The sequence below is a fragment of the Pseudomonas sp. ZY71 genome (genome assembly GCF_036542145.1).
In the GTDB taxonomy this organism is placed as follows: domain Bacteria; phylum Pseudomonadota; class Gammaproteobacteria; order Pseudomonadales; family Pseudomonadaceae; genus Aquipseudomonas; species Aquipseudomonas koreensis_A.
This window is the reverse complement of the sequence record NZ_CP144274.1, coordinates 4,360,352-4,416,207: the sequence shown is the minus strand read 5'-3', so window position 1 is coordinate 4,416,207 and position 55,856 is coordinate 4,360,352. Positions and strand designations below refer to the sequence as shown.

55 protein-coding genes and 4 tRNA genes (2 of these 59 running past the window's edge) are annotated in these 55,856 nt (G+C 58.1%); 34 read left to right on the top strand and 25 right to left on the bottom strand.

Annotated features, from left to right (window positions below; genetic code table 11):
- Positions 1-409, top strand: the 3' portion of a protein-coding gene (locus VY732_RS19585; RefSeq protein ID WP_077573721.1) for a sulfite exporter TauE/SafE family protein. It extends 377 nt beyond the left edge of the window; the window shows 409 of its 786 coding nt (coding positions 378-786); its start codon lies off the left edge, out of view; its stop codon occupies positions 407-409.
- A gap of 7 nt (positions 410-416) precedes the next feature.
- On the top strand, positions 417-743 hold the full coding sequence (locus VY732_RS19580) for a hypothetical protein (RefSeq protein ID WP_331691539.1): 327 nt from the start codon (positions 417-419) through the stop codon (positions 741-743).
- 36 nt (positions 744-779) lie between these two features.
- Here VY732_RS19580 and VY732_RS19575 read toward each other — a convergent pair whose 3' ends face one another.
- Complete coding sequence (locus tag VY732_RS19575; RefSeq protein ID WP_331691538.1) at positions 780-1,244, bottom strand: GNAT family N-acetyltransferase; 465 nt, start codon at positions 1,242-1,244, stop codon at positions 780-782.
- Positions 1,245-1,452: 208 nt separating this feature from the next.
- Here VY732_RS19575 and VY732_RS19570 point away from each other — a divergent pair, with 208 nt between their 5' ends.
- The gene (locus VY732_RS19570) at positions 1,453-2,016 is read left to right on the top strand and encodes a DUF4174 domain-containing protein (RefSeq protein ID WP_123594129.1); all 564 of its coding nucleotides are present in this window, start codon (positions 1,453-1,455) and stop codon (positions 2,014-2,016) included.
- Positions 2,017-2,192: 176 nt separating this feature from the next.
- Here the strand turns inward: VY732_RS19570 and VY732_RS19565 are convergent, their stop codons facing one another.
- Positions 2,193-3,377, bottom strand: a complete 1,185-nt coding sequence (locus VY732_RS19565) for an AAA family ATPase (RefSeq protein WP_331691537.1) — start codon at positions 3,375-3,377, stop codon at positions 2,193-2,195.
- A gap of 422 nt (positions 3,378-3,799) precedes the next feature.
- Here VY732_RS19565 and VY732_RS19560 point away from each other — a divergent pair, with 422 nt between their 5' ends.
- A complete protein-coding gene (locus tag VY732_RS19560; protein ID WP_331691536.1) occupies positions 3,800-4,126 on the top strand; it encodes a DUF6124 family protein in 327 nt (108 codons plus the stop codon).
- A 16-nt stretch (positions 4,127-4,142) separates the two neighbouring features.
- Positions 4,143-4,409 (top strand): hypothetical protein, encoded by a 267-nt coding sequence (locus tag VY732_RS19555; RefSeq protein WP_016984652.1) that lies wholly within the window; start codon positions 4,143-4,145, stop codon positions 4,407-4,409.
- Between the two features lie 92 nt (positions 4,410-4,501).
- Here the strand turns inward: VY732_RS19555 and ampC are convergent, their stop codons facing one another.
- Positions 4,502-5,659: a class C beta-lactamase gene (ampC, locus tag VY732_RS19550; protein WP_442968576.1), complete on the bottom strand. Its 1,158-nt coding sequence runs from the start codon at positions 5,657-5,659 to the stop codon at positions 4,502-4,504.
- Between the two features lie 169 nt (positions 5,660-5,828).
- Between ampC and VY732_RS19545 the strand changes: the two genes are divergently transcribed.
- Positions 5,829-6,701 (top strand): LysR family transcriptional regulator, encoded by an 873-nt coding sequence (locus VY732_RS19545; protein WP_116030209.1) that lies wholly within the window; start codon positions 5,829-5,831, stop codon positions 6,699-6,701.
- Between the two features lie 128 nt (positions 6,702-6,829).
- Here VY732_RS19545 and gudD read toward each other — a convergent pair whose 3' ends face one another.
- Both gudD and VY732_RS19535 read right to left on the bottom strand, forming a co-directional pair.
- On the bottom strand, positions 6,830-8,173 hold the full coding sequence (gene gudD / locus VY732_RS19540; RefSeq protein WP_123594135.1) for a glucarate dehydratase: 1,344 nt from the start codon (positions 8,171-8,173) through the stop codon (positions 6,830-6,832).
- A 40-nt stretch (positions 8,174-8,213) separates the two neighbouring features.
- Entirely contained in the window at positions 8,214-9,560 is a 1,347-nt protein-coding gene (locus tag VY732_RS19535; protein WP_331691534.1) for an MFS transporter, read from the bottom strand.
- 345 nt (positions 9,561-9,905) lie between these two features.
- Here VY732_RS19535 and VY732_RS19530 point away from each other — a divergent pair, with 345 nt between their 5' ends.
- Positions 9,906-10,619: a FadR/GntR family transcriptional regulator gene (locus VY732_RS19530; protein WP_331691533.1), complete on the top strand. Its 714-nt coding sequence runs from the start codon at positions 9,906-9,908 to the stop codon at positions 10,617-10,619.
- A 92-nt stretch (positions 10,620-10,711) separates the two neighbouring features.
- On the top strand, positions 10,712-10,942 hold the full coding sequence (locus VY732_RS19525) for a hypothetical protein (protein ID WP_137219489.1): 231 nt from the start codon (positions 10,712-10,714) through the stop codon (positions 10,940-10,942).
- Between the two features lie 165 nt (positions 10,943-11,107).
- Here VY732_RS19525 and VY732_RS19520 read toward each other — a convergent pair whose 3' ends face one another.
- Positions 11,108-12,004: a DMT family transporter gene (locus VY732_RS19520; protein WP_331691532.1), complete on the bottom strand. Its 897-nt coding sequence runs from the start codon at positions 12,002-12,004 to the stop codon at positions 11,108-11,110.
- A gap of 101 nt (positions 12,005-12,105) precedes the next feature.
- On the opposite strand from VY732_RS19520, the gene VY732_RS19515 reads away from it, so the two are divergent.
- Positions 12,106-12,972 carry a LysR family transcriptional regulator gene (locus VY732_RS19515; protein WP_331691531.1) on the top strand — a complete coding sequence of 289 codons (867 nt, stop codon included), beginning with the start codon at positions 12,106-12,108 and terminating at the stop codon, positions 12,970-12,972.
- A gap of 269 nt (positions 12,973-13,241) precedes the next feature.
- On the opposite strand, the gene trhP is transcribed toward VY732_RS19515, so the two are convergent.
- Positions 13,242-14,573 (bottom strand): prephenate-dependent tRNA uridine(34) hydroxylase TrhP, encoded by a 1,332-nt coding sequence (trhP, locus tag VY732_RS19510; RefSeq protein ID WP_331691530.1) that lies wholly within the window; start codon positions 14,571-14,573, stop codon positions 13,242-13,244.
- Positions 14,574-14,727: 154 nt separating this feature from the next.
- On the opposite strand from trhP, the gene VY732_RS19505 reads away from it, so the two are divergent.
- Positions 14,728-15,789 carry an AI-2E family transporter gene (locus tag VY732_RS19505; protein WP_077573704.1) on the top strand — a complete coding sequence of 354 codons (1,062 nt, stop codon included), beginning with the start codon at positions 14,728-14,730 and terminating at the stop codon, positions 15,787-15,789.
- Between the two features lie 12 nt (positions 15,790-15,801).
- Here VY732_RS19505 and VY732_RS19500 read toward each other — a convergent pair whose 3' ends face one another.
- From VY732_RS19500 to VY732_RS19485, 4 genes are all read right to left on the bottom strand, one after another.
- The gene (locus VY732_RS19500; protein WP_331695843.1) at positions 15,802-17,103 is read right to left on the bottom strand and encodes an IS4 family transposase; all 1,302 of its coding nucleotides are present in this window, start codon (positions 17,101-17,103) and stop codon (positions 15,802-15,804) included.
- A gap of 112 nt (positions 17,104-17,215) precedes the next feature.
- Positions 17,216-17,398 carry a hypothetical protein gene (locus VY732_RS19495; RefSeq protein WP_034154665.1) on the bottom strand — a complete coding sequence of 61 codons (183 nt, stop codon included), beginning with the start codon at positions 17,396-17,398 and terminating at the stop codon, positions 17,216-17,218.
- A 101-nt stretch (positions 17,399-17,499) separates the two neighbouring features.
- On the bottom strand, positions 17,500-17,694 hold the full coding sequence (locus tag VY732_RS19490; RefSeq protein ID WP_016984641.1) for a hypothetical protein: 195 nt from the start codon (positions 17,692-17,694) through the stop codon (positions 17,500-17,502).
- 230 nt (positions 17,695-17,924) lie between these two features.
- Positions 17,925-18,278 carry a hypothetical protein gene (locus tag VY732_RS19485; RefSeq protein ID WP_077573703.1) on the bottom strand — a complete coding sequence of 118 codons (354 nt, stop codon included), beginning with the start codon at positions 18,276-18,278 and terminating at the stop codon, positions 17,925-17,927.
- A gap of 256 nt (positions 18,279-18,534) precedes the next feature.
- Between VY732_RS19485 and VY732_RS19480 the strand changes: the two genes are divergently transcribed.
- Together VY732_RS19480 and VY732_RS19475 are read left to right on the top strand one after the other, a co-directional pair.
- The gene (locus VY732_RS19480) at positions 18,535-19,353 is read left to right on the top strand and encodes a shikimate 5-dehydrogenase (RefSeq protein WP_331691529.1); all 819 of its coding nucleotides are present in this window, start codon (positions 18,535-18,537) and stop codon (positions 19,351-19,353) included.
- A 191-nt stretch (positions 19,354-19,544) separates the two neighbouring features.
- Positions 19,545-20,063: a cupin domain-containing protein gene (locus VY732_RS19475; protein WP_331691528.1), complete on the top strand. Its 519-nt coding sequence runs from the start codon at positions 19,545-19,547 to the stop codon at positions 20,061-20,063.
- Positions 20,064-20,179: 116 nt separating this feature from the next.
- Here VY732_RS19475 and VY732_RS19470 read toward each other — a convergent pair whose 3' ends face one another.
- On the bottom strand, positions 20,180-20,827 hold the full coding sequence (locus tag VY732_RS19470) for a YceH family protein (RefSeq protein ID WP_116030201.1): 648 nt from the start codon (positions 20,825-20,827) through the stop codon (positions 20,180-20,182).
- Positions 20,828-20,952: 125 nt separating this feature from the next.
- On the opposite strand from VY732_RS19470, the gene VY732_RS19465 reads away from it, so the two are divergent.
- Positions 20,953-21,462, top strand: a complete 510-nt coding sequence (locus tag VY732_RS19465; protein WP_034154670.1) for a DUF1993 domain-containing protein — start codon at positions 20,953-20,955, stop codon at positions 21,460-21,462.
- Between the two features lie 336 nt (positions 21,463-21,798).
- Here VY732_RS19465 and sstT read toward each other — a convergent pair whose 3' ends face one another.
- Positions 21,799-23,031 (bottom strand): serine/threonine transporter SstT, encoded by a 1,233-nt coding sequence (sstT, locus tag VY732_RS19460; protein ID WP_077573699.1) that lies wholly within the window; start codon positions 23,029-23,031, stop codon positions 21,799-21,801.
- 336 nt (positions 23,032-23,367) lie between these two features.
- On the opposite strand from sstT, the gene VY732_RS19455 reads away from it, so the two are divergent.
- Positions 23,368-24,531, top strand: a complete 1,164-nt coding sequence (locus VY732_RS19455) for an MFS transporter (RefSeq protein WP_077573698.1) — start codon at positions 23,368-23,370, stop codon at positions 24,529-24,531.
- Here VY732_RS19455 and nhaR read toward each other — a convergent pair.
- Entirely contained in the window at positions 24,526-25,425 is a 900-nt protein-coding gene (gene nhaR, locus VY732_RS19450) for a transcriptional activator NhaR (RefSeq protein ID WP_137219636.1), read from the bottom strand. The genes VY732_RS19455 and nhaR overlap by 6 nt on opposite strands.
- Before the next feature lie 133 nt (positions 25,426-25,558).
- On the opposite strand from nhaR, the gene VY732_RS19445 reads away from it, so the two are divergent.
- On the top strand, positions 25,559-25,801 hold the full coding sequence (locus VY732_RS19445; protein ID WP_034154673.1) for a hypothetical protein: 243 nt from the start codon (positions 25,559-25,561) through the stop codon (positions 25,799-25,801).
- 29 nt (positions 25,802-25,830) lie between these two features.
- Entirely contained in the window at positions 25,831-26,580 is a 750-nt protein-coding gene (locus tag VY732_RS19440; RefSeq protein ID WP_016986876.1) for a TerC family protein, read from the top strand.
- A gap of 277 nt (positions 26,581-26,857) precedes the next feature.
- On the opposite strand, the gene VY732_RS19435 is transcribed toward VY732_RS19440, so the two are convergent.
- Entirely contained in the window at positions 26,858-27,028 is a 171-nt protein-coding gene (locus VY732_RS19435; protein WP_331691527.1) for a hypothetical protein, read from the bottom strand.
- Between the two features lie 234 nt (positions 27,029-27,262).
- Here VY732_RS19435 and VY732_RS19430 point away from each other — a divergent pair, with 234 nt between their 5' ends.
- The 3 genes from VY732_RS19430 (at position 27,263) to VY732_RS19420 (ending at position 28,450) form a co-directional block, all read left to right on the top strand.
- Positions 27,263-27,934, top strand: coding sequence for a peptidase C39 family protein (locus tag VY732_RS19430; protein ID WP_077573694.1), 672 nt, complete (start codon positions 27,263-27,265; stop codon positions 27,932-27,934).
- A gap of 90 nt (positions 27,935-28,024) precedes the next feature.
- On the top strand, positions 28,025-28,231 hold the full coding sequence (locus VY732_RS19425) for a DUF6021 family protein (protein ID WP_077573693.1): 207 nt from the start codon (positions 28,025-28,027) through the stop codon (positions 28,229-28,231).
- A gap of 12 nt (positions 28,232-28,243) precedes the next feature.
- On the top strand, positions 28,244-28,450 hold the full coding sequence (locus VY732_RS19420) for a hypothetical protein (RefSeq protein ID WP_137219634.1): 207 nt from the start codon (positions 28,244-28,246) through the stop codon (positions 28,448-28,450).
- Positions 28,451-28,504: 54 nt separating this feature from the next.
- On the opposite strand, the gene pbpG is transcribed toward VY732_RS19420, so the two are convergent.
- The 4 genes from pbpG to folD all read right to left on the bottom strand — a co-directional run bounded on the left by pbpG (position 28,505) and on the right by folD (position 32,342).
- Entirely contained in the window at positions 28,505-29,443 is a 939-nt protein-coding gene (gene pbpG, locus VY732_RS19415; protein WP_077573691.1) for a D-alanyl-D-alanine endopeptidase, read from the bottom strand.
- A 283-nt stretch (positions 29,444-29,726) separates the two neighbouring features.
- On the bottom strand, positions 29,727-30,629 hold the full coding sequence (locus VY732_RS19410; RefSeq protein ID WP_077573690.1) for a hypothetical protein: 903 nt from the start codon (positions 30,627-30,629) through the stop codon (positions 29,727-29,729).
- A complete protein-coding gene (locus VY732_RS19405; RefSeq protein ID WP_123594374.1) occupies positions 30,616-31,191 on the bottom strand; it encodes a DUF6932 family protein in 576 nt (191 codons plus the stop codon). The genes VY732_RS19410 and VY732_RS19405 overlap by 14 nt, the downstream gene beginning before the upstream one ends.
- Before the next feature lie 296 nt (positions 31,192-31,487).
- Positions 31,488-32,342, bottom strand: coding sequence for a bifunctional methylenetetrahydrofolate dehydrogenase/methenyltetrahydrofolate cyclohydrolase FolD (gene folD / locus VY732_RS19400; RefSeq protein ID WP_016986882.1), 855 nt, complete (start codon positions 32,340-32,342; stop codon positions 31,488-31,490).
- A 275-nt stretch (positions 32,343-32,617) separates the two neighbouring features.
- On the opposite strand from folD, the gene VY732_RS19395 reads away from it, so the two are divergent.
- The 10 genes from VY732_RS19395 (at position 32,618) to VY732_RS19350 (ending at position 42,012) form a co-directional block, all read left to right on the top strand.
- Positions 32,618-32,694 (top strand) — tRNA-Arg (locus VY732_RS19395).
- Between the two features lie 32 nt (positions 32,695-32,726).
- Positions 32,727-32,802: transfer RNA gene (locus VY732_RS19390), tRNA-His, on the top strand.
- Positions 32,803-32,858: 56 nt separating this feature from the next.
- A tRNA-Leu gene (locus VY732_RS19385) sits at positions 32,859-32,943 on the top strand.
- A gap of 77 nt (positions 32,944-33,020) precedes the next feature.
- Positions 33,021-33,096 (top strand) — tRNA-His (locus VY732_RS19380).
- 400 nt (positions 33,097-33,496) lie between these two features.
- The gene (tig, locus tag VY732_RS19375; RefSeq protein WP_007917329.1) at positions 33,497-34,807 is read left to right on the top strand and encodes a trigger factor; all 1,311 of its coding nucleotides are present in this window, start codon (positions 33,497-33,499) and stop codon (positions 34,805-34,807) included.
- A 93-nt stretch (positions 34,808-34,900) separates the two neighbouring features.
- Positions 34,901-35,536 carry an ATP-dependent Clp endopeptidase proteolytic subunit ClpP gene (clpP, locus tag VY732_RS19370; protein ID WP_007951559.1) on the top strand — a complete coding sequence of 212 codons (636 nt, stop codon included), beginning with the start codon at positions 34,901-34,903 and terminating at the stop codon, positions 35,534-35,536.
- Between the two features lie 112 nt (positions 35,537-35,648).
- Entirely contained in the window at positions 35,649-36,932 is a 1,284-nt protein-coding gene (clpX, locus tag VY732_RS19365; RefSeq protein ID WP_003223632.1) for an ATP-dependent Clp protease ATP-binding subunit ClpX, read from the top strand.
- Between the two features lie 162 nt (positions 36,933-37,094).
- Positions 37,095-39,491: an endopeptidase La gene (gene lon, locus VY732_RS19360; protein ID WP_007917325.1), complete on the top strand. Its 2,397-nt coding sequence runs from the start codon at positions 37,095-37,097 to the stop codon at positions 39,489-39,491.
- A 148-nt stretch (positions 39,492-39,639) separates the two neighbouring features.
- Positions 39,640-39,912 (top strand): HU family DNA-binding protein, encoded by a 273-nt coding sequence (locus VY732_RS19355; RefSeq protein WP_003183171.1) that lies wholly within the window; start codon positions 39,640-39,642, stop codon positions 39,910-39,912.
- Between the two features lie 228 nt (positions 39,913-40,140).
- Positions 40,141-42,012 (top strand): SurA N-terminal domain-containing protein, encoded by a 1,872-nt coding sequence (locus VY732_RS19350; protein WP_116030197.1) that lies wholly within the window; start codon positions 40,141-40,143, stop codon positions 42,010-42,012.
- Between the two features lie 1,057 nt (positions 42,013-43,069).
- Here the strand turns inward: VY732_RS19350 and VY732_RS19345 are convergent.
- A complete protein-coding gene (locus VY732_RS19345) occupies positions 43,070-44,275 on the bottom strand; it encodes an MFS transporter (protein WP_331691526.1) in 1,206 nt (401 codons plus the stop codon).
- 118 nt (positions 44,276-44,393) lie between these two features.
- Between VY732_RS19345 and VY732_RS19340 the strand changes: the two genes are divergently transcribed.
- Together VY732_RS19340 and VY732_RS19335 are read left to right on the top strand one after the other, a co-directional pair.
- On the top strand, positions 44,394-45,293 hold the full coding sequence (locus VY732_RS19340) for a LysR family transcriptional regulator (protein ID WP_331691525.1): 900 nt from the start codon (positions 44,394-44,396) through the stop codon (positions 45,291-45,293).
- A gap of 92 nt (positions 45,294-45,385) precedes the next feature.
- Positions 45,386-46,246, top strand: coding sequence for a DUF2242 domain-containing protein (locus VY732_RS19335; protein ID WP_077573686.1), 861 nt, complete (start codon positions 45,386-45,388; stop codon positions 46,244-46,246).
- Positions 46,247-46,664: 418 nt separating this feature from the next.
- Here the strand turns inward: VY732_RS19335 and VY732_RS19330 are convergent, their stop codons facing one another.
- The gene (locus tag VY732_RS19330; protein ID WP_137219360.1) at positions 46,665-47,705 is read right to left on the bottom strand and encodes an AraC family transcriptional regulator; all 1,041 of its coding nucleotides are present in this window, start codon (positions 47,703-47,705) and stop codon (positions 46,665-46,667) included.
- Between the two features lie 3 nt (positions 47,706-47,708).
- Positions 47,709-48,839 (bottom strand): nitrilase-related carbon-nitrogen hydrolase, encoded by a 1,131-nt coding sequence (locus VY732_RS19325; RefSeq protein WP_331691524.1) that lies wholly within the window; start codon positions 48,837-48,839, stop codon positions 47,709-47,711.
- 208 nt (positions 48,840-49,047) lie between these two features.
- Here VY732_RS19325 and VY732_RS19320 point away from each other — a divergent pair, with 208 nt between their 5' ends.
- Together VY732_RS19320 and VY732_RS19315 are read left to right on the top strand one after the other, a co-directional pair.
- Positions 49,048-51,087, top strand: coding sequence for an NADPH-dependent 2,4-dienoyl-CoA reductase (locus VY732_RS19320; RefSeq protein ID WP_077573683.1), 2,040 nt, complete (start codon positions 49,048-49,050; stop codon positions 51,085-51,087).
- Positions 51,088-51,231: 144 nt separating this feature from the next.
- A complete protein-coding gene (locus VY732_RS19315; RefSeq protein WP_331691523.1) occupies positions 51,232-52,158 on the top strand; it encodes a 1-aminocyclopropane-1-carboxylate deaminase/D-cysteine desulfhydrase in 927 nt (308 codons plus the stop codon).
- 3 nt (positions 52,159-52,161) lie between these two features.
- Here the strand turns inward: VY732_RS19315 and VY732_RS19310 are convergent, their stop codons facing one another.
- A complete protein-coding gene (locus VY732_RS19310; RefSeq protein WP_077573681.1) occupies positions 52,162-52,710 on the bottom strand; it encodes a cytochrome b in 549 nt (182 codons plus the stop codon).
- 398 nt (positions 52,711-53,108) lie between these two features.
- On the opposite strand from VY732_RS19310, the gene VY732_RS19305 reads away from it, so the two are divergent.
- Positions 53,109-53,798, top strand: coding sequence for a hypothetical protein (locus tag VY732_RS19305; protein ID WP_331691522.1), 690 nt, complete (start codon positions 53,109-53,111; stop codon positions 53,796-53,798).
- 114 nt (positions 53,799-53,912) lie between these two features.
- Here VY732_RS19305 and phnX read toward each other — a convergent pair whose 3' ends face one another.
- Both phnX and VY732_RS19295 read right to left on the bottom strand, forming a co-directional pair.
- Entirely contained in the window at positions 53,913-54,740 is an 828-nt protein-coding gene (phnX, locus tag VY732_RS19300; protein WP_331691521.1) for a phosphonoacetaldehyde hydrolase, read from the bottom strand.
- Between the two features lie 146 nt (positions 54,741-54,886).
- A protein-coding gene (locus VY732_RS19295; RefSeq protein WP_077573677.1) for a 2-aminoethylphosphonate--pyruvate transaminase crosses the window boundary here: on the bottom strand, positions 54,887-55,856 show its 3' portion. Its footprint extends 140 nt past the window's final position; only the last 970 of its 1,110 coding nucleotides appear in the window; the start codon falls outside the window, past its right edge; the stop codon is at positions 54,887-54,889.

Below are 55,856 nucleotides of genomic sequence, written 5' to 3'. Positions count from 1 at the left end.
CTTGCTCGAGTTCGCCCACAAACGCGCCGGCGGTAACTACAACCCAAGCGGTTCACGGCTGAACGTGATGACCGTGATCACCGGTCTGGTCCTCGGCACCATGGTTGCCCTGACCTCGATCGGTGCCGGCGCCCTCGGCACTGTCGCGCTGTTCATCCTCTATCCGCTGCTGCCGACCCGGCGTCTGGTCGGCACCGAAATCGCCCACGCCGTGCCGCTGACGCTGGTCGCAGGCCTCGGCCACGCGAGCATGGGCAACATGGATTGGGGCGTGCTGGGCTTTTTGCTGGTGGGTTCGCTGCCAGGCATCTGGCTCGGCAGCCACCTGACCGGACGCATTTCCGATGAAGTACTGCGCCCGTGCCTGGCGACGATGCTGGTACTGATCGGCTACAAACTGGCGTTCTGATCCGGCCATGACTGAAACCACTGTCCACTGCGATGGCCGCCTCGCCATCACCGTCGAACCGCGTGAGATGCGCATGAGCCATTGGCTGTACGCGCCGCGGGTAGTCGATCTGCAGCGTCAGAAAGTGCTGCTGGATCTGAGCGAGAGTCTGTGGGATTTGCTCGGTATCGCCGATGAGGCGGCCAATGGCATCGAGCTGGTGTTGCGCAAATACCCGGGCGATCGGGCTTCGGTGAGGTTGAGCGTTGAACTCGACAGCGGTGAACTCAAGCTCGGTGGACAACCTGTCGATCCTTCACAATTGCTCTCGGCGCTCGATTCAGCGCTGGGGTGAGGCGGCACAGCTTGCGGCGCGCCGCCTCACCACGGGTTAACGCAGAATGACGTATTTCATCACCGTCACCGGCAACTCTTCGTACACCAGCTCCTCAACCACTTCCCAACCCAGCCGTGCATACAGCGACTGCGACGTGTCGGTGTACAGATACAACTCGGGCACGCCCAGCGCCGCCGCTTCTGCAACCACTCGATTGACCAGTTGCGAAGCAATCCCGCGTCCACGTTCCTCGGCCTTCACATAAACCCCGGCCAGCCATGGCGTCAGGTTCGGTCGCAGCTTCAGATCATTTTCGATCAGCAGCGCACCGCCCAGCAAACGTGAACCTTCAAGCGCCACCACCACGCTGGGCACGGCACCTTTGCCACAAGATTCACGCATGTGTTCGATGCGGTGTTCGACGGTTTGCCCGGGACGAAACTCGCCCCATTCCTCGAAGTTGAGCGTGGCCAGTTCTTCGATCAATTCCGGGTGATCGCACAGGTAATCGATGTGCATGCGGGTGAACTCCATTCCATGGGCAGAACCGCCACCCTAATGCGGTCATAAAAGGTAATCAAATCCGCGTTGCGATCACCTCGGATATGTTGCGCAATGTCGCGCCTGTCCTAAGCTTCTGACTAGGCGGAAGATATTTGCCGGGATGTCCCGGAACAATCGCCACGATGCGCAATCATTAGAGCGTGGATATCAAAAGGAGATGCGCATGCTCATCAGGTCATTGACCCTGACACTCTTGCTGGCGATTGCCGGCCCCTTGTTCGCCGCTGACAACGATTCGCCCATCGCCGGGGACATGGGCCGCGCCCGACCGCTGATCGTGATCGCACAAAGCACCGTCGACCCCGTGTGGGTAGCGCTGAAAAAATCGCTGGAGGATCCCGCCAACAAAAAGGGCGTCACCGACCGCAACATCAAGGTCTACACCATCCTCAACATGTCCGGCCAGCTAGACGGCAAGGACATGGGCCAGCAAGACACCATGGCGCTGCTGCGCTCGCTGAAGCTGGGCGCCGGGGCGTATCCGAAAGTGTTCCTGGTGGGCAAGGACGGCGAGACCAAACTCTCGGCTTCGGGGGAGGAGGCGAAAGCGGTGGATTTGAAGAAGATCTTCGACACCATCGATGCCATGCCAATGGCTGAGAAGGAAGCGGCCGCTGCGGCTCAAGCGCCGGTTGCTGCTACGCCGGAACCGGCAAAAGGCGCCAAGAACGCCAAACCCGCCAAGCCTGCGAAACCAGCCAAGCCGCCGGAAATGCCGGATGACTGATCGCATACTCTTTGAATAAAACACTCTCCCTGTAGGAGTGAGCCTGCTCGCGATAGCGGTGTATCAGTCACCATCAGCGTTGACTGATACACCGCTATCGCGAGCAGGCTCACTCCTACAATGTTTATTGCGTTGCCAGCAGATTTGCGAACACCGAAGCCCTCACAGCAACCTGTCTACCCACGGCTATCGCCCTCATCAAGCAGGTAAACCAGCACACCTTTGGTATTACCTACGACCAGTGGAGAATGCGTGGTCAACACGAACTGGCAATTGGGAAAGGTCGTACTTAACTGTGCAATCAGACCGAGCTGCCATTGCGGATCCATGCGCAATTCCACCTCGTCGATCAGAACAATGCCGTCGCCGTGCAGCGGGTTGTCCATCGACGGGTTCATCATCGCCAGACGCCTGGCCATGTCACCCACCAACGCAATCAGCGACCTTTCGCCAAGCGAGAGCTGAGTGACATTGAATGTCGCGCCATGTTTGTCGACTGCCATATGCAGATGCGGTTTGCGTTGTACGCGCAGGTTAGTGAAATCCGGCATGAACGCAGTCAGAGCCGAACGAACGGCAGTCAATTGGCGATCGCGAGTGGAGGCTTTCGCATTGGCCAGGGTTTTCCATACGTCGCTGTCAGTACCGAATTTTTCCGCCATTTCGGCCAGTGCGGTATCGGAAATCCCGCCTTCGTTTTCGCTGTCCTCACGTTCACGAAACCATTCGAAAAAACCGCGAAAGTCGGCGCCACCGTTGAAGCTGGTGTCGTAGCCGTCGAGTTGATCAGAGGCTTGTTTGCTGGTGATTTTAAGCGGGATGTCGAGAACGCAACGTTCGGCTGGGTAATAAGCGATCAGCGGGAGTGAAGCGCGATCGTCGGCGGTGAGTTGAGTGCGGTAGTGGTCTGCAAGCAGTCTGACTTCGTTTAAATATCCACGGTCCGAGACCGCACCTTCCTGGCGACTTCGGGCTGCGCCCCATACGAATAATTCGTTTTCGGAACCCGCATCACTGTCAGTTGCGCGCGGGTGTGAAAGGTCGGTGATGCCAATCGAAAGGACGGCGCCTGAGGCGCCGTTGCGAACGTCTTCATCGACAAGGTATTTGCCATTGCCTTTATTGGAGCGAATTTTTGCGATCAGCCAGCTCAGACAAATATTCAGGGACTTCAGAATGGTGGTTTTTCCGCTGCCGTTGTTTCCCACCAGTACCGTGATGTTCGAGCGGTATGTCAGGGTAGGGGCAAACTGAATATCCATGTCTGCAAAGTGTCCGACATCCGTAAGCTTCAAACTTTTGATTTCCATCACTGCGCCCTTCGAATGACTGTTTTTTTGCCCGACGCCATCCTCGTCCAAAGATTGACTCGATGCAGTGTAGATACAACAAATTCATTCGCTAATCCAAAGTCGTTGCAGCATGTGCCTGCCGAAATGTCTGACACAAATCCCCTTCAAGTCTCGTGGATTTTTCCTGCAAGTCGCGGCGGCAGTGGGGAACTGGTGGGTTTTTGAGAGGAGGGATAGTCTTCCTTGGCCGCTGCAAAACACAGTGGTCGGATGTGGAAGTCCGGTGATTCCCGAGAGCGCATTGCGCGTGTAAACACATGTTGGTGGTTTTTATGCCAACATTGTTTGCTTATGGCAGCGATGCGCAGGAGCACTCTCTAGTGCACCGGGTTCCTCGGGTTTCCCCGGACTTCCACCCCTGCGCAAAGCTGCCACCCTCTCGTGGAAGTGAGTTCGGCAGTTTTTTCTCTGAATGTCCCGAGGATTTACTAATGAAAAAACACACTCCAAACCCTCCCGAATCCCCCATGGATTCAGGATCCTTCGACGCCAACAACCCCCGCTTACGCAACCCGCATCACCCCGATCCCATTAGCCACCTCTTCACCATCCTCCCCGATATCGATACGCCCACGCTGCTCTGCCACGCTTGCGAAACCCTCGCTTCACTGAACGTCCTGACCACCGATCTGGCCGCAGAACTGCAGGGTTCACCGCGCAGTCTCGCCTTGTCGATTCAGCAGTTGGCAATCCTCGGCGAGTTGCTGGTCAACCGCGCGCTGGACAATCTCGACCCACCAGCGGCGACGCAACATTAAACAGGGAGGTTCAAACATGGCTCGATACATACCCATAACCGGCATCGACTGCACCATTCCCTGCCTGCTGATCGACCGCGAAGCACCGGTGGATGTGCTGCATGGCACGGCGGCTTACCGTTTGCGCTGTGTGACGCAATTAATGGAGACCTTGGCGTTGGGAGATGGCAAGGGACATGATGCCTTGCTGCTACAGGATTTCGCCCGGGTGATGGCTATTCCGTTGCGTGACAGTTGCGACTTGATGGATGTCATCGGCTGGAAGTTGCAGGCGCAGCTTTGAAGACAAAAGATCGCAGCCTGCGGCAGCTCCTACATTGACCGAATGAAAACCCGATCCTATAGGAGCTGCCGCAGGCTGCGATCTTTTGATTTTCAGTCAGCGACAGCGCTGAGGATTTTGTGGGCGATCTTCACCCGCTCAGGAATCGGGAAGTTCTTGTTGGCCATGATCACGATGCCCACGTCTTTGCTCGGCACAAACGCCACGTAGGTCCCGAAACCACCGGTAGAACCAGTCTTGTTGATGAGCACGTCATGAGGCTGCGATTGCGGCGGATTCAGCCACTGCACCTTGTGCGCCTCTATGGCCATTTCCGTCGAGTTACCCGCCAGCAAATGCTCGAGGCTGATCGGGTAGCGGTACATTTCCCAGCCCAGGCCCTGGGTCATGTCGCCAACCGTGTAGTAACCGGTGTGGGTGTTAGCGATGGTTTTTTGCAGGGACGCTTCAAGCGTTTCAGGCTTCAGGTTGGTTTGAACGTAACGCAGCATGTCCACCGCGCTGGTTTTCACACCGTAAGCCTGCGCGTCCAGTGCGCCGGGCGTAACGCGGACCGGTTTGTCGTATTTGTCGTAACCCTGCGCATACAGGCCCATTTGCGCGGCAGGCACGCTGAGGTAGGTGTGCTGCAAACCGAGTTTCGGCAGCAGGGTTTGCGTCATCGCCTGATCAAACGGCTGGCCGAGACTCTTCGCCGCCAGATAGCCGAACAGTCCCAGACTCGGGTTGGAGTACTGGCGATGGCTGCCTGCCGGATACACCGGTTTCCACTGCTGGAAATAGCCGAGCATCTTGTCAGACGAATCCGCGTTGTCCGGGAATTGCAGCGGCAAACCGCCGGCACTGTAGGTGCCCAGTTGCAACACACTGATGTTGTCGAAGGCGCTGCCTTTCAATTCAGGCCAGAGCTGGCTGGCCTTGGTCGACAGGTCGAGTTTGCCAGTCGCCTGGGCATAACCGGCGAGGGTGGCGGTGAAGGTTTTGCTCACCGAGCCGATTTCGAACAGGGTGTTTTCGCTGACTTTTTGCCCGGTGTCTTTGCTGGCGACGCCGTAGTTAAAGTAATGCGCCTTACCGTTTACGGTCAGCGCTACGGTCAGGCCGGGAATGTTCTGTTGTTGCATCACCGGTGTCACCGCTGCGTTGACCAACGCTTGCAACTGCGCATCGTCGGGCACGGCGGCGAAACAGGAATTTGCGCCGAAGAGCAGACCGAAAGCGGCGCAGGAAATGACTTTGCTCGATTGAATGGATGACATGAATGAACCACTCTCCATGAGTGTTGATGATGTTATCCCGCTACACTGCGGGCGATTTCTTCGTTGGGCGACCTATGAGCGCCGCCAATCTAGCCAGCGCGGCGCCAATCGGCAAACGACGAAAATTCGCACGAGCCATTAGAAAAATTTGGGACTGGGCATGATTCGACCGCAATTGCCGCTCAACGCACTGCGCGCCTTTGAAGCATCGGCGCGTCATTTGAGCTTCACTCGTGCAGCCGTGGAACTATGCGTCACGCAAGCGGCGGTCAGCCATCAGGTCAAAAGCCTCGAAGCGCAGCTCAACGTCACCCTGTTCAAACGCTTGCCCCGTGGGCTGATGCTGACCAGCGAAGGCGAAACCTTGCTGCCGGTGCTGAGCACTTCATTCGATCACATCGCACAGATACTCGAACGCCTCGCCGGTGGACAGTACCGCGAAATGTTGACGGTCGGCGCGGTCGGTACGTTCGCCGTGGGTTGGCTGTTGCCGAGGCTGGCGGACTTCCGGGCGAAACATCCGCTTATAGATTTGCGGCTGTCGACCAACAACAATCGCGTGGATGTCGCGGCGGAAGGGCTGGATTACGCGATTCGCTTCGGTGCTGGTGCGTGGCACGGGATCGAGGCGACGCGGTTGCTCGATGCGCCGCTGTCGGTGTTGTGCGTGCCGGAGATCGCTCGGCAATTGCATTCGCCGGGGGATTTGTTGCAGCAGACGCTGCTGCGTTCCTATCGCACCGATGAATGGCCGGAGTGGTTTCAGGCTGCCGGGTTGGCGACTCAAGCGGCACCGCCGCAGAGCATCGTGTTCGATTCTTCGCTGGCGATGATGGAGGCGGCGTTGCAGGGGAGCGGGGTGGCGTTGGCGCCGCCGCTGATGTTCGCCCGGCAACTGGCGGCAGAGGCGATATGTCAGCCGTTTGCGATTGAGATTACGACGGGGAGTTACTGGTTGACGCGGTTGCAGTCACGCCCGGAAACGGCGGCGATGACAGCGTTCAAAACCTGGCTGCTGCAAATTTCTGGTTAATGCAAAACCCTTGTAGGAGTGAGCCTGCTCGCGATAGCGGTGTCTCAGTCAACATTGATATCAACTGACACACCGCTATCGCGAGCAGGCTCACTCCTACAGGGACCGTGGTGGATTGGAGATCAGGTTCAGCGCACCAGACACGGCCGCTTGTTATCGAATTTCCACCCCGGAATCAGAAACTGCATCGCCACGCTGTCATCCCGTGCGCCGAGGCCCATGCCTTTATATAGCTCGTGAGCCTTGGCCACCTGATCCATATCCAGTTCGACACCCAGCCCCGCTTTCTTCGGCACTTGCACCAGACCGTCGACGATTTGCAGTGGCGCCTTGGTCAGGCGCTGGCCGTCCTGCCAGATCCAGTGGGTGTCGATCGCGGTGATCTCGCCCGGTGCTGCAGCGGCAACGTGGGTGAACATCGCCAGCGAGATGTCGAAGTGGTTGTTGGAGTGCGAGCCCCAGGTCAGCCCCCATTCATGGCACATCTGCGCCACGCGCACCGAACCCTGCATGGTCCAGAAATGCGGGTCGGCCAGTGGAATGTCCACCGACTGCAACTGGATCGCATGACCCATTTCGCGCCAGTCAGTGGCGATCATGTTGGTGGCGGTTTTCAGTCCAGTGGCGCGACGGAATTCGGCCATCACTTCGCGGCCGGAATAACCGTTTTCCGCACCGCACGGGTCTTCGGCGTAGGCCAGCACATGATGCTGGTCGCGGCACAAACGAATGGCTTCTTTCAGTGACCAGGCGCCATTCGGATCGAGGGTGATGCGCGCGTCGGGAAAGCGTTCGGCCAGCGCTGTCACCGCTTCGATTTCCGCATCGCCGCTGAGCACGCCGCCCTTGAGTTTGAAGTCCTTGAAACCGTACTTGGCATGGGCCGCTTCGGCGAGGCGCACCACGGCTTCGGCGGTCATGGCCTTCTCGTGACGCACGCGGAACCAGTCGTTGTCGGCATCCGGTTCGCTGCGATAGGCGAGATCGGTTTCGCGCTGATCACCCACGTAAAACAGATAGCCGAGCATCTTCACTTCATCGCGTTGCTGACCTTCGCCGAGCAATGCCGCCACCGGTACATCGAGATGCTGACCGAGCAGATCGAGCAGCGCCGCTTCAAGTCCGGTCACGGCGTGAATGGTGATGCGCAGATCGAACGTCTGCAGACCACGACCGCCGGCATCGCGGTCGGCAAAGGTCTGGCGCACTTGATTGAGAATCTTCTGCCAGGTGCCGATCGGGCTGCCGACCACAAGACTGCGCGCGTCTTCGAGGGTCTGGCGAATGCGCTCGCCACCGGGCACTTCACCGACGCCGGTGTGGCCGGCGTTGTCTTTGAGAATGACGATGTTGCGGGTGAAAAACGGCCCGTGGGCGCCGCTCAGATTGAGCAGCATGCCGTCGTGGCCGGCCACCGGGATGACTTGCATGTCGGTGATGATCGGGGCTTTGGCGGTGTCGTGTGCAGTCATGGTTTTTATCCTTCTTATTCGCAATCTTTAAAAATGGACGTCAGGCGTGCTTTGGCGCGGCATCGGCCACGGCGATATCAGCAGCAGGTTTCGCTGTGGTGCGCGCGAAGAAGACGATGATCGCGGCAATGATCGAGGTCGCGGCCAAGCCATAGAGGCCGCCCTGAATCGAGCCGGTGTGTTCTTCGAGCAGGCCGAACGTGGTCGGCGCAACGAAGCCGCCAAGGTTGCCGACCGAGTTGATCAGCGCGATCACCGCCGCCGCGATGCGGGCATCCAGATACGCCTGCGGAATCGGCCAGAACAGTGACGAAGCGGATTTGAAACCGAGCGCGGCAAAACAGATCGCAACGAAGGCGAAGATCGGCCCGCCGGTGGTCGACATGAACATCCCCGCAGCAGCGATCAACAGGGCGGTGGCGACCCACGCCTGCTGGTGTTTCCACTTGGCCGAGAACGAAGCGAAGGCGTACATGCCGATGATCGACAATAACCACGGAATCGAGTTGAACAGGCCGACCTGGAAGTCGCTCATCTCGCCCATTTTCTTGATGATGCTTGGCAGCCAGAAGGTCGCTGCGTAAATGGTCAGTTGAATGAAGAAGTAGATCAGGCAGAACAGGATGATCTGGCGATCCTTGAGCAGTTTGCCCATCGATGGCCGGATTGGCGTCGCGGCTTCGCGGGCTTTCTGTTCCGCATCGATGGCGTTGACCAGTGCGTCCTGTTCGGCGCGGCTCAGCCATTTCGCGTCGTGGGGTTTGGCGTCGAGCCAGAACCAGACAAACACGCACAGGCACACTGAGAACATCCCCTCAATGAAGTACATCCACTGCCAGCCGTGCATGCCCAGCCCATTGATTTGCAGAAGCAGGCCGGACAACGGCCCGGAGATCAACGAAGCCACGGCGGAGCCGCTGAGGAAGATCGCAATCGCCTTGCCGCGTTCGGCGCCGGGCAGCCAACGGGTGAAGTAGTAGATTACCCCGGGAAAGAACCCGGCCTCGGCTACACCGAGCAAAAAGCGCAGCACATAGAAGTGGGTTTCGTTCTGGATGAACGCCATGCCGGCGGCGACCAGGCCCCAGGTGAACATGATGCGGGTCAGCCAGATGCGTGCGCCGACTTTCTGCAGAAGCATGTTCGACGGGACTTCGAACAGCGCGTAACCGATGAAGAACAGACCGGCGCCGAAGCCGTATGCGGCGGCACCGATGCCGAGGTCGTGTTCCATGTGGGTGCGGACGAAACCGATGTTCACCCGGTCAATGTAATTGACGATGAACATGATCACAAAGAGCGGCAGGACGTGGCGTTTCACTTTCGAGATGGCCGACGCGAGTGTCGAATCGACGCCCTCGTTCATCCCGGAGACGGAGGTTTTCACTTGGTTTTCTCCCACTGATTATTTTTATGCGGGGTAGGGCGGGTGCTGCGTTGTTGATAGACATCATACAACTGGGATTTTTTGTCCTACAAGTGGGGAGGGCCGATTAATTTTATCTGGAAGGCCGGTTTCTTATGCTTTTTGGTATTTTGCCCTAGCTTTTATTGGGTTTTGTACTTTGAGGGTCGCGATAAATTTATGTGGCTGCGCACGAGTAACCCTCAGGGAGGTCTGATTTTTTACGATTTATTTGAATGTTGTCATACAAGTTGAAGCGCTAGAATCAATCCCGTCAGCCAGCCTCGCAATGCTACGATCGGCAAGCCCCGATCACCGGAACCGACCATGCAAGAAGATATAGACGCTCCTGCTCGCAAACGTGCGCACAACCTCGCCCATGACCTGGTGGAGAAGCTCACGCAAAGCATCCTGCTCGGTCAACTGACGCCCGGCGACAAACTGCCCTCGGAGAATTCCATCGTTCAGGAGCACGGTGTCAGCCGCACGGTGGTGCGCGAGGCGATTTCCAAATTGCAGGCTTCGGGACTGGTGGAGACCCGGCACGGCATCGGCACGTTTGTCATCGAGCGTGCGCCGGAGCAGGGCTTGCGCCTGAATGTCGATACCGCGCTCGGTGTGCGCAGCATTCTCGAACTGCGCCTGGGCCTGGAAACCCAAGCGGCGGCGCTGGCGGCGCAACGCCGTACCGAGATGCAATTGCTGCAAATGCGCCAGGCGCTGGATGACTATCAACGGCTGCTGGACAACAACGACAGTTGCGTCGAAGCCGATCGACGTTTTCATCTGCTGATCGCCGAAGCCACGGGTAACGTCTGTTTCAGCGAGATCATGCAGCACCTGGGCAGTGCGATGATCCCGCGTAACCGGCTCAATGCAGCTGAACGTGGCGCGGCGGATCTGAGCAAGCTCGGGCAACTGGCTCATCTGGAGCACGAGGCGATTCTGAACGCGATCAAGCGTCAGGATGCGGATGCTGCGCGGGCAGCGATGTGGCTGCACCTGACCAACAGCCGCGACCGCTTTTCCGCGCAGGGTTGAGCGCCGTCGGTCTGGTCGATAGCACGCCGCTGCAAGGCCTGATTCCAAGTTGTACGGCCCGGGTTTTCCGGACCTCCTTGGTGAGGTGTGTCATGGCTAATGATTTGCTGTTTCAGGGCGGTGTGCTGCCGACCGATCCAACCCGGCCGTTGCCCGGTACCGATGAACCGACACTGGCCGATCATGATGCTCCGCCGGGGATGAGTCCGGGGCGTGATCCGTTGAGCGATGCTGATCGGCCGGAGGACTGGAAGGATCCGGGTGCGGATGAAGATGTGCCGCCAGCGGATGAGCCGACGCCGTTGTCGGATGATCGGCGCTGAGCGGTTATTGGCTTTTGATTAATGCGTTGTTGTTCAGTGCCTCATCGCGAGCAGGCTCACTCCTACAAGGTTTTGTGGCATGCACAGACTCTATGTACACCCACTGCCCATTGTAGGAGTGAGCCTGCTCGCGATTGCGGAATTGGTTTCAACCCAAATCCGAGATCAGACCCCAACTGCCCGAACACCCACAACCCGCCGCTCCAGATTCAACGCCAACACACAGATCAACACCACCACCGACCCCACCAGCACCAGCAACGTCGGTCGCTCGCCCAAACCAACCGAAGCAATCCCCATCGCCGTCGGCGGTATCAAATACAACGTCATCGTCGCCCGGCTCAGATCCACATGCTTGAGCACAAAGCCCCACGCCAGATAGGCCAGCGCACTGGGAAAAACGCCCAAGGCCAACACCGCCCACTGCACCCGCAACGGCGCATTCAGCACAGCTTGACCCAGCCCCGGTAGATAAATCAGCAGCATCAACGTCCCCGACCACACCGCGTAACACGCCAGACTGAAGCCGTCGTAACGCCGCGCATGGTGTTTTTGCAGGGCGAAGTAAACGCTCCATGAAACCGCTGCCAACAGGATCAGCAGTGCATGCGCATCGATAGCGCCCAAGCCCTTATCGCCGCTGACCACGATCACCACGCCGACAAACCCGAGCAACACACAACCCCAACGCCAGGCGCTGACCTGATCCTTGAACAAGAACCGCGCCAGCAACGTGCTGAACAGCGGACTCGATTGCGCCAACACGCTGGAAGCGCCGGCACTGACGCTTTGCTGGCCGATGTTCAGCGCGACGTGGTGCAGGCTGACAGCGAAGAAACCCAAAGCAAACAACAGCGGCACGTCGCGCCAGTGCGGCAGGCGAATGCCTTTGAACGCAGCGATCAGCGCCATGAACACCGACGCCAATAGAAACCGCAGCAACGCCAGATGCCCGGGCGCGTAGGCTTGCAGACCGATGTGAATACCGGTCGGCGAATACGCCCAGCAGCCGACGACAAACGCCATCGCCAGAAGGATTTTCAGTGGGGAAGGGGGCGGCATGATCGGCTGCTCAAGAGTGTGAATGTGCCGAGTATCCGGGCGCGTAATCATTCGCCACAACTGACTTATACTGCGCTGAATGTTCACTCAGAGTGATGGATATGGAGCTGGCGCAAATCCGTATGTTCAAGACCGTGGCCGAGGTCGGTAGCATCGCGCGGGCGGCGGAAAAGCTGTTTTGCGTGCCATCGAATATCACTGCGCGGATCAAGGCGCTGGAAGCGGAATTGGGCGTTGCGCTGTTTCTGCGTGAGGGCCGCGGGTTGCGCATCAGTCCGGCGGGGCAGACGTTTCTCGCCTATGCGGAAAAGATCCTGGCGCTGACCGCTGAAGCGAAACGGGCTGTTGATCCCTCGGCCGAGCCGTCCGGGCCACTGCGCATTGGCGCGATCGAATCATCAGCGACCGGGCGCTTGCCGCGCTTGTTGGCGAAGTTTCACCAGCGCTATCCACAAGTGGCGCTGGAACTCACCACCGGCACGTGGGGGCAGTTGCTCGACGACACCGTCAGCCATCGTCTCGACGGTGCGATTGTTGCAGTGGATGTCGAGCGTTCGCAGCTCAAGCGCACGCCGATGTATCGCGAAGAATTGCTGCTGATCGCGTCGACCTCGTTCGGGCCGGTGCGCGGCATCGAAGACCTGCAGGACAAAACCGTGTTCATGTGGCCGCAGGGTTGCCCGTATCGGGCGGCGCTGGAGCATTGGCTGTTGCGTCAGGGGGTATCGCTGCCGATCGTCAGTCTCGCCAGCTATGGAGCGATTGTCGGTTGTGTGAGTGCCGGGGCAGGGGTGGCGCTGGTGCCCAAGGGCGTGTTTGAGCAGTACGCGAAAGGGGCTGGGTGTGTGGGGTATGAGTTTGCGGAGCTGACGGCCGTCGATAACTTGTTTTACTGGCATGAAAACGCCGGGGTGCACCCGGCGCGGGAGGCGTTTGTGGCGATGTTGCGGGAGGAGTTTGTTGCGTAGGAAAAGCTTACCCTCACCCCAGCCCTCTCCCGGAGGGAGAGGGGGCCGACCGAGGTGTCTCGGGTTATACGCCGACCTGAACAATCGAGTCGATTATGGATTCAGCCAAGCTGAACGAGCGAGTAGATTATGGATTCAACCAAGTCCAGTGTGCTTGATCGGAAGAGTTGATTATGGATTCGGCGCAGTACGTTCAGGTCGGTGGATCTCTCCAATATCCCCCAATCAGTCCCCTCTCCCTCTGGGAGAGGGCTAGGGTGAGGGCATTCTCAGGCATCACGCAGATCCCGCATCAACAACCCAAACCGCAAATCCACCCCCTCCGGAATCGGCACATAAACCGTATGCCCATCCCCCGGCGCCACCTCGATCGCCTCACCCTTGACGCTCTGCAACTCAAGCAAATCAAAATGAAAATTGCCCGTGGGCGTCATCAATTCCAGATGATCACCAAGACCAAAACGATTCTTCACCTTGACCTCGGCCAGCCCCTCACGCCGCTCGCCGGTCAACTCACCCACGAACTGCTGACGCTCCGATACCGAGCTGCCATTCTGATAATTCTGATACTCGTCATGCACATGCCGACGCAGGAAACCCTCGGTGTAGCCACGCTGCGCCAGTGACTCCAAGTCCGTCATCAGGCTGCGATCAAACTCACGCCCGGCCACCGCATCATCTATCGCTCGCCGATACACCTGGGTGGTGCGCGCGCAATAGAAGTGCGATTTGGTCCGGCCCTCGATCTTCAATGAATGCACGCCCATGCGCGTCAGGCGCTCGACGTGCTGCACCGCGCGCAGGTCCTTGGCGTTCATGATGTAGGTGCCGTGCTCGTCTTCGAAAGCGGGCATCAATTCGTCGGGGCGGTTGGCTTCCTGTAACAGGAACACCTGATCAGTCGGCGCGCCGAGGCCCAGGGTCGGCTCGGGCTGGAAGGTCTGGACGATCTCGCCGAGCTGATTTTCCGTGGCCTCTTGCGCCGAGTATTTCCAGCGACAGGCATTGGTACAGCTGCCCTGATTGGCGTCGCGTTTGTTCATGTAGCCGGAGAGCAGGCAGCGCCCGGAATAGGCCATGCACAATGCGCCGTGGACGAACACTTCCAGTTCCATGCCCGGCACCTGTTCGCGGATTTCACCGATTTCTTCCAGCGACAATTCTCGCGACAGGATGATCCGGCTCACACCCTGTTGCTGCCAGAACTCGACGCTCGCCCAGTTCACCGTATTGGCCTGCACCGAGAGGTGAATCGGCATCTGCGGAAAATGCCGACGCACCAGCATGATCAGCCCCGGGTCAGACATGATCAGCGCATCCGGCGCCATCTCGATGACCGGCGCCAGATCCTTGAGGAAGGTCTTCAGTTTGGCGTTGTGCGGCGCGATGTTGACCACCACGTAGAAGCGTTTGCCCTGCGCCTGGGCCTCACCAATGCCCAGCGCCAGATTGGCGTGATCAAATTCATTGTTGCGCACCCGCAGGCTGTAACGCGGCTGTCCGGCATAGACCGCATCGGCGCCGTAGGCGAAGGCGTAGCGCATGTTTTTCAGGGTGCCGGCGGGAGCGAGCAGTTCGGGGGCGGCGAGGATCGAGGTCATGGTGGTGTCGGTCGCAAAAGCGCAGCAGGGTAAGTCAGGAGTGGTGGGGGTTTGTTGATCTGGATCTATGCTCATGAATAAAGATGGCACTCGTGCACGCCGCGGCTGACTAAGGAGCGGGGCGTGCATGACGCCTGACTGACATGGACCGGACATGAACGAAAAGAGTCTTCAATTCAAATCCCTGACCGTGCTGCTGGTGCTGGTCACGGTGGCCTTCATCTGGATCCTGTTGCCGTTCTACGGTGCGGTGTTCTGGGCGGTGATCCTCGGCATTCTGTTTGCGCCGATGCAACGCAAGTTGCAGGCGAAATATGGCTGGCAACGCAACCTGACCTCGCTGTGCACGTTGAGCATCTGTCTGGTCATCGCGATTCTGCCGGTGATCATCGTCAGCGTGTTGCTGGTGCAGGAAGGGGCGACGGTTTACAAGAATATCGAAAGCGGTGAGCTGGACATTGCCGCGTATCTGGCGCAGTTCAAGCACAGCTTGCCGCCGTACTTTCAGCACTTGCTCGACCGCTTCGGCATGGGCGAACTCAATGCGCTACGCGAGAAAATCGTCAAATCGGCGATGCAGGGCAGCCAGGTGCTGGCCAGCCAGGCATTCAGTTTTGGTCAGGGCACATTCGAATTCGTGGTGAGTTTTTTCATCATGCTGTATTTGCTGTTTTTCTTTCTGCGTGACGGCGCCGAACTGGCGCGCAAGGTGCGCACTGCCGTGCCACTGGAGGAAGGCCACAAGCGGCGCTTGCAGTTGAAGTTCAACCGCGTGGTACGGGCGACGGTGAAGGGCAATCTCGTAGTCGCGGTGACTCAAGGCGCGCTGGGCGGAGCGATTTTCTGGTTTCTCGACATCCCCAGCGCATTGCTGTGGGCGGTCTTGATGGGGTTTCTGTCGTTGCTGCCAGCAGTGGGTGCGGGGATTGTCTGGGCGCCGGTGGCGGTGTATTTCCTGCTCAGCGGGATGATCTGGCAAGGCGTGGTGCTGGGCTTGTTCGGGGTCTTTGTGATTGGGCTGGTGGACAACGTGCTACGGCCGATTCTGGTGGGCAAGGACACCAAAATGCCCGACTACATGATTCTGATCTCGACCCTTGGCGGTCTGGCGGTATTCGGCCTGAATGGCTTTGTGATCGGGCCGCTGATCGCGGCGCTGTTCATGTCGAGCTGGGCGTTGTTCGCCGAGACCAAGCCCAAGGTGCAACTGCCTTAAGCGTCATCCCTTTCAAGGTCTTTTCGTTTTGGCAGCCTTGATAACTCTGTCCGTTGAGACATGAGCATGGACCGCTGTACCTTGAACCCATGTCTTGGGTTTAGGCACCTTGGGACCGCGGGGGCTTTTCGCAACTTGTTTGGGCTGGATGTTTCTGGCCAACTCCAACAGGCGTTGGGCCAGTTGCTCCAGAGGGACAACGGGAAGATATTCTGAGGGCAGTGCAATCTGCATTCCCTCATAACCACTCCTGACCTGAACCGCCAAGTGATAGATGGAAGCTTCCCATCCTTCAGGTTGAGTCTCCCGGTGAGCTTGCTCGACACTTCGTTTGAGGACGGCCAGGACGTTGTAGGCCAATACCGCAGTAGCGAACCCGAGCAAGGCAGCCTTCGGGCTGCCAAGGGTTTCGATTTCACTTTCCAGAATCGCTTCCAGTCGCTGGAACATACCTTCAATGCTCCAGCGGCGGCGATAGAGCTCTGCGATCTGCTGTGCACTGACGCTTTGGGGTAGGTTGCTCCAGAACATCAAGCTGCTGTCTCCCGAGTCCGTTGGCGAATGAAGCGTCAGTTCGACACGCCGACATTGGTAACCGCCTCTGACCTGGATGACCTGCTCACGCACAGTGCCTGTTTCCACAGGCACCGGCTCTTGCCACTCACCTTCTTGAATCAAGCGTGGATGCTTGGCTTGCTGGCGAATGACAAAGGAGGTCTGGGCCTGCTCACAAGCTTCCATGACCGGGAGCGTGCAATAGAGTCGATCAGCCAACCACACTTGGCCCGGCTCGGCATCAGCCAACAGCGGCAGCACGCAAACACGCTCGCTTGCGTAGGCATCCTCACACGCCTGAAGGTCGATGACCTGATCGAGGTCGGGGTCGTAGGCCACCACCGAAAAACCGGGACGAGCGGCGCCGCGCTCGTGACGTAAAGCTCCCAGACGTTTCTCAGTGGATGCCAAGTGATTACCGTCCACTACCCGAACCTGCCAACCCGGCAGCATCGTCGTGCAACCCAGCTCTTTTATGGTTGGAGTCAGGCGTTGAGCGCAGCCCGTAACCAGGGCGCGCAACAGCGCCGGCTCGGTACGACTGATCTTGTCGTAGAGAGCCGCCAAACTGACAGGAAGATCTTCCAGTTGCCGCGCGGCGGCGTGCAGGGATGGCTTCAAGCCCAATGAAACAAGGGACATCAGCTTGACGATGGTCGAGAACAGTAGCTCACGAGAATACTGCCGTTGCCGATGCTCTTCGAAAACCTGATCGACCCACTCAGGGGCAATAGCCTGCTCCAGCGCCAATTTAGCCATGACACTGGCGGGTGCTTTTTTCTCGAAACGCGCTAGAACATCGGCCCACATCGTTTGGGATCCCTGAATGAAATTTCAGGGGATTTTACCGAAGACCTTGAAAGGGATGGCCTTAAGCGTGAAACGGCGCGCTGACGATCTTCTGCGACAGTGCCTGCGCCGCGGGCAGCGAAGTGAGCGGGCCGCTGATCGCTTCGCCGTCGCGCATCAGATACCAGCAGGCGAGCAGACCCGATGCTCTGAGCGAAGCGGGAACGGCGCTGCCGATAACGGACATGATTTGAACCTGAGCCATGACGATACCTCCATCTAACAATGGAGCTACCTTAGAGATTCGCCGCTTCTACGGACAATCAACGCTTTCGATAGTAGTCATTGACGCCGTTGAGGGCTGGCTCAGTCGACCACTTGATCGAGCATGTGCATGACTTCTCGCTCGTTGAGCAAACCTTTGTGCACGAGGTTTTCCGCCAGCAGCGAAAGAAACTTGGCGCAACGATGGCCTTCCAGATGCTTGAGCTCGGTCAGCGCGCTGTACACCTTGCTGGAGGTGCACAGACCGACAATGCGGTGCGGGTTTTGTGTTGGCATACCGTCGTCCTTGTTGTTATCAACCTGTTGTTTACGGACGGATTCAGATTGCGGTTCCGTCATGACAAATAAATGACCGTTTTATGGAAAAGACCATAACGCTCAATCAATCATGCCGACTTTAGCCGGTGAAACTGTCCTCACAGCGACCTTGGCGAGATTTTTTCAGACGCTGGCCGACCAACGGTCATAAAAAAGCCCCGCTATAAAAGCAGGGCTCAGTGTTGCGATTACCAGCGTGGGCCACCGTAGTAGCCATGTGGCCGACCGTAATAACCGCGAGGCGGGCCGTAGTAGACGGGGGCCTGTTGAATGTACACCGGTTGTTGCACATATACCGGTGCCGGTTGGTAGTAGACCGGTGGCGGCGGTTGTTGCACATACACCGGTGGCGGGGCATACACCGGCGCCTGTTGCACATAGACCGGGCGATCCTGGTTGATAAGCGCCGAACCGATGATGGCCGAGCCGACGATTGCGCCAAACACCGCCGGACCCTGCCAGCCACCGCCGTGGGCTTCTGCTTGCCCTGTGACAGCAAAAGCACCGATCAGCAAGGCGACGATAGGGAGTTTACGAATCATGATAATTCCTCGGTTCTTCGACCCGGCGGCAGGGCCTGCACCAGGCCCACAGTTGTCGCGGGGATACTTCTAAGACAGCGAAATTCTGAAAATCAGCACAGCCGCTGGGTAAATTTTGTGTAAGGTCTGTACCGGCTTCTTTACCGGGCCATGCAAGGGCCACAGAACACGTTTAAAACAGGCCTCTATGATCGTTCAGAACCCGATGGGCTGGCTAATCCCGTCTATCCGAAAGTGCGTTTGAAGGAGAAGTTTCATGCAGATGAATCCGAACAAAGACACCCAGCTGTGCATGTCCCTGTCGGGGCGCCCAGGCAATTTCGGTCTGCGTTTTCATAACCATTTGTATGAGCAACTGGGCCTGAATTTCTACTACAAGGCATTCAGCAGTAAAGACCTGATCGGCGCAGTCGGCGGCATTCGCGCCTTGGGCATTCGTGGTTGCGGCGTGTCGATGCCGTTCAAGGAAGCATGCATTGCGCTGGTCGATGAACTGGATGCTTCGGCGGCGGCGATCCAGTCGATCAACACCATCGTTAACACCGACGGCCATCTCAAGGCCTACAACACCGATTACATTGCCATTGAGCAGTTGCTGAAAACCCACGCGGTGCCCAAGGAGTCGACCTTTGCTCTGCGTGGCAGCGGCGGCATGGCCAAAGCTGTGGCCAGCGCCTTGCGCGATGGCGGTTATAAAAACGGTTTGATCGTCGCCCGCAACGAGCGCGCCGGGCGTGCATTGGCGGATTCGCTGGATTATCGCTGGCAGGCTGAGCTGGGTGATGAGCGCCCGCAGATGCTGATCAATGTGACGCCGGTGGGCATGGACGGTGGGCCGGAGGCTGGGCAGTTGGCGTTTGCGCCTGAGGTGATCAAGGCTGCCGAGACGGTGTTTGATGTGGTGGCGATTCCGTCGGAGACGCCGTTGATCGTGCGTGGCCGCGCGGAGGCCAAGCGGGTGATTACCGGGCTTGAGGTGATTGCGATTCAGGCGCTGGAGCAGTTTGTGTTGTACACCGGTGTGCGCCCGACTGAAGAACAGTTTGCGGCGGCGGTGGCGTTTGCCCGGAGCTGATCAACGAATTGTGTAAGAGCCTTACCGGCCCCATCGCGAGCAGGCTCACTCCTACATTTGGAATGCGTTCACCCTGTAGGAGTGAGCCTGCTCGCGATGGCCTCACAACGGATTCAGATCAGAACCTTGCCTATACTGCCCCCCCAGCAAGCCCAGACTTGCCCACCACAAAAACCGTGACCGAGGCCCCCATGCATCCGCCCATCCTCAATCTGCATCAGGTCGAACTCGAACCCCTGCCCGAAGCCCTGGCCCCGGAAGGCGAAACCGCCGGCCGCTATCAGCAGCGCATGGCCCGCGTCGGTCAGCAACTGGGTTCGCAAAAACTCGGCTATCGCCTGTACGCCTTGCCGCCGGGCATGCGCGGCAGCCCGTTTCACAGTCATCGGGTCAACGAAGAAATGTTCTACGTGGTGGCCGGGGAGGGCGAGGTGCGTCTCGGCGCCGAGCGTTTTCCGATTCGCGAAGGTGATGTGATCGCCTGCCCTCCGGGTGGGCCGGAGAAGGCGCATCAGATCATCAATACCAGCTCGGGCGAACTGCGTTATCTGGCGGTGAGTACGCAGCAACAGCCGGAAATCTGCGAATACCCGGATTCGAACAAATATGCGGTGATGGATAGTTTTCAGGTGGATGCTGAGGGCAATGCGTCAGGTTTTGTGGCGGTGGCACGGCAGGCGGATGGCGTTGACTCCTGGGATGGCGAGTAAAACATAGATCCCTTGTAGGAGTGAGCCTGCTCGCGATAGCGGTGTGTCAGTCACATCATATTTGACTGACACACCGCTATCGCGAGCAGGCTCACTCCTACATTGGTTTTGTGCGGTTATTCGAGGCGGGCCAGACGTTCTTCCAGCGCGGCGATTCGCGCTTCGAGCTCTTCGATGCGCTCGATCGAGACGCCACTGCTTGCACCGCGATCCGATGGATTCTGCCGCGCCGCCAGGATGACCTCGATATCCGCCGGATCACCCAGCGCATGGGTATAACGATCTTCACGTTGCCCGGCCTGGCGCGGAATCAACACCGCCAGCCCGCGCGCAATCAACCGCTCAAGCTGATGCACCACTTGCTCGGTGTCTTCAAATTCATGCATGCGGCCACTGCGGGTCAGCAGCTCATTGACGGTCTGCGGGCCGCGCAGAAACATCAATCCGCTCAGAATCACTTGCGCCGGCACCAGCTCCAGCGCCTTGTCGACCTTGTGCTCCCAGCGGTCGGCGCGACTGCCCATCACCAGTTTGGCGAAACCGCGACCTTCCAGTGCGCGCAGGCTCTGGCCGACCTGACCCGGAGTCAGGTTCATCACCGGTTCGCGGCTGGTTTTCTGATTGCATGCCGTGACCAACGCATTGAGCGTCAACGGATAGGTTTCCGGGCTGGTCGCCTGTTTCTCGATCAACGAGCCGAGGATGCGGATTTCCGTGGCGTTGAGCCGTGGCTCGTCGAAGGTGGATTCTGGTTCTGTGGTCATCGCGCGTTCCCTCTGCAGTCGAAGGCGCCTAGCCTAATCCTTGCCAAACAAAAGGCAAGCCGTGTGGTCATCAAGCATGGCTATAATCGCCTCCTTGTTCGACCCAGCCACTACACGAGACTGCCATGACCATTTCCCTGTACGCCGCATCCGTCCCGGTTTTTCAACAAATGCTTAACGCTTTGAGCGATGTGCTGAAAAAGGCTGAAGCCCACGCCACCGAGAAAAACATCGACCCGAACGCGTTCCTGCAGGCCCGTCTGTACCCGGACATGTTCCCGCTGACCCGTCAGGTGCAGATCGCCGTGGACTTCGCCAAAGGCGTTTCCTCGCGTCTGGCTGAAGTCGAAGTGCCGAAATACGACGACACAGAAACCACCTTCGCCGAGCTGCAAGCCCTGATCGCCAAGGTGCTGGCCTACATTGGCGAGATCAAGCCAGAGCAGATCGATGGCAAGGAAGGCATCGAAATCGTCACCCGTCCGGGCACGCCGAAAGAGAAGCGCTTCAGCGGTCAGGCTTACCTGCTGACCTATGGCTTGCCGCAGTTCTTCTTCCACGTCACCACCACTTATGCGTTGCTGCGTCATAACGGTGTTGAAGTGGGCAAGCGTGATTACATGGGCGCGTTCTGAGTTTTAAGAGCCCCTCACCCTAGCCCTCTCCCGGAGGGAGAGGGGACTGACCGAGTTGTCTGTTCGAGATACACCGACCTGAACTATCAAGTCGAACTCAGATTTTGAACAGCACTCGGTCTGCCCCCTTTCCCCCTCGCCCCCTTGGGGGAGAGGGTTGGGGTGAGGGGGAAAAGATCTCAGCCACAAAAAAGCCCGCCAAGGTTCACACCATGGCGGGCTTTTCGTTTTTCATTGTGGGAGCGAGCCTGCTCGCGAATGCAGTGTGTCAGGCGACATCAATGTCGATTGACCCGCCCCCTTCGCGAGCAGGCTCGCTCCCACAGGGTAAGGCGGTTACGCGGTACGTTGGGCTTTCGCTTCCTCACCCAAACACGCCGCAGCGGTAAACAACACGTCAGTCGACGAGTTCAGCGCGGTCTCCGCCGAATCCTGCAACACGCCAATAATGAAACCGACCGCCACCACCTGCATGGCAATCTCGCTCGGAATCCCGAACAAGCTGCAAGCCAACGGAATCAGCAATAGCGATCCACCCGCCACACCCGAAGCGCCACACGCGCAAATCGCAGCGACAACGCTGAGCAAAATCGCCGTCGGAATGTCCACGGCAATACCCAATGTATGCACGGCCGCCAGGGTCAACACAGTAATGGTGATCGCTGCACCGGCCATGTTGATGGTCGCGCCCAGCGGGATCGACACCGAATAGGTGTCTTCATGCAGCCCCAGACGCTTGCTCAACTCCAGGTTGACCGGAATGTTCGCCGCCGAGCTGCGGGTGAAGAAGGCGGTGATGCCACTTTCACGCAGGCACTTGAGGGTCAGCGGATACGGGTTGCGACGCAGCTTCCAGAACACGATCAGCGGGTTCATCACCAGCGCCACGAACAACATGCAGCCGAGCAGCACGGCCAGCAGGTGCGCATAACCGATCAGCGCGCCGAAGCCCGAAGTCGCCAGCGTCGACGCTACCAGACCGAAAATGCCCAGCGGTGCAAAGCGAATCACCACACGCACGATCAGGGTCACGCCGTTGGACAGATCACCGAGCACTTCGCGGGTAGTGTCACCGGCATGGCGAATCGCGACGCCCATGCCGATTGCCCAGGCCAGAATACCGATGAAGTTGGCGTTGATCAGTGCATTCACCGGGTTATCCACGACGCTCAGCAACAGGCTCTGCAACACTTCTGCAATGCCACCCGGCGCGGTCACCGCGACGTTTTCGGTGGACAGCACCAGATGCGACGGGAATGCCATGCTGGCAATCACGGCCACCACGGCTGCGGCGAAGGTGCCCAGCAGATAGAGGAACAGAATCGGACGGATGTGGGTTTCCTGGCCGTGCTTGTGGTTGGCAATCGACGCCATTACCAACACGAACACCAGAATCGGCGCGACGGCTTTCAACGCCGACACGAACACTTTGCCGATGAACGCGGTGTCTTTTGCCACTTGCGGGGCAAACATCGCCAAGGCAATACCGGCGATCAGGCCGATGAGGATCTGTGCGACCAGGCTCAGGTTCTTCAGGCGTTGCAATAGAGAAGGGGATGAAGCAGTCATAACGGCATCTCTGATTTTTTATAGGGTGCGAGGTGGCGTGAAGGCGGTGGATATTCGGGGGCAGACCACCGTCACGTACCGAAAGGCTGACGCGAGATCAACGCCAGTAAACTGGTCGTTGAATAGGCTGTACGTTTTTCAGGGCGCGGACTTTATCACAGCGTAGGCCTTATCCTTCAGGCCTGTGACGATCTGCCACCGGAGTTGTCGGCAAGATAGACAGGTTTGGGCAAGTCAGCCCGGACACACTCTGTTAAGATTGCGCATCCTTATTTTCAAATTTCGCCAGCGGGCCTTCGGGTCAACGCTGGTGTCGTCGTTTTGCTGGAGTTGCGCATGCTGTTGCCCATTCTTCTGTTGTCTGCCGCCGGATTCACGGTGCTGACCACGGAATTCGTCATCGTCGGCCTGTTGCCGGCGATTGCCCGAGACCTTGAAGTCACCATCCCGCAGGCCGGGTTGCTGGTGACGCTGTTCGCCTTCACGGTGGCGATGTTCGGACCGTTTTTGACCGCCTACTTCGCCCGCTTCGAGCGGCGCAAGCTGTTTATCAGCATCCTGATCATGTTCGGTCTGGCCAATACCGTGGCGGCGCTGGCGCCGAACATCTGGGTGATGGCGATTGCCCGGTTGATCCCGGCGCTCGGCTTGCCAGTGTTCTGGGCTTTGGCCAGTGAGACGGCCGTGGACATTGTCGGCCCGGACTTTGCCGGTCGTGCGATCGCCAAGATTGGCTTCGGCATCGTTTGCGCCACGGTGTTTGGCATCCCGGTCGGCACGCTGATTTCTGACGCTTTCGGCTGGCGCAGTGCCTTTGGCATTCTGGCGGTCATCGCTTTTGCCAAAGCCTTGCTGCTATTTGTTTACCTGCCGAAAACCAGTCTGCACCAGCATCAGGTCAGCTTCCGCTCGCAATTCAAGATCCTGCGCAGCCCGTTGATGATCGGCCATATCGTCCTGTCGATTCTGGTGTTCAGCGGCATGTTTACCGCTTATACGTATCTGGCCGACATTCTTGAGCGCCTCGCCGGCTTCAACGGCACCGTGGTCGGTTGGTGCCTGATGGCCTTCGGCGCGGTCGGGTTGATCGGCAACTCGCTGGGTGGTCGTGCGGTCGACCGCCATCCGTTGGGGGCATCGGTGTTGTTCTGTGCGTTCATGATTGCCGGCATGGTCTCGCTGGTGCCGAACATTCATTCGCCGCTGGGGCTCGCAGTGGCGATGGGGATCTGGGGCGTGACCCAGGCCGCGCTGTTCCTGGTCAGCCATGTGCGCCTGATGAAAGCCGCGCCGGAAGCGCCGGCCTTTGCCGCTTCGTTGAACATCGCCGGGGCCAATCTGGGGATCGGCCTGGGCGCCATCGTCGGTGGTCGGGTCATCGACAGCGCGGGTCTGGGTTTCCTCGGTTTTACCGCCGCTGGGTTCATTTTGCTCTCGGTGTTCCTCGCCATGGTGCTGATGACGCTCAAGCCGCGCGAAATCTGCGCCGAGGCCTCATAACGCGGTAAAAAGCTCGCGTCGGGCACCTTCGGTAATCGCAACGATGCCGGGGTGCTTGACCTTGCGCTCCACCGAAATGGCGTAGAACGACTCGGTCACCGCGTCGGTCTGGCCAATCAGCTCGACGCCGTACTGGCGCTTCACCTCATCGGCAATCACGCTCGGGCCAATAAAAATCCCGCTGCCGGATTGGCCGAACGCCTGCATCAATGCACTGTCATCAAACTCGCCGACGATTTGTGGCTGGATCTGCTGCTCGGCAAACCAGCGCTGCAAGCGGCTGCGCACCACGGTTTCCGCACCGGGAATCAACAGCGGTGCGCCGTGCAGACTGCGCGGGAAGTCGTGACCGTATTTGGCTGTCAGTTCCGGGGTGGCGAAAAAGCTGATTCCACACTCACCGAGCTTCTGGCTGTAGCCCTTGATATCGAGGTGCGAGGGCATCGGGCTGTCGGAGATCACTAGGTCCAGGCGCTGAATGGCCAGATCGGCGAGCAAGCGTTCGAGTTTGTCTTCGCGGCAGGTGATGCGCAGCGGCTCGTTGAGCTCCATCGTCGGCGCAATCAGGCGATAGACGATGGACTTCGGCACCACATCCGCCACGCCGACGCGAAAGAGTATCTGCTGTTCGTTGGGTTGTGCACGCAGCATCAGTTCCAGTTCGCCGCCGAGCTGAAACATCTGCTCGGCGTAGGGCAGGGCTTGTCGCCCGGCTTCGGTCAATTCGAGTTGCCGTCCGACGCGTCTGAATAACTCGATGCCATACGTCTGTTCGAGCAGGGAAATCTGCCCGCTGATGGTTTGTGGGGTCAGGTTCAGTTGCTCGCAGGCGCGCACAATGCTGCCGGTCTTGGCTACGACCCAGAAGTAATGCAGTTGTCGGTAATTGAGCATGACGGTCTACAGTTCGTGAAAACCGAAGTATAGCCGCTAAAAATACGAATTTTCCTGAAGTGTTCATCTCCCTAGAATGCCCAGCCATCGACGGCCGGTCTGTGAGCCTGTCTGTTCATTCGAAGGAAACCTTATGAAATACACCATCCCAGCATTGATGTTTACGTCTTTACTGCTTCTGGCCGGTTGCGATCAGGCCGAGAAAAGCGCCCAGCAACTGATGGGCAAAGCCGCCGAAAGCGCCAAGCAAGCGATTGACGACACGCATAAAGCTGCCGAGCAGGCGCTCAGCGATGCCACCGGCGGGTTGATCGAGAAAAAAGAAACACCGGAAAAAGATGCGGAAAATTCCGAATCCTCCTCCAAGACCATCTAATTCGTCTTACACAGAGTCAGGACTGACCCATGGAATATCTGTTACAGCTCGCCGCCAGCCCCACCGCTTGGGTTGCTTTGGCCACATTGGTGGTGATGGAAATCGTGCTCGGCATCGATAACCTGATCTTTATCTCGATCCTGACCAACAAGTTGCCTAAGCAATACCAGCAGAAAGCGCGCCGCATCGGTATCGGCATGGCGTTGATCCTGCGTCTGGCACTGTTGAGCACCATCGCTTTCATCGTGCAGCTGACTGCGCCGGTGATCGAGATTCTGGGCCAGGCGTTCTCCTGGAAGGACATGATCCTGATTGCCGGTGGTCTGTTCCTGGTCTGGAAGGCCACGACCGAGATCCACCACAGCATGGACCCGGCACCGGAAGATCCGAAGTCGGCGACCTCGACGGTCACCTTGGGTTTTGCCGCTGCCATCGGCCAGATCCTGATGCTCGACATGGTGTTCTCGATCGACAGCATCATTACCGCGGTCGGCATGACCGAACACTTGCCGATCATGATCATCGCGGTGGTGGTGTCGGTACTGGTGATGTTGTTTGCTGCTGAACCGCTGGCCAAGTTCATCAACGACAACCCGACGGTGGTGATGCTGGCGCTGGGCTTCCTGATCATGATCGGTATGACCTTGATCGCTGAAGGCTTCGGCGCACACGTACCGAAAGGTTATGTGTATGCGGCGATGGCGTTCTCGGCTTCGATTGAAGTGCTGAACATGATGTCGCGTCGGGCGAAGCAGAAGAAGCTGGCTGAGCAGGTGTAACCGCCAGTGAGCCAAAAAGGCCGCTTGAACTCAGTTCAGGCGGCCTTTTTTTATTTCAGGTTTTCTATGTTCTGTAAGGCCAGCCCCTCACCCCAGCCCTCTCCCGAGGGAGAGGGAGAGGGAGAGGGAGAGGGAGAGGGAGCCGATTTGTGCGGTTCTCAAGCCTGAGTTCGACTCGATATTTCAGGTCGGCATAACTCGAAAGACACCCCGGTCAGTCCCCTCTCCCTCCGGGAGAGGGCTAGGGTGAGGGGCTTTTCGCTTTTGATGTTGAACCTCAGTGCGCAGTCGCATGCCTCACGCGGTGTTCCTCGGTTTTCTCAACCGCAGCAGGCTGAACCGGATGGTGATGATGGCGCCGCGAAATCCGCAGTACACCCCACAACATGGCAGCCGCCACGGCCAGCCATCCGGCAATCAACATCACAATCGTCATGGTCAGGCTCATCAGTGCCTCCTCTTTGCCCTGCCTCGGGCGCCCACTTTTTCAATTCGCTCTGTTTCAGTGACAGTCTAGACAATGAGGTGTTGCAGACTATTGACCAAAGGTCGGTGACGACCAATCAGTTTGCTCTATGCAAGCGATGTGTCTGCCGCTTAAGGCTATACCGCAGACTGGCGCGGCCCTATGATCGCAAGCGTTGCCGGAACACGATGACCGGCGTCTGAACAGAGAGTGATGATGGTGCAGGTATTTTCTCGAATTCGTGCGGCGCTGCTGGTGGCCGGTTGCGCGGCCATGTTGGCCGGGTGTGCAGGCAGTGTCGCGCCTGAGGTCAAGCGTCTGCCGGAGCGGGTCGAACTCAGCGGCACGTTCTATCGCGGCGAAGCCAATCAGAGCGGGCCGCAAGTGCTGGCCAGCCTGTTGTCGCAGCAGGGCATCGTGATCACCCCGGGTTTACTGGAAAAACCACTGCACTTGCCGGGGGCCGAAGACAAACTGCAACAGAATATCCAGAACCTTGCCCGTGAGTACGGCATGGTGGTTTATCCGCTGGACAGCAACCTGCCAGCGCTGCTGACCCAAGTTGCGGCGGGTTATCCGGTGATGGTGCGCTTCAGCGAGGGCTCGGCATTCTGGGCCGAGCCGCGTTACGCGATCCTGTCCGGTTATGACCGCAACAAACAGAAGGTACTGCTGCGCGCCGGCATGAACCGCCGCGAATTGATGAGTTTCAGTTCCTTTGAATCGGCGCTGGAAAAGTCTGGTGGCTGGGCCGTGCTGATTCAGAAGCCGTCGCAGATTCCTGCTGCCGTCGACCGGCAACGCTGGCTCAAAGCGGCCGATGAACTGGCCCAGGCCGGTCAGGAAAACGAAGCGGCGCAGGCGAAGAAAGCGCTGGCCGCCCACTGAGTCTCCGTTCGTCATTTGCCGGGCACGACTGCGCCCGGCACGCCTCTTATCTGTATAGCCCGTCGTTTGCGGGTGAATCAGGAGGCGAACATGACAGATCCCCAATCCCCGAAAGGCCCACATTCTTCCGAGCACTCTTCGGGTCATGATCTGGGCTTTGATCCGGATTCGCCGGATCTTGATGATCCGCAAGTCGATCCCGTCGGCCCTGCGAAAGCCCCCAAAGACGTGAAGCCCGGCGAGGACGACAAGCAACCGGCCAAGCCGTATGACCCGCTAGCCAATCTGAAACCTTGATGCGAGGTGCGTATGAGTACCGATTCAAGCTTCGATGACCATAAACCGGACAGTGTGCCTACTACGCCAGAGCCGGATATTGATCCGGTGCTGGACCCGGACAGTCCGATGCGCGATCCGATGGCCCGACCCAATGTCATGACACCGGAACCTTCGCGGGATCCGAGTGCGGGGGATGGCATTCCTGAAGATGATCAGATGCCGTTGCCCAATGACTGAGGCAGCAGATGAAAAAAAGCCCCGGGGATTCGGGGCTTTTTCTTGTGCGGTGCCTTACTTGGACGCTTCGACTACGCCGCTCTGGCGATTCTTGAGGTTTTTCTCGGCCTTGTATTGCTGAGCCACCGCCGGAACGCTGGCGCTGCGCCCGGTTTCTACCCAACTGCGAATACGGCTGGCATCGGCAAAATGGGTGTACTTGCCGAACGCGTCGAGGATCACCAGCGCGACCGGGCGGTTGCCCATCTTCGTCACCAGTACCAGGCAGTGACCGGCGGGGTTGGTGAAACCAGTCTTGGTGATCTTGATGTCCCAATCAGCCTTGTTGACCAAGTGATCGGTGTTGCGGAAACCCAGGGTGTAATTGGGTTTGCGGAACGACACGGTCTTTTCCTTGGTGGTCGTGAGTTCGCTGAGGATCGGGTACTTGCTCGCGGCGACCAGCAACTTGCTCAAGTCACGGGCGGTAGAGACGTTGCGTTCGGACAAGCCAGTCGGCTCGACATAGTGGGTGTTGGTCATGCCCAGTGCCTTGGCCTTGGCGTTCATCGCCGCGATAAAGGCGGCGTAGCCACCCGGATAGTGGTGGGCGAGGCTGGCGGCGGCGCGATTTTCCGAGGACATCAAGGCGATCAGCAACATCTCGCGACGCGGCAGTTCACTCTTGAGTTTGACTCGGGAGAACACACCCCTCATTTCCGGCGTGTTGCTGATATCGACATTGATCCATTCGTCCATGTTTTGCCGGGCTTCAACCACTACCAAACCGGTCATCAACTTGCTGACAGAGGCAATCGGCACGATCACGTCTGGGTTGCTGGAGTAGATGACTTTGTTGGTCTGCATATCCATGAGCAGGGCACTGCCGGAGGCGATCTTCAGGGTCGAAGCGTCACGTGGGGCAGCGGTGGTTTCCGCAGCGTTGATCGTTGGCGTGATGAATGTGCCTGTAAAAGCAAAAAACAGGCTCAGAATCGAGAGACGAATTTTCACGCGGGCGAACTCATAAAGGTTGGATATTCCGTTAGTTTGTAACGGGTTATTTCTTCAAAGCGTCGCATTCTAGGAGTATGGCTGAAGATCTGTCGATGGTTGTTTGAACGACCTGAAAAACTCGTGAAAAGGCCTGTAAAAAGAGGGGTTTCCGGCGAACGGTTACAGTTTTTTCTCAGGCATGAAAAAACCCGCACAAGGCGGGTTTCTCTTATTGCTGAAAGTGCCGATCAGGCGTGCAGAGTGTCTGCGGCGTAAAGGGTGCTTTTTTCAGGAGGCATGCTTACGTCCAGGGAAGCCCTTTCAGCATGAATCTCGGATTACTGGAGCCGATTCTCCTGGCAGTAACGCGGATCGTCAGATGAGTATAGAGATGCCCGTTGATGTCATTTGGGCTGGTGATCTCGCTTGAAATCCTTCCATGGATAATTTCACCTCCATCGGTTTTGAATTCGAAAACTCTTTTATCGGGCAACACACCGACAAAGGCCCCGGTAAAAACTTCATCATCCTCTTTGATATTGTCTCTACTCAGCCGCGCTTTGCTGCGGCGAACCTGCTCTACGTCTGAAAACTGGAAGCTGCGAGTGTTGGTCGTAAGCGCGCATGAAGCATCATTCTCGGCTAACTCGTTGAGGAAGTCTGAAACGGCTGCGATCGCTCTGTCGGCCAAACGGGAGACCGGCTCAGATAATTCTTCGTCGCTTTTTGTCGTGGCCTCGAGCAGTTCGGCCAGAATATCGATAGCTTGGGATACCGGTGTGGTGCCCTCTATATCAAGCTGCTTATCAGCCGGTATTTCTTCTAGTTCGAATCCAAAAGAGCCGCGAGCTGGTCCGGTGATCAAAAGCTGGTTGCTTAGTCGGTTGGGGATAGGCCCTTTGTCTGCGAGCGTCCCCGAAACCGATGCTGCAATCGCGGTTATTGCGACGCTGAATGCCCGAGTTGCTGTCGCACCAAACTCAGCCAGCACACCGTGCGTTCCCCATACAGGAACGCCACGGTAGGTCAGTCTGGCCCTGGCAGGTCGATAGGCGTGCTGACCATTATCGTCAAGAAAGGCGCGAGCCTGATCGATTTTTGCTTGTATCGACATCAGGGTAAGTTTACTGATGCCAGGAGTGGCAGCTTGTTTTACAAGGAAGCCGAGCTCCGCAGCTTTATGGGCGTACTCAGATCTGTTCATGTTCAAGCTCCTGCCGACGTACCACAAGCAAGCTTTCGGCATCTGCATCCTGATCAGGAGAAAGGTCGACTTTCAAAAAGCCCTTCCATTGTCCGGTGCGCCGGTGTGACCACATGCTGTACCAGTAAGTGGTCATCGCCACCAGGGATTCGGCAGGATCGCTCAACGACTGAATGTAGAAGTCGATCTTGAATTCTTTCTTCAGATTAGCCCGATCGCCGCCAAGAAGATTGATTTCATGATCGCCGAGCGCATCGAAAAACGCATCACCTGCTGGCGTGAACGTCACAACATCAATGTCTCGCGGAGGGCGATGTTCGAGCATCTCGATATCTTCAGTGAAACTTCCATCCAGCCACTGAAAACCCCTGTCGATACCCATTTTATGCAGTTCTGCTCGATGAGCGAGATAGCCTGAAAAAATATCACATCGCTCAGGGCTGGTCGCAAATCTCGAGACGATTTGCCCAAGACTAACCTCATAAGGCGCTCGATCAAACCCCGCGGGGCTATCCTCGTTTATAGGGGGAATTACCCCTTCGGCATTCCATTCGGGTATCAATCCAGCCTCCGTGCGTTCTGTTGTCTTGACCTGGTCGGCGGACTGAGGGGGCCAATCGCGCCAAGTGTTATATGGGGTCCAAAAAATCAGTACATGCGTGTCACCATACGCTTGGTTGCCAGTCCCTCGCATTTTAGAAATGCTTCAGCGTGTTAGCGGAAGTGCCTTTGGAGGATTAATGTAGCTCTTCCAGGGGGGCTTTTTTGGGGGGCTGTTTATAGAAGAAAGAGGCGGATTTTTCTTTGGCATGAAAAACCCCGCACTGGGCGGGGTTCTGGTGCAGCGGTAAAACCGCTTCAGACGTGCAGGGTTTCTGCTGCGTAAAGCGTGTTTTCCAGCAGGCAGGCGCGGGTCATCGGACCGACGCCACCCGGCACTGGAGTGATCCAGCCAGCGCGGGGCAGGGCGGTTTCGTAAACAACGTCACCGACCAGTTTGCCGTCGTCCTGACGGTTGATGCCGACGTCGATCACGATCGCGCCTTCCTTGATCCACTCGCCTTTGACCAGACCCGGCTTGCCGGCGGCCACCACCACCAGATCGGCACGACCGACATGGCCGGCCAGATCCTTGGTGAAGCGGTGAGTCACGGTTACGGTGCAGCCGGCCAGCAACAGTTCCATCGCCATCGGGCGACCGACGATGTTGGAGGCGCCGACTACCACTGCGTCCATGCCATAAAGGTCAGCGCCGGTGCTTTCCAGCAGCGTCATGATGCCTTTAGGCGTGCATGGGCGCAGCAGCGGAATGCGTTGGGCCAGACGGCCGACGTTATAAGGGTGGAAACCGTCGACGTCTTTGTCCGGGCGGATGCGCTCCAGCAGTTTGGAGGCGTCCAGGTGCTCGGGCAGCGGTAACTGAAGCAGGATGCCGTCGATTGCAGGGTCGTCGTTGAGGCGATCGATCAGATCGGTCAATGCGTCTTGCGTGGTGTCGGAGGGCAGGTCGTAGGCTTGAGAGAGGAAGCCAACCTCTTCACAGTCTTTACGCTTGTGCGAGACATAAACCTGAGAGGCAGGATCGCTGCCGACCAGGATCACCGCGAGGCCGGGAGTGCGCAGGCCTTGCTGGCGACGCTCGGCAACTCGTTGGGCGATCTGCTGGCGCAGGCTGGCGGCGATCGATTTGCCGTCGATTAGTTGTGCAGTCATTGCGCGTGATTAACCATCGAGAGGGGAAAAAATGAGAACGCATTCTCGCATGTCGAGCGGTGAGGGCAAAGGCGCTCGGTCAGCAAATTCCTCTAACTCCTTTAATTAAATGAATTTTTTTCAAAAAGGATTTGACGACCTTTGGAGCGCTCTATACTATTCGTCGCACTTGTCGGGCACAGCCTAGCACTGGTTAAGAAGGTGAAGCGGAATCAAGGTTCTGCGACACTGGAAAGCACTTAGTTTGTAGTCCTTTAAGAGTACAGATTAATAAGGCGCCCGTAGCTCAGCTGGATAGAGCATCCGCCTTCTAAGCGGATGGTCGCAGGTTCGAGTCCTGCCGGGTGCGCCATTAGGCAGCTTTGGCACAAGTAGCGCGATATGGTGGGCGTAGCTCAGTTGGTAGAGCACGGGATTGTGACTCCCGTTGTCGTGGGTTCGATCCCCATCGTCCACCCCATATTTCGAAAGGCGCCAGATGTAACAGTCTGGCGCCTTTGCTTTAAAGCTTCACCTGCGGATGTGGTGGAATTGGTAGACACACTGGATTTAGGTTCCAGCGCCGCGAGGCGTAAGAGTTCGAGTCTCTTCATCCGCACCAATTAAAGCTTCATTCATGTCTTCGGGCTGGTGAGGTTTCAACAAAGAAGTTGTTTGGCTTTTTTGTTACGCAATATGGTGGGCGTAGCTCAGTTGGTAGAGCACGGGATTGTGACTCCCGTTGTCGTGGGTTCGATCCCCATCGTCCACCCCATATTTCGAAAGGCGCCAGATTTAACAGTCTGGCGCCTTTTTTGTTTTGCGGTTTTGAAAACCGGCATGGCCGGTTTCCGGACGCAGGAGTAGGGCGCTTCGTCGTATTTATGTTGCTCGATGATGCTGCACTGCTCGCCGGGCTTGCTTGCAAGAACGGCCGTCAGGGAGTGATTGGCAGTCTCTTCTATATATAGAAGCGGTTGGCGCAGAGCCCTGGCGTGATTGGTTGTATTCGCCTGTGGGGCGCGCTGCATTGGTGTAGCGGTCCCGATAACATGCCTGCTGTTTTTTTACCCGTTTTCAGTAGGGTGACTTCTTGAGTTTGACCCACTAGAATGCATGCCCTTGATTCTGGGGTCGGAAACGGCCGGCTAACGTCTGTGCAACGAGGAATATCCATGCAAGTTTCTGTTGAAAATACTACTGCTCTCGAGCGCCGCATGAGCGTCACCGTGCCGGCTGAGCGCATCGAGACTCAGGTCAACAAGCGTCTGCAGCAGACCGCCCAAAAGGCCAAGATTGCTGGCTTCCGTCCAGGCAAAGTGCCAATGAGCGAAATCAAGCGCCGTTTCGGTGCTGATGCTCGTCAGGAAGCTGTAGGCGACGTGATCCAGTCCTCCTTCTACGAAGCTGTGGTTGAGCAGAAGCTGAACCCGGCTGGTTCGCCTTCGATCGAGCCTAAGTCGCTCGAAGCTGGCAAGGATCTGGAATACGTTGCTGTGTTCGAAGTGTTCCCGGAGTTCACCGTTGCCGGTTTCGACGGCATCACCGTTGAGCGCCTGAGCGCTGACGTGGCTGACGCTGACCTGGACAAAATGCTCGACATCCTGCGCAAGCAGAACACCCGTTTTGAAGTGGCCGATCGCGCCGCCCAGAACGAAGACCAACTGAACATCGATTTCGTTGGCAAGGTTGACGGCGAAGTGTTCGCTGGCGGCTCCGCCAAAGGCACTCAGCTGGTGCTGGGTTCCGGCCGCATGATTCCGGGCTTCGAAGAAGGCCTGGTTGGCGCTAAAGCCGGTGAAGAGCGCGTTCTGAATCTGACCTTCCCAGAGGACTATCAGAACCTCGACCTGGCTGGCAAAACCGCCGAGTTCACCGTGACTGTCAACACTGTTTCCGAGCCTAAGCTGCCAGAGCTGAACGAAGAGTTCTTCGCTCAATTCGGCATCAAGGAAAGCGGCATCGACGGTTTCCGCACCGAAGTTCGCAAGAACATGGAGCGCGAACTGCGTCAGGCGATCAAATCCAAGGTCAAGAATCAGGTAATGGACGGTCTGCTGGCCACCAACCCGATCGAAGTGCCGAAGGCGCTGCTGTCCAACGAAGTTGACCGTCTGCGCGTGCAGGCTGTTCAGCAGTTCGGCGGCAACATCAAGCCTGATCAACTGCCGGCCGAGCTGTTCGAAGAGCAAGCCAAGCGCCGCGTTGTGCTGGGTCTGATCGTTGCTGAAGTGGTCAAGCAGTTCGATCTGAAGCCTGACGAAGCTCGCGTTCGCGAAATGATTCAGGAAATGGCCTCGGCTTACCAAGAGCCTGAGCAGGTTGTGTCGTGGTACTACAAAAACGAGCAGCAGCTGAACGAAGTGCGTTCGGTTGTGCTGGAAGAACAAGTTGTGGATACTGTTCTGCAGAAAGCTAGTGTGACCGACAAAGCGGTCTCTTACGAAGAAGCAGTCAAGCCGGTAGAAGCTCCAACAGCCGACTGATTGATTTTGCGTTAAGAAGTACACACCATAAGCCAGCTCTCGAGCTGGCTTATGCGTATTCAAGACATAACTATTTGGGAGCGACTGCAGAGCATGTTCCGTAATTCTTATATTCAGCAGAACTCTGATATCCAGGCCGCCGGCGGCCTGGTCCCGATGGTTGTCGAGCAATCTGCTCGTGGCGAACGCGCCTATGACATCTATTCGCGCCTGCTCAAGGAGCGAGTGATCTTTCTGGTTGGTCCGGTAGAGGACTACATGGCCAACCTGATCTGCGCGCAACTGCTGTTCCTTGAAGCGGAAAACCCGGACAAGGACATCCATCTCTATATCAACTCCCCGGGCGGTTCGGTGACAGCAGGCATGTCGATCTACGACACCATGCAGTTCATCAAGCCGAACGTGTCGACCACCTGCATCGGCCAGGCCTGCAGCATGGGTGCATTCCTGCTGACCGCAGGTGCCCCGGGCAAGCGTTTCTGCCTGCCGAACTCGCGCGTGATGATTCACCAGCCACTGGGCGGTTTCCAGGGCCAGGCGTCGGACATCGAAATCCACGCCAAGGAAATCCTCTTCATTCGCGAGCGTCTGAACACGCTGATGGCCAAACACAGCGGGCGTACTCTGGAAGAAATCGAGCGCGATACCAATCGCGACAACTTCATGAGTGCAGAAGCTGCGAAGGAATATGGTCTGATCGACGAAGTGATCAACCAGCGCCCAGCTTAAAATAAGCAGCTCAAAATAGGCTTGGTCGGCTTGTCTGATCAGCGGCGGGCTTGAAAAAGCCCGCAATAGCCTTCATCTTGTGTTGCAAGCCTATCGGATTTGGATCGAACGAATGACTGACACCCGCAACGGCGAGGACAACGGCAAGCTGCTCTATTGCTCCTTCTGTGGCAAAAGCCAGCATGAAGTGCGCAAATTGATTGCCGGCCCCTCGGTCTTTATCTGCGACGAGTGCGTCGACCTGTGCAATGACATCATCCGTGAGGAGGTGCAGGAAGCCCAGGCCGAAAGCAGCGCGCATAAATTGCCTTCGCCTAAAGAAATCAGCGGCATCCTTGACCAGTACGTCATTGGTCAGGAGCGTGCGAAAAAGGTTTTGGCCGTAGCGGTGTACAACCACTACAAGCGCCTGAACCAGCGTGACAAAAAGGCTGACGACGTCGAACTCGGCAAGAGCAACATCCTGCTGATCGGCCCGACAGGCTCCGGTAAAACCCTGCTGGCCGAAACACTGGCCCGCTTGCTGAACGTTCCGTTCACCATTGCCGACGCAACCACCCTCACCGAGGCGGGTTACGTGGGTGAGGATGTCGAGAACATCATTCAGAAGCTGCTGCAGAAGTGCGATTACGACGTAGAGAAAGCCCAGATGGGTATTGTCTACATCGATGAAATCGACAAGATTTCCCGCAAGTCCGACAATCCGTCGATCACTCGGGACGTTTCCGGTGAAGGCGTGCAACAGGCCTTGCTGAAGTTGATCGAAGGCACGGTCGCTTCCGTACCGCCGCAAGGTGGTCGCAAGCACCCGCAGCAGGAGTTCCTGCAGGTCGACACCCGTAACATCCTGTTCATCTGCGGTGGTGCGTTCTCCGGTCTGGAAAAGGTTATTCAAAACCGTTCCACCAAGGGCGGCATCGGTTTCAACGCAGAAGTGCGCAGCAAGGAAGAAGGCAAGAAAGTCGGTGAATCCCTGCGTGAAGTCGAGCCTGACGATCTGGTCAAGTTCGGTCTGATCCCGGAGTTCGTCGGTCGTCTGCCGGTCCTCGCGACGCTGGACGAGCTGGATGAGGCTGCGCTGATGCAGATCCTCACCGAGCCGAAAAATGCTCTGACCAAACAGTATGCCAAGCTGTTCGAGATGGAAGGCGTGGATCTGGAGTTCCGTACAGACGCGCTGAAATCGGTCGCCAAGCGTGCCCTGGAACGTAAAACCGGTGCCCGTGGCCTGCGCTCGATTCTCGAAGGTGTACTGCTCGACACGATGTATGAAATCCCCTCGCAGTCCGAGGTGAGCAAAGTCGTGATCGATGAAAGCGTGATCGAAGGCAAGTCCAAGCCACTGTATATCTACGAAAACAGTGAGCCGACCGCCAAGGCAGCACCGGACGCGTAAGTGTCCAGTCTGCTGGAATAAAGAAGGGGCCTTCGGGCCTCTTTTTTTTATGTCATTTTTTACATCCGCTTAGCGCTTGTTTTTTTTCAAGGCAGCCCCCATCTTGGTTTCAAGCTCAATTCCATCTGATTACGGCCATATGGCCGCCGTAGAGGCGAAATCATGAAGACAACCATCGAATTGCCTCTCCTGCCATTGCGTGATGTCGTGGTTTATCCGCACATGGTTATCCCGCTGTTCGTGGGGCGCGAGAAATCCATCGAAGCCCTCGAGGCCGCGATGACGGGCGACAAGCAGATCCTCCTGCTGGCCCAGAGAAACCCGGCTGACGACGATCCCGGTGAAGACGCTCTCTATCGCGTAGGTACCATCGCCACTGTTCTACAGCTGCTCAAGCTGCCTGACGGCACCGTAAAAGTGTTGGTCGAGGGTGAGCAGCGCGGCACCGTCGAGCGCTTCAGCGAAGTCGACGGCCACTGCCGTGCCGAAGTGTCGCTGATCGAAGAAGTTGACGCTGCCGAGCGCGAATCCGAAGTGTTCGTGCGCACACTGCTGTCGCAGTTCGAACAGTATGTGCAGTTGGGCAAGAAAGTCCCGGCTGAAGTCCTGTCGTCGCTCAACAGCATCGATGAGCCAGGTCGCCTGGTCGACACCATGGCGGCGCACATGGCGCTGAAAATCGAGCAGAAGCAGGAAATTCTCGAAATCATCGATTTGTCGGCCCGGGTCGAGCACGTTCTGGCGTTGCTGGATGCCGAGATCGATCTGCTGCAAGTCGAAAAACGCATTCGTGGCCGTGTCAAAAAGCAAATGGAGCGCAGTCAGCGCGAGTACTACCTGAATGAGCAGATGAAGGCCATTCAGAAAGAGCTCGGCGACAGCGACGAAGGCCACAACGAAATCGAAGACCTGAAAAAGCGTATCGACGCTGCCGGCCTACCGAAAGACGCGTTGGCGAAAGCCACTGCCGAGCTGAACAAGCTCAAGCAAATGTCGCCGATGTCCGCTGAGGCCACCGTGGTGCGCTCGTACATCGACTGGCTGGTGCAGGTGCCGTGGAAGGCGCAGAGCAAGGTACGCCTGGACCTGGCGCGCGCAGAAGACATTCTCGATGCCGATCACTACGGTCTCGAAGAGGTCAAGGAACGCATCCTTGAATACCTCGCCGTGCAAAAACGTGTGAAGAAAATTCGTGGCCCGGTGTTGTGCCTGGTCGGTCCTCCGGGTGTGGGTAAAACCTCGCTGGCGGAGTCGATTGCCCACGCCACCAACCGCAAATTCGTGCGTATGGCCCTCGGTGGCGTGCGTGATGAAGCGGAAATTCGTGGTCACCGTCGGACTTACATCGGTTCGATGCCGGGAAGATTGATTCAAAAGATGACAAAGGTGGGCGTGCGCAACCCGCTGTTCCTGCTCGATGAAATCGACAAAATGGGCAGCGATATGCGTGGCGATCCGGCGTCGGCGTTGCTGGAAGTGCTCGATCCAGAGCAGAACCACAACTTCAACGACCACTATCTGGAAGTCGATTACGACCTTTCCGATGTGATGTTCCTGTGCACCTCGAACTCGATGAACATTCCGCCGGCGCTGCTCGACCGGATGGAAGTGATCCGTCTGCCGGGTTACACCGAAGACGAGAAGATCAACATCGCCGTCAAATACCTCTCGCCAAAGCAGATCGCCGCTAACGGTCTGAAAAAGGGCGAGCTGGAATTCGATGCAGAAGCGATCCGCGACATCATCCGTTACTACACCCGTGAAGCCGGTGTGCGTGGCCTCGAACGTCAGATCGCCAAGGTCTGCCGCAAGGCCGTTAAAGAGCACGCGCTGGAAAAACGCTTCTCGGTGAAAGTGACAGCTGATCTGCTCGAACACTTCCTCGGTGTGCGCAAGTTCCGTTACGGTCTGGCCGAGCAGCAGGATCAGATCGGTCAGGTGACCGGCCTTGCCTGGACACAGGTGGGCGGCGAGTTGCTGACTATCGAAGCCGCGGTTGTGCCGGGCAAAGGCCAATTGATCAAGACCGGTTCGCTGGGCGATGTAATGGTCGAATCGATCACTGCCGCGCTGACTGTGGTGCGCAGCCGTGCCAAGAGCCTGGGCATTCCTCTGGACTTCCACGAGAAGCGCGACACGCACATCCACATGCCGGAAGGGGCGACCCCGAAGGACGGCCCTAGCGCTGGTGTAGGCATGTGCACGGCGCTGGTGTCGGCATTGACCGGCATTCCGGTGCGCGCCGATGTCGCCATGACCGGTGAAATTACCCTGCGTGGTCAGGTGCTGGCGATTGGCGGTCTGAAGGAAAAACTGCTGGCGGCTCACCGCGGCGGAATCAAGATCGTGATTATTCCGGAAGAGAACGTGCGTGATCTGAAGGAGATTCCTGACAATATCAAGCAGGATCTGCAGATTAAACCGGTTAAATGGATTGACGAGGTCCTGCAAATTGCGCTGCAATACGCGCCGGAGCCCTTGCCGGATGTGGCTCCGGAGATAGTTGCCAAGGACGAAAAACGTGAGTCTGACTCTAAGGAAAGAATTAGCACGCATTAATACGCTTTTGCCTGGGGGGCTTCCTTGACAGTTTTTTAGAGCCCTTGTTATAAAGCGGCTCTTAAGTGTCTGTAGGCCATTCAGCACTCGTTTTTGCTTTCACCAAAAAACTTAGAATCATCTCAAAATAGATATAAGGGGACTTAGAGTGAACAAGTCGGAACTGATTGATGCTATCGCTGCATCCGCTGATATCCCGAAAGCTGCTGCTGGCCGTGCGCTGGACGCTGTAATCGAATCCGTCACTGGCGCTCTGAAGGCTGGCGACTCCGTTGTTCTGGTTGGTTTCGGTACTTTCTCCGTGACGGATCGTCCGGCTCGTACCGGTCGTAACCCGCAGACCGGCAAGACTCTGGAAATCCCGGCTGCCAAGAAGCCAGGTTTCAAAGCCGGTAAAGCACTGAAAGAAGCTGTTAACTAAGTTTTCAGGTTTTTACCCATCCGGGTCGGGGTCATGCCTGACTTGGCAGCGGAGCGGTAGAGCAGGTCACTGAAACAGTTGCCTGTAACGCCGGGATCGAGGGTTCGAGCCCTGTCCGCTCCGCCAGTTACGAGAAGGCGCATCCTCGGATGCGCCTTTCTTCTATCCGGATTCTACCCACGCTCCACGGTTGCCTAATTTTGAAGTTCAACCGTTTCTGGGGGACGCATGCTGCAGAATATCAGGGACAATTCACAAGGCTGGATTGCCAAGACCATTATCGGGGTCATCGTTGCACTGATGGCTCTGACCGGTTTCGACGCCATTTTCCAGGCCACGACTCACAAGAATGAGGCGGCCAAGGTCAATGGTGATGAAATCAGCCAGAACGAGCTGAGCCAGGCCGTTGATATGCAACGCCGTCAGCTGATGCAACAGCTGGGCAAGGATTTCGATGCTTCCTTGCTCGACGAAAAAATGCTCCGCGAATCGGCCCTCAAGGGGCTGATTGATCGCAAGCTGCTACTGCAAGGCGCCGAACAAGCGAAATTCGCTTTCTCCGAAGGCGCACTGGACCAAGTGATCCTGCAGACACCTGAATTCCAGGTGGATGGCAAGTTCAGCTCCGAGCGCTTCGACCAGGTGATCCGTCAACTGGGTTACAGCCGTATGCAATTCCGCCAGATGCTGGCTCAGGAAATGCTGATCGGCCAACTGCGCGCCGGTGTGGCGGGCAGCGGTTTCGTCACCGACGCTGAAGTGCTGGCATTTGCCCGTCTGGAAAAACAGACCCGCGATTTCGCCACCCTGAACGTCAAGGCTGATCCGGCGGCGGTCAAGCTGACCGACGACGAGGTCAAGGCCTACTACGACGAGCACGCCAAGGAGTTCATGACTCCGGATCAAGTGATCATCGATTACGTAGAACTGAAGAAGTCTTCGTTCTTCGATCAGGTCGCCGTCAAGGACGAAGACCTGCAGGCGGCTTATCAGAAAGAGATCGCCAACCTGTCGGAACAGCGTCGTGCCGCGCACATTCTGATCGAAGTGAACGACAAGACCACTGAAGCTCAGGCCAAGGCGAAGATCGACGAAGTCCAGGCGCGTCTGGCCAAGGGCGAGAAGTTCGAAGCGCTGGCCAAAGAGTTCTCGCAGGACCCGGGTTCGGCCAACAATGGCGGTGACCTTGGTTACGCAGGTCCTGGTGTTTACGACCCGGCGTTTGAAAAAGCCTTGTACTCCTTGTCGAAAGACCAGGTGTCCGAGCCGATTCGTACCGACTTCGGTTACCACCTGATCAAGCTGTTGGGTGTCGAAGCGCCTGAAGTGCCGACCCTGGCCAGTCTGAAAGACAAGCTGACCCGCGAGCTGAAAGCCGCGCAGGTCGAGCAGCGTTTCGTCGAGGCGACCAAGCAACTGGAAGACTCGGCGTTCGAAGCGTCTGACCTGGCTCAGCCAGCGGCGGATCTGAAGCTGACCGTGCACACCTCCAAGCCGTTCGGCCGTGAAGGTGGCGAAGGTGTTGCGGCCAACCGTGCCGTAGTGACCGCTGCGTTCAGCACCGAAGTGATCGACGAAGGTGCCAACAGCACCGCCATCGAACTGGATCCGGAAACCGTGATCGTGCTGCGCTCCAAGGAGCACTTGAAGCCTGCGCAACTGCCATTGGAAAGCGTGAATGCGGCGATCCGCACTCAGTTGACCAAAGAGCACGCGAGTGCGGCTGCCAAGACCAAGGCTGAGAAGCTGATTGCTGATCTGCGTGATGGCAAGGCTCCTCTGGACAAGGCGGTTGACGGGCAGAACTGGAAAGCTACCGAAGCGGCCACCCGTGGTCAGGAAGGTGTTGATCCGGCGGTGCTGCAAGCGTTGTTCCGTATGCCGAAGCCGGCTGCGAAGGACAAGCCGACGTTCACCAGCGTCACTTTGCCGGACGGTAGTCTGATGATTGTGCGTCTGAACGGCGTTAACGAAGCGGCTGCGCCGACGGATGAAGAGAAGGTTCAGTACCGTCGTTTCCTTGCTTCGCGTGAGGGGCAGCAGGACTTTGCGGCGTATCGCAAGCAGTTGGAAGCTCAGGCTGAGATCAAGCGGTTTTGATGGTTGATTGAGCTGTCATGTGAAAGCCCCGGCCTGTATAGGTCGGGGCTTTTTTTTTGCGTTGGGTCGTGGCGGCCTTTGGGCCGACCATGTTCTTGGGGTTTTGGGGGGATATCCGTTGCTTCGGGTGCTGCCGCTGGCGGTTTCGCTCTTACAGCGAGTCACCTTTTCCAAACGCCGAAAAGGTAACCCAAAAGGCTTTGCCCTGACGTTCGGCCCGCTCGCTGGGGCTCGGGGTTCCTTCGCTCCGGGATTGATCCGGGGGCATCGCCTACGGTTTGCTTCGCTGCACCTCCTCTCGATGTGTTCGACTTCGTCGAACGGTCGCTGCGCTCCCACCCCCCGGATCAATCCCTCCACTCAGCCTGCCGACGGGCCTTCAGATCAAGATCAAGAGCTGCAGCCGAGCTAACGCTCATCCTGTTGAGTGGGGCGGCTTTGCCGCGTGGGCCGCACACGAATTAAACCTGTGGGAGCGAGCCTGCTCGGGATGGCGGCCTTACAGCCGACCAATCTTCTGTCAGATGTACTCAGTTCCACTGTAGGAGCGAGCCTGCTCGCGAAGACGGCCTCCCAGCCAACCAATCTTCTGTCAGATGTACTCAATCCAATTGTGGTAGCGAGCCTGCTCTCGAAGACGGCCTGCCAGCCGACCAATCTTCTATCTGATGTACTCAATCCAACTGTAGGAGTGAGCCTGCTCGCGAAGGCGGCCTGACAGCCGACCAATCTTCTGTCAGATGTACTCAATCCCATTGTAGGAGCGAGCCTGCTCGCGAAGACGGCCTCCCAGCCGACCAATCTTCTATCTGATGTACTCAGTTCCACTGTAGGAGTGAGCCTGCTCGCGAAGACGGCCTGCCAGCCGACCAATCTTCTGTCAGATGTACTCAGTTCCACTGTAGGAGTGAGCCTGCTCGCGATGGCGGCCTCCCAGCCGAGCAATCTTCTGTCAGATGTACTCAATCCAACTGTAGGAGTGAGCCTGCTCGCGATGGCGCCCTGTCAATCGATCAGTTTCCAGCCGTCTGGCCTCAATCCAACAGCGCACTCGGTCTCATTCGGCTCTTGGAAAACCATGTCCCCGAGCTTTGATCGCTACTGACAGGGTCAGTACCAGCAATCCTGCAACAATCCACGGGAATGCCCCCACCCCAAGGTTCCCCAGCAACAAACCTCCCACCAATCCACCACCTGCAATCCCGACATTCCACAGCGTAACCAGCATCGATTGCGCGGTATCGGCAGCCTCTTTCGCGGTTTTCGCCGAGGCGGTTTGCAGCAGTGATGGCATTGCACCAAACGCGAGTCCCCACACGGCGGTGGCGATGTACACCACGCTCGGCGATTCGCGCCACAGGCCCAGTGCTATTGCGGACAGCAGGAACAACCCGGCACTGATCAACACCAGTTCGCGCAGCCAGCGGTCAATCAGGCTGCCAACGATCCACAGGCTCAGCACCGAGGCGAGGCCGAATACCAGCAGCACGCGGTCGACGTTGGCATCAAGTCCGGAAGGCTGCAGGAAGGGTGCGATGTAGGTGTACAGCAAATTGTGCGCAACGACGTAGGTGAGCGTGACCAGCAATACGGATCGCACGCCCGGCAAGGTAAACACCTGACGCAGTGGTATGCGTTTTCCCGCGTGTTCGCCGGCGAAGTCCGGTACTTGCCAGCGTACCCAGATCACCAGCACAACGGTCAGCGCGGTCATGATGGCAAAGCTCAGGCGCCAGCCGACCAAGGTGCCGAGCAGGGTGCCTGCGGGTATTCCCAGCGACAGCGCAAGCGGCGCGCCGAGCATGGCTACGGTGATGGCGCGGCCTTGCAAGTGCGGGACGACCATACGGCTCGCGTATCCCGCCAGCAGTGCCCACAGCAAACCGGCAAATACACCGGCGATAAAGCGTGCGATCAGGGTCAGCCAGTACCACTCCGACAGGGCGGTGATGCTGTTGGCGATGGCAAAGCCGCCGATAGCTGAAAGCAACAGCGGTCGGCGTCGCCAGCTTCGAGTGGCGATTGTCAGCGGTATCGCCGCGAGGATCGAGCCGATCGCATACAGCGTGACCAATTGCCCGATCAGCGCTTGGGAAACATTCAGGCCGCTGCTCATCTGCGGCAACAGGCCGGCGGGCATGGCTTCGGTCATGACCGTGATGAAACCGGCGGTGGCCAGTGCCAAAAGGGCGCCGAGGGGTAATCGCTCGTGGCGATCGACAGTGTGTTCAAGTGCGGGGCAACCGAGTTGGGCATCGTTCATGAGCCGGCATCCATGTGCAATGTTGACGAGTAGCACAGGGTAGGGCGCTGCACATCGGCGAAAAACGGGTTAAGGTTCCGAACATATCGGACACGGATGTCAGCAATGGGAGGGTGGTATGGATAGCCTGGGCAGTATTTCGGTGTTTGTGCAGGTGGCCGAGACGCGCAGTTTCACCGAAGCGGGGCGGCTGCAAGGGGTGTCATCTTCGGCGGTGGGCAAAAGTATTGCGCGGCTTGAGGCGCGACTGGGCGTGCGCTTGTTTCAGCGCACCACCCGCAGCGTCACCTTGACCAGTGAAGGGGCGCTGTTTCTTGAGCGTTGTCGCAAGATTCTTGCGGAAGTCGAGGCGGCGGAGTTCGAACTGTGTGATGTCGCTGCAAAGCCCCACGGCAAATTGCGTATCAGCCTGCCACAGGTGCATGGCCTGGTGATGCCGGTCATGGCCGAGTTCATGGCGTTGTACCCGCAGATTGAACTGGATCTGGATTTGACCGATCGCATGGTCGATGTGGTTGAAGAAGGTTTCGATGCCGTGATCCGCACCGGTAAACCCCGGGATTCGCGACTGATGGCGCGATCCTTGGGCGAGTTTCACATGGTGCTGGTGGCCAGTCCGGCTTATCTGGCGCAGCGCGGCGTGCCGCAAACACCCGGCGATCTGGCAGCGCATGCTTGCCTTCGGCACACCTTTCATGCGACTGGAAAGCTGGAAATCTGGCCGCTGATTCGCGCGGAGGGCGCCGCCGAGCCGACGTTGCCGACTCGGCTGGTCAGCACGTCGATTGAGGCTGTAAGCCACGCGGCACTGGCCGGCATGGGCATTGCCTGTCTGCCGGATTTCATGACCCGCGAGGCCGAGGCGCAAGGGCGCTTGCAGCGGGTGCTCGATGTGCATCTGGAGCACACCGGGCAGTTTTGGGTGCTATGGCCATCGAGTCGCCACGCGACGGCGAAATTGCGCGTGTTCATCGATCATCTGGCGTTGCGACTTTTTCCCGCAACTGACGGTCGATAGAGTTGTAACTGCTTTAAGACACTAATCCATGCGCCGCGGGGTCGTGATCTGTTGCACAATACGCCCCGGACTGTTTTCTCTCAGGATGTTCAATGTTGATTTCCACTCCCATGCGTGTTGTCGGGTTGGCGCTGTTGTTGACCGCTGTTGCCGGCTGTTCGAAAGACAAGCCGATGTATGAGCATGAGAACTTCGATGACTCCGGTACGTTTTCGCGCAATTACCCGGTGACCGATTCGGTCAGTTGCGAAGCGGCCCGGCGTGCGTTGCTCAGCCAGGGCTACATCATCACCAGCAGCGACCCGAAACTGGTCAGCGGCCACAAGAGCTTCCAGCAAACCGGCGACACCCACATGGAGATCAGCTTCAACGTGGTCTGCGCCGATGACGGCAGCGCCGGGCACCATGCGACGATGTTCGCCAACGCCTTGCAGGATCGCTACGCGCTGAAGAAAACCAACAACTCGGCCAGCCTCGGCGTGGGTGTGTTGGGCTCGGTGTCGATGCCGATCGGCTCGTCCGACGATTCGATGGTCAAGGTCGCCAGCGAGACGGTGACGTCGCAAAAGTTCTATGAGCGCTTCTTCACGTTGGTGGAGTTGTTCCTCCCGGCGGAAGCAAAGAAAGCTGCACACATTGAAGAGAAGCCGAAGGCTGACTTGGGTGTGCCTGAGGCGAAGGCAGCTCCGGCAGCGCTGGTGCCTACACCGACTCCGGCGGCTGAGCCTGCTGCGACACCTGCGCCTGCCGCAGAACCGGCGCCGGCACCTGCTGAGGCGACGCCAGTGACGTCTGAACCGGTTGCGCCACCGGCAGAGGCGGCGCCGATCACTCCGGCCCCGAGCGCAGAACCGGCGCCAGCATCGACGACCGAAACCATCACGCCACCGGCCAACCCGGACATCCCGCCGCCCTCCGAGCCGATTCCGGCGATGCCAGCGTCCGGCCAATAAACCAGCCTCACCGCAAATCCCTGTGGGAGCGAGCCAGCTCGCGAAGACGGACCTTCAGTCACCTATGTGCTGAAGGCTCCGACGCCTTCGCGAGCAAGCTCGCTCCCACAGTGGTTTCTGATGCACTTAAAATCTCGTTACATTCCCCTGACAAAATTCCCGCGATAAATTCCTGACCACCTGCTACGTTTTATTCATGAAGGCCGGGTTTCACTTTTCCTTCACACGAGCACGTTAAGCTCGAGGCACTGGGCATTTGCTCAGGCCCATTCAAGAGAGCAGCAGGGGGATTACGCGATGGATGAATATCAAGAAGAGCTGCTCGAATACCAGGCCTTTGAACTGGATCCTCTGGAACCCGCTGAAGACGCCACCGAGCTTTGACTTGCAGCTTGAAGCTGGTAGCTCGCAGCTGCTGTTATGCCGTTTTGCGGTGGCTGCGGCGGAATTCGCCAGGCGTTTGACCGCTCCAGCGTTTGAAGGCTCGCTGGAACGCTTCGGCTGAGGCGAAACCCAGCAGGTAGGCAATCTCGCCGAAGGCCAGTTCGGTGTCACGGATGTAGGTCATCGCCAGGTCCCGGCGCGTATCGTTGAGGATCGCGCGAAACTGCGTGCCTTCCTCGGCCAGCTTGCGCCGCAAGGTCCAGGTCGGCAGCTTCAGGCGTGTCGCCACTTCTTCCAGGTCGGGTTCCCGACCACCATTGAGCAACGGCCCCAACAGCTGGGTGATGCGTTCGCGCAGGCTACGGGTGCGGGTCAATTGTTCCAGTTCCCGCTCACACAACTGCAGCAGATGCCGCCAGGTACTCGGGCAATGCTCAGGATTGCGCAGTGCGAGGCTGTTGAGGTTCAGGCGCAGTTGATTACGCTCGGCACCGAACTGGATTGGGCAATCCCCCAGCACGCTGTAAGCCTCGCGGTAATCCGGTGCTTCGAACTCGATGTCGATGCGTTCAGCGCGCAGCGGTTCGCGGCTGACACTGGAGAGCTGATGCAGCCACCCGGCAATGATCGAGTCCACGACAAAACGGTTATAGGCGTTGTACGGGCTGATCGAATAGAAACGCAGCCACGCGCCATGGGCATCTTCGTGGAAACTGGACTGGCCGCGATAGTTGGAACCGTACAACGCCTCGAAACGGATCAGACAGCGTGCAGCTTCGCGCACGGTCGGCGCTTGTGCGGCAGTGACACCGGCCAGCCCGGCCTGGCTCAGGCGGCTGAGCTGGCCCATGCGCAAGCCCAGCGCCGTATTACCGGTCAGCTGAATCGCCGCGTGGCCCAGACGCATATAGCGCGGAATCGACAAGCGTGCCCCGGCCTCAGCCAACCGCGCGGCGTCGAGGCCATATTGCTCCAGCAGCGGCTGAGGATCGACCGCATGGCTGCGCACGGCATCGGCGAGGCTGTGAACAAAGCCCACCGACAGATCCCCAAGACGCATCGGTAGCGGTTTCATGGCTTACAACCAGATGTTCAGCAAGCGCGCGCCACGAGCCTCGCCATCGGCGAACTGCTGACCGTTGCTGCTGAGGAAACTTTGACCGGAACTGGCCTTCTCCCAGAACTGCCCGCGCAGAAACACACTGATGCCGGCAATCGCTTGACTGCTCGGCGGTTGCGCGGTCAGCGTCAACCGATGCCAGGCCTGTCCTTCTGTAAGCTCTCCGGGTTTGAGGCTGACCGATCCCGGTGTACTTGAACCCTTATAGCCGCGCCACGGTTGGTTCCACGTACTCTGACCGAGCACCTGTGCCGGTACCGCGACCAATTGCACGCGTTGCTCGTCGAGTTGGCGGTAGTTGTCCGGATACCAACTGTCACTGCCAATCAGCACGCCGAGGCGTCCGGCCGGGGTATCGACCACGTTGAGCGAATGTTTGTCCGCACCTTCGATCACTTCACGCTGATCGAACACCGGGTGCATCTGCCGTTGCGGTTGACCGAGCGGCACACCGTCGCGGCCGAACACCACGCTGCTGTTGAACAGCGCTCCGCTACCGGGTTTGAGCTGGCCGTCGCGAATGCTTGGCTCCGGCAGCACGATCGAGCCGGCCACCAGTGTCACGCGAAACTCCTTGGCCAGACCACCGAACAGTGCCTGGTAGTCCTTGGCCATGGTCTTGGATTTCATGCGCAGGTACGCGTCATTGAGGCGGTCGCTGCCGTTGGCGCTGAGCCAGGCGCGGGCGAACAGCAGCGGATTGCTTGCCGCCAGCCAGTTCATCGCCTCAGCAAGGGACGGCGCCTGATACAGCTCGTCTTTTTCACCGCTGAGCAGCAGCCAGGTGCCAACGTTTTCCGGCAATACCACGACGGTTTTGTCGTTCAGCAGGCCTTGATCCTGAGCTTGCTGCAAATAGGCAGCGAGTTTGCGGTGCAAGCGCTCGGGGTTTTGATAGTCGGTGGGAAACAGCTCGGGCTGAATGCCCAGCAGGTTGCCGCGATCGGCGGGGGTGCCCTGATCGACCGCCACTTTAATGCGTAAGTCCGACAGGTAGTGCCCCGCCGGCCGGTCCGCCGCCCACATGGCGTAGGTGGTCAAAGCGGCGACGAGGGCCATGGAGAAGAACAGGTACAAAAGTTTGCGCATGAAAACCAACAACTACCGGGTACAGGGTATGGCGACTAGGGTAGGGCCCATGGCTCCGGTTGCCAAGGGGCGCTGCGCATTTGGATCAATAAGTTGTCAGTTACGGTCATTGAGTGACAGCGATGCGACTCTTAGTCTGTCGAACATGACTGACGGGAGCCGCAGAGCGCCCGCAACTTTTCCGTGATTGCTCGTTGTGGAGTTACCGATGACCGCCGCTCATTACCCGCACCTGTTGGCCCCGCTGGACCTGGGATTCACCACGCTGCGCAACCGTACCCTGATGGGTTCGATGCACACGGGCCTTGAAGAAAAACCGGGCGGTTTCGAACGTATGGCGGCGTACTTCGCCGAACGTGCGCGCGGCGGTGTTGGCTTGATGGTTACTGGCGGCATTGGTCCGAACGACGAGGGCGGCGTTTATTCTGGTGCGGCCAAGCTGACCACCGAGGAAGAAGCACTCAAGCACCGCATCGTCACCCGCGCGGTGCACGAGGCGGGCGGCAAGATCTGCATGCAGATCCTTCACGCCGGGCGTTATGCCTACAGCCCCAAGCAGGTCGCGCCGAGTGCGATCCAGGCGCCGATCAACCCGTTCAAGCCTAAAGAGCTGGACGAGGAAGGCATCGAGAAGCAGATCAGCGATTTCGTCACCTGTTCGGTACTGGCGCAAACCGCCGAATACGACGGCGTCGAAATCATGGGTTCGGAAGGTTATTTCATTAACCAGTTCCTCGCCGCGCACACCAACCACCGCACCGACCGTTGGGGCGGCAGCTACGAAAACCGCATGCGCCTGCCGGTGGAAATCGTTCGTCGCGTTCGCGAAGCGGTCGGCCCGAATTTCATCATCATTTTCCGTTTGTCGATGCTCGATCTGGTCGAGGGCGGCAGCACCTGGGACGAGATCGTCACCCTGGCCAAAGCCATCGAGCAGGCCGGCGCGACCATCATCAACACCGGTATCGGCTGGCACGAAGCGCGGATTCCGACCATCGCCACCAAAGTGCCGCGTGCGGCGTTCAGCAAGGTCACGGCCAAGTTGCGTGGCTCGGTGAAGATTCCGTTGATCACCACCAACCGCATCAACACCCCGGAAATCGCCGAGCAGATTCTGGCTGAAGGCGATGCCGACATGGTCTCGATGGCGCGGCCGTTTCTTGCCGACCCGGACTTCGTCAACAAGGCCGCCGAAGGCCGCGCCGACGAAATCAACACCTGCATCGGTTGCAACCAGGCCTGCCTCGATCACACCTTCGGCGGCAAGCTCACCAGTTGCCTGGTCAACCCGCGTGCCTGTCACGAAACCGAACTCAACTACCTGCCCGTGCAGCAGATCAAGAAAATCGCTGTGGTTGGTGCCGGCCCTGCCGGTTTATCCGCCGCAACCGTGGCTGCCGAACGTGGCCATCAGGTGACGCTGTTTGATTCGGCCAGCGAAATCGGCGGCCAGTTCAACATCGCCAAACGTGTGCCGGGCAAGGAAGAGTTCTTCGAAACCCTGCGTTACTTCAAACGCAAACTGCAGACCACTCACGTTGAGGTGTGCCTGAACACCCGCGTCGACGTGGCGAAACTGGTTGAAGGCGGTTATGACGAAATCATCCTCGCCACTGGCATTGCGCCGCGTGTGCCGGCGATTCCGGGCGTCGACAACGCCAAGGTGCTGAGTTATCTGGACGTGATCCTCGAGCGCAAACCGGTTGGCAAACGCGTGGCGGTGATCGGCGCCGGCGGCATCGGTTTCGACGTCTCGGAGTTCCTCGTTCACGAAGGCATAGCGACCAGCCAGGATCGCGCCGCGTTCTGGAAAGAGTGGGGCATCGATACGCAGCTGGAGGCACGCGGTGGCGTTGCCGGGATCAAAGCCGCACCGCATGCGCCGGCCCGTGAAGTGTTCCTGTTGCAGCGCAAGAAAACCAAGGTCGGTGATGGTCTGGGTAAAACCACTGGCTGGATTCACCGGACCGGTCTGAAGAACAAGCAGGTACAAATGCTCAACAGCGTTGAATACCTGAACATCGATGATGAAGGCCTGCACATCCGCATCGGCGAAACCGGCGAGCCGCAAGTGCTGGCGGTGGACAACATCGTGATTTGTGCGGGGCAGGATCCATTGCGTGAACTGCACGATGGCCTGGTTGAAGCGGGGCAGAATGTGCACCTGATCGGTGGTGCCGATGTCGCGGCCGAGCTGGATGCCAAGCGTGCGATCAACCAAGGTTCGCGCCTCGCCGCTGAGCTCTGATTTAGCAGGTCTAGCGTGCCAATGGCCATCGCGAGCAGGCTCACTCCTACAGGGAACGCATTTCAAATGTAGGAGTGAGCCTGCTCGCGATGGCGGCTTGTGAGCGACTAGAATGCCGGCTCTGTCCAGATCGAATCGCCGCCCATGCTTTTGCCTCCCTCCGATTGGCTACCCCAAGCCCCTCTCGAACACCTTCACCTCGACTGGCTGAAAACCGCCGGTATTGAAGTCGCGATCCTGCGCCTCGACCAGATCGACCCGCTGATCAGCGGCAACAAATGGTTCAAACTCGTCGAACACCTCAAAGCCGCCGATCGTGCGGGGGCCGCAGGCATCATCAGCCTCGGTGGCGCGCATTCCAATCATCTGCACGCGTTGGCGGCAGCGGGGAAGCGGCTGGGGTTCAAAACCGTGGGCCTGTTACGCGGGCATGCGCAAGAGACACCGACGGTGCTGGATTTGCAGGCGTTCGGCATGCAGCTGCATTGGTTGGGTTACGGCGGTTATCGCGCACGAAACGAACCGGGATTCTGGGCGCCCTGGCAAGAGCTGTATCCGCAACTGCATGCAGTGCCCGAGGGCGGTGGTGGTTTACCGGGTGCGCTCGGTTGTGCCGCGATCAAGGAACAGGCGCAAGCGCAATTACCCACGCTCGGTTGGAGTGATTACCACGGATGGTGGCTGGCTTGTGGCACCGGGACGACACTCGCCGGGCTGGTTCTCGCCGAGGCCGGTGCGCATCCGGTCTATGGCGCGTTGGCGGTACCTGAGGATCACGGCGTGGCGCCGCAGGTCGAGGCGATTGTTCCGTCAGCCGGTCAGGGCTGCGTGGGATATGAACTGATCGACGCCAGCCGCGGCGGCTTTGCCAAGGTCGATCCGCTGTTGCTCACGTTCATTGAGCAGACCGAGCAGGCCAGCGGCGTTCCTCTGGAGCCGCTATACACCGGCAAGGCGTTGCTGGCGCTCAAACAGCAAGTCGAGGCGGGCAGATTCGCAGCTGGCACGCGGCTGATCTTCATTCATACCGGTGGCTTGCAGGGCCGGCGCGGTTTTATCGCCAGCCCCTGACAATCAACCGCGCTTGGGCATCATCCGCAGCAGCGTGTTATCGCGCACCACATAGTGGTGATAGATCCCCGCCAGCGCATGCAGGCCGATCAGCCAGTAACCGATCGTGGCAATCAGAACATGCCAGTGCTCGACCTGCTTGGCGAAATCCTTGTTCTCCGCGACCAGCAGCGGTAGATCAAAACCATAGAACATCACCTGATGCCCCTCGGCGCTGGTAATCAGCCAGCCGAGAATCGGCATGCTGATCATGAACAGGTACAACGCCCAGTGCATCAGCCGCGCCAGTACGGTTTGCCATTGCGGTGAGGCGGGGAAGATTTTCGGCGCCGGGCCAATGCTGCGCGCGAGCAGGCGAAACCACACCAGCACAAACACGGTCAGGCCGAGCATGTAGTGCACTTCGCGGATCAGCGTGCGCCCGCCGCTGCCTTTGGGAAACAGGCCACGTAATTCCATGCTGGCGTAGACCAGCACCAACAACACCAGCATCAGCCAGTGCAGCAGCACCGATACGGTGCTGTAGCGTGATTCGGAACTTGTCCACGGCATACGGTGTTTCCTCATCGGTCAGGGTTTACAGGTACCACTTCTTGTTTGACGGCCTGTATCAACTGTAAACCTGATGTGATGTTTTTGCCTGAGTTAATCAATGTTTTTTGCTGGCGGAGTGGCGCTGTCGAAAAGGCGTATTTCTGAAGTTGTTGGGTTGTTGTATTGGGGGAGTTGTTGGGTGGTGGTTTTGAAGTTGTTGGTGTAACTGTTTGTTGTTTATATCTTGTGTTTGCTTTGATTTGAATTGTTGGGGTGGGATGATTATTGTTTTGTCAGGTCCTTAGTTATTTTCTAAGGTTTGTAATTAGTGCTGATTTTATTGTGTTGAGTTTGTGAAAATGAAAAAAACTATTGTAGCTGCCCAGCAAAAAAACACCTACGCCGTAAAGAAAGATATGGCTAAGGCTCCGATCTCGAAACCGACACCAAAACCACGGCCCTCCATCACTCCGACCATGCCTGTAACGCCGACCAAGCCTGTAGTTCCGACCAAACCGGTAGTGCCGACCAAGCCTGTAGCCCCGACCAAACCGGTGGTGCCGACCAAGCCTGTAGCCCCGACCAAACCGGTGGTGCCGACCAAGCCTGTAGCCCCGACCAAACCGGTAGTGCCGACCAAGCCTGTAGCCCCGACCAAACCGGTAGTGCCGACCAAGCCTGTAGCCCCGACCAAACCGGTGGCGCCAACCACGCCTGTAGCGCCAACCCTTCCGACTGATCCAGTCAACACCAAGCGACTGCCGATGCCGTGGCCAACGGTCAACGTCAATGTCGACCCGATTGCCTTGATTGCACTGATTCAAACCATCGGTGCCACAACCCACCAGGATGGCTCGACGACATTGCCGGACGGCAGCCGGATCGATGTGGATAAAACATCGGTAACACGTCCCGATGGTATTATTCAATATGAAGATGGTCGGGTAGAGTATCCCGATGGCCGAATCGTGTGGCCAGATGATACGATCGAATATGCGGATGGGCGTATTGAATGGGCGGACGGAACAATCAAGTTTCCGGATGGCAGTATTAAATACCCGGACGGTCTGGCTTATGACGCCGCAGGTGATCTTGTTTCAGAGTGAATACTTGAGTTTGGAAAGCGCCTGTTAAATCGTTTACTTGATTTGACTTATGCAAGTCGAATAAAAAACCGCTGATTGCGTTTGCAATCAGCGGTTTTCTTCGTCTCGGCGAAACTAGCCGTATTGGGGCATTTCACCATTGGCCAGGCGTTTGTTGATGTCGGCAATCACTTCCGGCAAATCGGTGATGGTGTCGATCATGTAGTGCGGGCGCGAGCCTTCGAACAGTGCGTGAATGCGCTTGCGTTCGCTGGCCAGCTCATCGCTGCCCAAGGCGCGGAAACCGGCGTAATCCAGACCCAGCGCGTTGCCCGAGCAGATCAGCGCAACGGTCCACATACCGGCGCGGCGGCCTTCGAGAATGCCCGGCACGGTATCGTCGATCTTCACGCATGCGGCGACATCGTCGATGCCCAGCGCGATCACGTTGGCCAGCGCCTGGGCCGGCCACGGACGGCCATTCGGCACTTCATCGGTGGCAACCACGTGGTCGGCGACGTAGCCGTTGGTGGCGGCCAATTCGACGACTTTATCCATCACTTGCTTCGGATAACCTGAGCAAGAGCCGATCTTGATCCCTTGCTGGCGCAGGTTGGCGATGGTTTCCAGAGCGCCGGGAATCAGTGCCGAGTGCTCGGCGATCTTCTCGATCTGCAGCGGCATGAAGCGATTGTAGATGGCGGTGACGTCGTCATCGGTCGGCGTGCGGCCGAATGCCTTGCGATAACGCTCGGCCACTTGCGGCTGATCGCAAAGGGTGCGGATGTGATCCCACTTGCCCATGCCCATCGGGCCACGGGCTTCTTCGATGGAGACCTGCACGTCGAATTCGGCGAACGCTTCGACGAAGATCTGCGTCGGCGCGAACGAGCCGAAATCGACCACGGTGCCGGCCCAGTCGAGGATCGCGGCTTGCAGCTTGTTTGGATTGACGTAGTTCATGTTGATCAACTTCCTGAGTTGGCAATGCAATTCAAACTGTAGGAGTGAGCCTGCTCGCGATAGCGGTTGATCATTCAACATCTTCGTCGACTGGCACGGCCTCATCGCGAGCAGGCTCACTCCTACAGGGGGATTTTGGGTGTGGGTTAGATCTCTAACACTTCCATCTCGCGCAGCACTTCGCCGACCGCCGCGACGGCCTGGCGCATTTCGTCCGGGCTGACGTGGCCGATGCAGCCGACGCGGAAGGTTTCGACCTGGGTCAATTTGCCGGGATAGAGGATGTAACCCTTGGCCTTGACCCGTTCGTAGAAATCCTTGAACTGATAACGCGGATCTTGCGGCGCATGGAACGTGGCAATGATCGGCGCCTGAATTGCCGCTGGCAGGAAGCTGCGCAAACCGAGCTTGCCCATCTCGTCCATCAGCGCCTCGCAATTGGCCGCGTAACGCGCATGTCGCGCCGGCAGGCCACCTTCTTCGTTGTATTGCAGCAGCGCTTCGTGCAGTGCCGCGACCACGTGGGTCGGCGGGGTGAAGCGCCATTGCCCGGTTTTCATCATGTAGGTGTGCTGGTCAAATAGGTCCATCGCCAGCGAGTGCGAATTACCGGCGGCTGCGGCCAGTGATTCCTTGCGGGCGAAGACGAAGCCCATTCCCGGTACGCCTTCCAGGCATTTGCCGGACGCGGCGATCAGCGCATCGAACGGCACTTGTTGCGCATCCACCGGTAATGCGCCGAAGGAACTCATGGCATCGATAATCAGGCGTTTACCGTGTTGCTCGACGACCTGGGCAATCTCCGCCAGCGGATTGAGAATCCCGGTGCTGGTTTCGCAGTGAATCAGCGCGACGTGGGTGATGTCGCTGTCGGCGCGCAACAAACGATCGACGTCGGCGGCTGTCGTCGGTTCGTCTTCAGCGGTTTCGAAGGTGCTGAACGAGCGGCCGAGCACTTCGCAAATCTTCGCCAGACGCTTGCCGTACGCGCCGTTGATCAGCACCAGTACTTTGCCGTCACGCGGCACCAAAGTGCCGATGGCCGCTTCGACGGCGAAGGTACCGCTGCCCTGCAATGGCACGCAGTGGTGAGTGGCGGCGCCGTTGAGGATCGCC

Excerpts from the sequence above, each read along its gene's own strand:
- VY732_RS19580 (WP_331691539.1), top strand. The coding sequence starts at position 417 with ATGACTGAAACCACTGTCCACTGCGATGGCCGCCTCGCCATCACCGTC.
- VY732_RS19575 (WP_331691538.1), bottom strand. The coding sequence starts at position 1,244 with ATGCACATCGATTACCTGTGCGATCACCCGGAATTGATCGAAGAACTG.
- VY732_RS19570 (WP_123594129.1), top strand. The coding sequence starts at position 1,453 with ATGCTCATCAGGTCATTGACCCTGACACTCTTGCTGGCGATTGCCGGC.
- VY732_RS19560 (WP_331691536.1), top strand. The coding sequence starts at position 3,800 with ATGAAAAAACACACTCCAAACCCTCCCGAATCCCCCATGGATTCAGGA.
- VY732_RS19555 (WP_016984652.1), top strand. The coding sequence starts at position 4,143 with ATGGCTCGATACATACCCATAACCGGCATCGACTGCACCATTCCCTGC.
- VY732_RS19545 (WP_116030209.1), top strand. The coding sequence starts at position 5,829 with ATGATTCGACCGCAATTGCCGCTCAACGCACTGCGCGCCTTTGAAGCA.
- gudD (WP_123594135.1), bottom strand. The coding sequence starts at position 8,173 with ATGACTGCACACGACACCGCCAAAGCCCCGATCATCACCGACATGCAA.
- VY732_RS19530 (WP_331691533.1), top strand. The coding sequence starts at position 9,906 with ATGCAAGAAGATATAGACGCTCCTGCTCGCAAACGTGCGCACAACCTC.
- VY732_RS19525 (WP_137219489.1), top strand. The coding sequence starts at position 10,712 with ATGGCTAATGATTTGCTGTTTCAGGGCGGTGTGCTGCCGACCGATCCA.
- VY732_RS19520 (WP_331691532.1), bottom strand. The coding sequence starts at position 12,004 with ATGCCGCCCCCTTCCCCACTGAAAATCCTTCTGGCGATGGCGTTTGTC.
- VY732_RS19515 (WP_331691531.1), top strand. The coding sequence starts at position 12,106 with ATGGAGCTGGCGCAAATCCGTATGTTCAAGACCGTGGCCGAGGTCGGT.
- trhP (WP_331691530.1), bottom strand. The coding sequence starts at position 14,573 with ATGACCTCGATCCTCGCCGCCCCCGAACTGCTCGCTCCCGCCGGCACC.
- VY732_RS19505 (WP_077573704.1), top strand. The coding sequence starts at position 14,728 with ATGAACGAAAAGAGTCTTCAATTCAAATCCCTGACCGTGCTGCTGGTG.
- VY732_RS19500 (WP_331695843.1), bottom strand. The coding sequence starts at position 17,103 with ATGGCTAAATTGGCGCTGGAGCAGGCTATTGCCCCTGAGTGGGTCGAT.
- VY732_RS19495 (WP_034154665.1), bottom strand. The coding sequence starts at position 17,398 with ATGGCTCAGGTTCAAATCATGTCCGTTATCGGCAGCGCCGTTCCCGCT.
- VY732_RS19490 (WP_016984641.1), bottom strand. The coding sequence starts at position 17,694 with ATGCCAACACAAAACCCGCACCGCATTGTCGGTCTGTGCACCTCCAGC.
- VY732_RS19485 (WP_077573703.1), bottom strand. The coding sequence starts at position 18,278 with ATGATTCGTAAACTCCCTATCGTCGCCTTGCTGATCGGTGCTTTTGCT.
- VY732_RS19480 (WP_331691529.1), top strand. The coding sequence starts at position 18,535 with ATGCAGATGAATCCGAACAAAGACACCCAGCTGTGCATGTCCCTGTCG.
- VY732_RS19475 (WP_331691528.1), top strand. The coding sequence starts at position 19,545 with ATGCATCCGCCCATCCTCAATCTGCATCAGGTCGAACTCGAACCCCTG.
- VY732_RS19470 (WP_116030201.1), bottom strand. The coding sequence starts at position 20,827 with ATGACCACAGAACCAGAATCCACCTTCGACGAGCCACGGCTCAACGCC.
- VY732_RS19465 (WP_034154670.1), top strand. The coding sequence starts at position 20,953 with ATGACCATTTCCCTGTACGCCGCATCCGTCCCGGTTTTTCAACAAATG.
- sstT (WP_077573699.1), bottom strand. The coding sequence starts at position 23,031 with ATGACTGCTTCATCCCCTTCTCTATTGCAACGCCTGAAGAACCTGAGC.
- VY732_RS19455 (WP_077573698.1), top strand. The coding sequence starts at position 23,368 with ATGCTGTTGCCCATTCTTCTGTTGTCTGCCGCCGGATTCACGGTGCTG.
- nhaR (WP_137219636.1), bottom strand. The coding sequence starts at position 25,425 with ATGCTCAATTACCGACAACTGCATTACTTCTGGGTCGTAGCCAAGACC.
- VY732_RS19445 (WP_034154673.1), top strand. The coding sequence starts at position 25,559 with ATGAAATACACCATCCCAGCATTGATGTTTACGTCTTTACTGCTTCTG.
- VY732_RS19440 (WP_016986876.1), top strand. The coding sequence starts at position 25,831 with ATGGAATATCTGTTACAGCTCGCCGCCAGCCCCACCGCTTGGGTTGCT.
- VY732_RS19435 (WP_331691527.1), bottom strand. The coding sequence starts at position 27,028 with ATGAGCCTGACCATGACGATTGTGATGTTGATTGCCGGATGGCTGGCC.
- VY732_RS19430 (WP_077573694.1), top strand. The coding sequence starts at position 27,263 with ATGGTGCAGGTATTTTCTCGAATTCGTGCGGCGCTGCTGGTGGCCGGT.
- VY732_RS19425 (WP_077573693.1), top strand. The coding sequence starts at position 28,025 with ATGACAGATCCCCAATCCCCGAAAGGCCCACATTCTTCCGAGCACTCT.
- VY732_RS19420 (WP_137219634.1), top strand. The coding sequence starts at position 28,244 with ATGAGTACCGATTCAAGCTTCGATGACCATAAACCGGACAGTGTGCCT.
- VY732_RS19410 (WP_077573690.1), bottom strand. The coding sequence starts at position 30,629 with ATGAACAGATCTGAGTACGCCCATAAAGCTGCGGAGCTCGGCTTCCTT.
- folD (WP_016986882.1), bottom strand. The coding sequence starts at position 32,342 with ATGACTGCACAACTAATCGACGGCAAATCGATCGCCGCCAGCCTGCGC.
- tig (WP_007917329.1), top strand. The coding sequence starts at position 33,497 with ATGCAAGTTTCTGTTGAAAATACTACTGCTCTCGAGCGCCGCATGAGC.
- clpP (WP_007951559.1), top strand. The coding sequence starts at position 34,901 with ATGTTCCGTAATTCTTATATTCAGCAGAACTCTGATATCCAGGCCGCC.
- clpX (WP_003223632.1), top strand. The coding sequence starts at position 35,649 with ATGACTGACACCCGCAACGGCGAGGACAACGGCAAGCTGCTCTATTGC.
- lon (WP_007917325.1), top strand. The coding sequence starts at position 37,095 with ATGAAGACAACCATCGAATTGCCTCTCCTGCCATTGCGTGATGTCGTG.
- VY732_RS19350 (WP_116030197.1), top strand. The coding sequence starts at position 40,141 with ATGCTGCAGAATATCAGGGACAATTCACAAGGCTGGATTGCCAAGACC.
- VY732_RS19345 (WP_331691526.1), bottom strand. The coding sequence starts at position 44,275 with ATGAACGATGCCCAACTCGGTTGCCCCGCACTTGAACACACTGTCGAT.
- VY732_RS19340 (WP_331691525.1), top strand. The coding sequence starts at position 44,394 with ATGGATAGCCTGGGCAGTATTTCGGTGTTTGTGCAGGTGGCCGAGACG.
- VY732_RS19335 (WP_077573686.1), top strand. The coding sequence starts at position 45,386 with ATGTTGATTTCCACTCCCATGCGTGTTGTCGGGTTGGCGCTGTTGTTG.
- VY732_RS19330 (WP_137219360.1), bottom strand. The coding sequence starts at position 47,705 with ATGAAACCGCTACCGATGCGTCTTGGGGATCTGTCGGTGGGCTTTGTT.
- VY732_RS19325 (WP_331691524.1), bottom strand. The coding sequence starts at position 48,839 with ATGCGCAAACTTTTGTACCTGTTCTTCTCCATGGCCCTCGTCGCCGCT.
- VY732_RS19320 (WP_077573683.1), top strand. The coding sequence starts at position 49,048 with ATGACCGCCGCTCATTACCCGCACCTGTTGGCCCCGCTGGACCTGGGA.
- VY732_RS19315 (WP_331691523.1), top strand. The coding sequence starts at position 51,232 with ATGCTTTTGCCTCCCTCCGATTGGCTACCCCAAGCCCCTCTCGAACAC.
- VY732_RS19310 (WP_077573681.1), bottom strand. The coding sequence starts at position 52,710 with ATGCCGTGGACAAGTTCCGAATCACGCTACAGCACCGTATCGGTGCTG.
- VY732_RS19305 (WP_331691522.1), top strand. The coding sequence starts at position 53,109 with ATGGCTAAGGCTCCGATCTCGAAACCGACACCAAAACCACGGCCCTCC.
- phnX (WP_331691521.1), bottom strand. The coding sequence starts at position 54,740 with ATGAACTACGTCAATCCAAACAAGCTGCAAGCCGCGATCCTCGACTGG.